At 39.0% G+C, this 57671-nt stretch carries 42 protein-coding genes and 3 pseudogenes (1 of these 45 cut by a window edge); 27 read left to right on the top strand and 18 right to left on the bottom strand.

The annotated features are described in order from the left end of the window. The 5 genes from CA730_RS18515 to CA730_RS18495 all read right to left on the bottom strand — a co-directional run. Positions 1-1116 carry the 5' portion of a PfaD family polyunsaturated fatty acid/polyketide biosynthesis protein gene (locus CA730_RS18515; RefSeq protein WP_096669526.1) on the bottom strand. Its footprint begins 552 nt before the window's first position, so the window shows 1116 of its 1668 coding nt (coding positions 1-1116); its start codon is at positions 1114-1116; its stop codon lies off the left edge, out of view. A gap of 243 nt (positions 1117-1359) precedes the next feature. Next, positions 1360-4674: a PfaB family protein gene (locus CA730_RS18510; RefSeq protein ID WP_096669524.1), complete on the bottom strand. Its 3315-nt coding sequence runs from the start codon at positions 4672-4674 to the stop codon at positions 1360-1362. 4 nt (positions 4675-4678) lie between these two features. Then, positions 4679-6031 carry a beta-ketoacyl [acyl carrier protein] synthase domain-containing protein gene (locus CA730_RS18505; protein WP_096669522.1) on the bottom strand — a complete coding sequence of 451 codons (1353 nt, stop codon included), beginning with the start codon at positions 6029-6031 and terminating at the stop codon, positions 4679-4681. Positions 6032-6331: 300 nt separating this feature from the next. Next, the gene (locus tag CA730_RS18500) at positions 6332-8062 is read right to left on the bottom strand and encodes an SDR family NAD(P)-dependent oxidoreductase (protein ID WP_096669521.1); all 1731 of its coding nucleotides are present in this window, start codon (positions 8060-8062) and stop codon (positions 6332-6334) included. A gap of 285 nt (positions 8063-8347) precedes the next feature. Continuing rightward, a complete protein-coding gene (locus CA730_RS18495; protein ID WP_096669519.1) occupies positions 8348-13630 on the bottom strand; it encodes a type I polyketide synthase in 5283 nt (1760 codons plus the stop codon). A 1689-nt stretch (positions 13631-15319) separates the two neighbouring features. Between CA730_RS18495 and CA730_RS18485 the strand changes: the two genes are divergently transcribed. The 7 genes from CA730_RS18485 (at position 15320) to CA730_RS18455 (ending at position 23336) form a co-directional block, all read left to right on the top strand. Then, a complete protein-coding gene (locus CA730_RS18485) occupies positions 15320-16531 on the top strand; it encodes an ABC exporter membrane fusion protein (RefSeq protein ID WP_096669515.1) in 1212 nt (403 codons plus the stop codon). An 81-nt stretch (positions 16532-16612) separates the two neighbouring features. Continuing rightward, positions 16613-17791, top strand: a complete 1179-nt coding sequence (gene devC, locus CA730_RS18480; protein ID WP_096669513.1) for an ABC transporter permease DevC — start codon at positions 16613-16615, stop codon at positions 17789-17791. 195 nt (positions 17792-17986) lie between these two features. Beyond that, positions 17987-18991, top strand: a complete 1005-nt coding sequence (locus CA730_RS18475) for an NAD-dependent epimerase/dehydratase family protein (protein WP_096669511.1) — start codon at positions 17987-17989, stop codon at positions 18989-18991. Between the two features lie 24 nt (positions 18992-19015). Beyond that, entirely contained in the window at positions 19016-19978 is a 963-nt protein-coding gene (locus tag CA730_RS18470) for a glycosyltransferase family 2 protein (protein WP_096669509.1), read from the top strand. A 101-nt stretch (positions 19979-20079) separates the two neighbouring features. After that, the gene (locus CA730_RS18465; RefSeq protein ID WP_096669507.1) at positions 20080-20547 is read left to right on the top strand and encodes a DUF2141 domain-containing protein; all 468 of its coding nucleotides are present in this window, start codon (positions 20080-20082) and stop codon (positions 20545-20547) included. 92 nt (positions 20548-20639) lie between these two features. Continuing rightward, a complete protein-coding gene (locus tag CA730_RS18460) occupies positions 20640-21899 on the top strand; it encodes a glycosyltransferase (RefSeq protein ID WP_096669505.1) in 1260 nt (419 codons plus the stop codon). Between the two features lie 180 nt (positions 21900-22079). Further along, positions 22080-23336: a glycosyltransferase gene (locus CA730_RS18455; RefSeq protein WP_096669503.1), complete on the top strand. Its 1257-nt coding sequence runs from the start codon at positions 22080-22082 to the stop codon at positions 23334-23336. Positions 23337-24292: 956 nt separating this feature from the next. Here the strand turns inward: CA730_RS18455 and CA730_RS18450 are convergent. Beyond that, on the bottom strand, positions 24293-24589 hold the full coding sequence (locus tag CA730_RS18450) for a hypothetical protein (RefSeq protein ID WP_096669501.1): 297 nt from the start codon (positions 24587-24589) through the stop codon (positions 24293-24295). 332 nt (positions 24590-24921) lie between these two features. Here CA730_RS18450 and CA730_RS18445 point away from each other — a divergent pair, with 332 nt between their 5' ends. From CA730_RS18445 to plsY, 4 genes are all read left to right on the top strand, one after another. After that, complete coding sequence (locus tag CA730_RS18445) at positions 24922-25707, top strand: MlaE family lipid ABC transporter permease subunit (RefSeq protein WP_096669499.1); 786 nt, start codon at positions 24922-24924, stop codon at positions 25705-25707. A gap of 124 nt (positions 25708-25831) precedes the next feature. Continuing rightward, a complete protein-coding gene (locus tag CA730_RS18440; RefSeq protein ID WP_096669497.1) occupies positions 25832-26221 on the top strand; it encodes a DUF3119 family protein in 390 nt (129 codons plus the stop codon). A gap of 72 nt (positions 26222-26293) precedes the next feature. Then, positions 26294-27493 carry a DUF3086 domain-containing protein gene (locus CA730_RS18435; protein ID WP_096669495.1) on the top strand — a complete coding sequence of 400 codons (1200 nt, stop codon included), beginning with the start codon at positions 26294-26296 and terminating at the stop codon, positions 27491-27493. Positions 27494-27579: 86 nt separating this feature from the next. After that, positions 27580-28260, top strand: coding sequence for a glycerol-3-phosphate 1-O-acyltransferase PlsY (gene plsY, locus CA730_RS18430; RefSeq protein WP_096669493.1), 681 nt, complete (start codon positions 27580-27582; stop codon positions 28258-28260). A 111-nt stretch (positions 28261-28371) separates the two neighbouring features. Here plsY and CA730_RS18425 read toward each other — a convergent pair whose 3' ends face one another. Next, the gene (locus CA730_RS18425; RefSeq protein WP_096669491.1) at positions 28372-29004 is read right to left on the bottom strand and encodes a class I SAM-dependent methyltransferase; all 633 of its coding nucleotides are present in this window, start codon (positions 29002-29004) and stop codon (positions 28372-28374) included. A gap of 93 nt (positions 29005-29097) precedes the next feature. Between CA730_RS18425 and hemH the strand changes: the two genes are divergently transcribed. After that, positions 29098-30264, top strand: coding sequence for a ferrochelatase (gene hemH, locus CA730_RS18420; RefSeq protein WP_096669490.1), 1167 nt, complete (start codon positions 29098-29100; stop codon positions 30262-30264). A gap of 40 nt (positions 30265-30304) precedes the next feature. Here the strand turns inward: hemH and CA730_RS18415 are convergent. Then, positions 30305-30682 (bottom strand): annotated as a pseudogene (locus CA730_RS18415) (DUF4126 family protein); the annotation flags it as partial. On the opposite strand from CA730_RS18415, the gene CA730_RS24625 reads away from it, so the two are divergent. Then, a complete protein-coding gene (locus tag CA730_RS24625) occupies positions 30653-30820 on the top strand; it encodes a hypothetical protein (RefSeq protein ID WP_157750020.1) in 168 nt (55 codons plus the stop codon). The pseudogene CA730_RS18415 and the gene CA730_RS24625 overlap by 30 nt on opposite strands. A gap of 30 nt (positions 30821-30850) precedes the next feature. Here CA730_RS24625 and purB read toward each other — a convergent pair whose 3' ends face one another. After that, complete coding sequence (purB, locus tag CA730_RS18405; protein ID WP_096669488.1) at positions 30851-32146, bottom strand: adenylosuccinate lyase; 1296 nt, start codon at positions 32144-32146, stop codon at positions 30851-30853. A 311-nt stretch (positions 32147-32457) separates the two neighbouring features. On the opposite strand from purB, the pseudogene CA730_RS25755 reads away from it, so the two are divergent. Then, positions 32458-32673 (top strand): annotated as a pseudogene (locus CA730_RS25755) (hypothetical protein); the annotation flags it as partial. On the opposite strand, the gene CA730_RS18395 reads toward CA730_RS25755, so the two are convergent. From CA730_RS18395 to CA730_RS18380, 4 genes are all read right to left on the bottom strand, one after another. Continuing rightward, complete coding sequence (locus CA730_RS18395; protein WP_096669486.1) at positions 32670-33326, bottom strand: hypothetical protein; 657 nt, start codon at positions 33324-33326, stop codon at positions 32670-32672. The pseudogene CA730_RS25755 and the gene CA730_RS18395 sit on opposite strands and share 4 nt — an antisense overlap. Before the next feature lie 246 nt (positions 33327-33572). Continuing rightward, positions 33573-33767 (bottom strand): NAD(P)H dehydrogenase subunit NdhS, encoded by a 195-nt coding sequence (locus CA730_RS18390; RefSeq protein WP_096669484.1) that lies wholly within the window; start codon positions 33765-33767, stop codon positions 33573-33575. 152 nt (positions 33768-33919) lie between these two features. Further along, on the bottom strand, positions 33920-35233 hold the full coding sequence (gene rodA, locus CA730_RS18385) for a rod shape-determining protein RodA (protein ID WP_096669482.1): 1314 nt from the start codon (positions 35231-35233) through the stop codon (positions 33920-33922). A gap of 124 nt (positions 35234-35357) precedes the next feature. Continuing rightward, complete coding sequence (locus CA730_RS18380) at positions 35358-36428, bottom strand: Mrp/NBP35 family ATP-binding protein (protein ID WP_096669480.1); 1071 nt, start codon at positions 36426-36428, stop codon at positions 35358-35360. A 962-nt stretch (positions 36429-37390) separates the two neighbouring features. Between CA730_RS18380 and CA730_RS18375 the strand changes: the two genes are divergently transcribed. The 4 genes from CA730_RS18375 (at position 37391) to CA730_RS18360 (ending at position 43927) form a co-directional block, all read left to right on the top strand. Then, complete coding sequence (locus CA730_RS18375; protein ID WP_096669478.1) at positions 37391-38839, top strand: glycoside hydrolase 100 family protein; 1449 nt, start codon at positions 37391-37393, stop codon at positions 38837-38839. Positions 38840-39029: 190 nt separating this feature from the next. After that, positions 39030-41921: a CBS domain-containing protein gene (locus CA730_RS18370; protein WP_096669476.1), complete on the top strand. Its 2892-nt coding sequence runs from the start codon at positions 39030-39032 to the stop codon at positions 41919-41921. 188 nt (positions 41922-42109) lie between these two features. Continuing rightward, positions 42110-43447, top strand: a complete 1338-nt coding sequence (locus CA730_RS18365; RefSeq protein ID WP_096669475.1) for a 16S rRNA (cytosine(967)-C(5))-methyltransferase — start codon at positions 42110-42112, stop codon at positions 43445-43447. 57 nt (positions 43448-43504) lie between these two features. After that, the gene (locus tag CA730_RS18360; RefSeq protein WP_096669473.1) at positions 43505-43927 is read left to right on the top strand and encodes a tellurite resistance TerB family protein; all 423 of its coding nucleotides are present in this window, start codon (positions 43505-43507) and stop codon (positions 43925-43927) included. Positions 43928-44137: 210 nt separating this feature from the next. Here CA730_RS18360 and psb35 read toward each other — a convergent pair whose 3' ends face one another. Both psb35 and CA730_RS18350 read right to left on the bottom strand, forming a co-directional pair. Then, positions 44138-44332: a photosystem II assembly protein Psb35 gene (gene psb35, locus CA730_RS18355; RefSeq protein ID WP_096669471.1), complete on the bottom strand. Its 195-nt coding sequence runs from the start codon at positions 44330-44332 to the stop codon at positions 44138-44140. Between the two features lie 230 nt (positions 44333-44562). Further along, positions 44563-46938: a transglycosylase domain-containing protein gene (locus CA730_RS18350; protein WP_407919742.1), complete on the bottom strand. Its 2376-nt coding sequence runs from the start codon at positions 46936-46938 to the stop codon at positions 44563-44565. A gap of 369 nt (positions 46939-47307) precedes the next feature. Here CA730_RS18350 and CA730_RS18345 point away from each other — a divergent pair, with 369 nt between their 5' ends. From CA730_RS18345 to CA730_RS18325, 5 genes are all read left to right on the top strand, one after another. Continuing rightward, positions 47308-49824, top strand: coding sequence for a tetratricopeptide repeat protein (locus CA730_RS18345; RefSeq protein ID WP_096669469.1), 2517 nt, complete (start codon positions 47308-47310; stop codon positions 49822-49824). Positions 49825-49911: 87 nt separating this feature from the next. Then, entirely contained in the window at positions 49912-50208 is a 297-nt protein-coding gene (locus CA730_RS18340) for a DnaJ domain-containing protein (protein ID WP_096669467.1), read from the top strand. A gap of 182 nt (positions 50209-50390) precedes the next feature. Further along, complete coding sequence (locus CA730_RS18335; protein WP_096671640.1) at positions 50391-51149, top strand: nucleotide exchange factor GrpE; 759 nt, start codon at positions 50391-50393, stop codon at positions 51147-51149. Between the two features lie 240 nt (positions 51150-51389). Continuing rightward, complete coding sequence (locus CA730_RS18330; protein WP_096671638.1) at positions 51390-51653, top strand: ribbon-helix-helix domain-containing protein; 264 nt, start codon at positions 51390-51392, stop codon at positions 51651-51653. Continuing rightward, the gene (locus tag CA730_RS18325) at positions 51640-52059 is read left to right on the top strand and encodes a type II toxin-antitoxin system VapC family toxin (protein WP_027249567.1); all 420 of its coding nucleotides are present in this window, start codon (positions 51640-51642) and stop codon (positions 52057-52059) included. The genes CA730_RS18330 and CA730_RS18325 overlap by 14 nt, the downstream gene beginning before the upstream one ends. A gap of 232 nt (positions 52060-52291) precedes the next feature. On the opposite strand, the pseudogene CA730_RS25230 reads toward CA730_RS18325, so the two are convergent. The 3 genes and pseudogenes from CA730_RS25230 to CA730_RS18305 form a co-directional block, all read right to left on the bottom strand. Then, a pseudogene (locus tag CA730_RS25230) lies at positions 52292-52567 on the bottom strand (transposase); the annotation flags it as partial. Between the two features lie 562 nt (positions 52568-53129). Next, positions 53130-53360 (bottom strand): hypothetical protein, encoded by a 231-nt coding sequence (locus CA730_RS18310; protein ID WP_231939876.1) that lies wholly within the window; start codon positions 53358-53360, stop codon positions 53130-53132. Continuing rightward, the gene (locus CA730_RS18305; protein WP_096669465.1) at positions 53353-53604 is read right to left on the bottom strand and encodes a type II toxin-antitoxin system Phd/YefM family antitoxin; all 252 of its coding nucleotides are present in this window, start codon (positions 53602-53604) and stop codon (positions 53353-53355) included. The genes CA730_RS18310 and CA730_RS18305 overlap by 8 nt, the downstream gene beginning before the upstream one ends. A 536-nt stretch (positions 53605-54140) precedes the next feature. Here CA730_RS18305 and CA730_RS18300 point away from each other — a divergent pair. The 4 genes from CA730_RS18300 (at position 54141) to CA730_RS18285 (ending at position 57521) form a co-directional block, all read left to right on the top strand. Beyond that, positions 54141-55898: an Hsp70 family protein gene (locus tag CA730_RS18300; RefSeq protein WP_096669463.1), complete on the top strand. Its 1758-nt coding sequence runs from the start codon at positions 54141-54143 to the stop codon at positions 55896-55898. A 19-nt stretch (positions 55899-55917) separates the two neighbouring features. Further along, positions 55918-56331, top strand: a complete 414-nt coding sequence (locus CA730_RS18295) for a tetratricopeptide repeat protein (RefSeq protein ID WP_096669461.1) — start codon at positions 55918-55920, stop codon at positions 56329-56331. Positions 56332-56385: 54 nt separating this feature from the next. Further along, complete coding sequence (folK, locus tag CA730_RS18290; RefSeq protein ID WP_096669459.1) at positions 56386-56874, top strand: 2-amino-4-hydroxy-6-hydroxymethyldihydropteridine diphosphokinase; 489 nt, start codon at positions 56386-56388, stop codon at positions 56872-56874. Positions 56875-56972: 98 nt separating this feature from the next. Further along, a complete protein-coding gene (locus CA730_RS18285) occupies positions 56973-57521 on the top strand; it encodes an NUDIX hydrolase (protein WP_096671636.1) in 549 nt (182 codons plus the stop codon). Positions 57522-57671: the final 150 nt, after the last annotated feature.

Raw genomic sequence — 57671 nt, 5'->3', positions numbered from 1 at the left:
TGCGGGAGCCATTGTCATATCTGCCATTTCTGCTTGTGCTAACAACTTTTTAGTATGTTCACAAGCACCAGATTCAACACAAGATTGATTAATTGAACCAGTCACTATATAAGCGGCGCCCATCATAAAACCAGCTAGTGCTGCTTCTGGTGTACCAATACCTCCAGCAACTCCCACTCTAATAGGAACTGAGTAATTATATTGCCCTTGAATTTCATCTCTGAGGGCAATGATTGAAGGTAATAAACATACTAAAGGACGATTATCTGTATGACCACCAGAATCGGCTTCAACGGTAATATCATCAGCCATTGGCACTTGTCTCGCCAAATTAGCTTGCAATTCTGTAATTAGTCCTTGCTGAAGTAATTCTTTGAGAATTCGTTCCGGTGCCGGTTGTAAAAATTTAGTGGCAACTTCTCGACGGGAAACTTTAGCTATTACCTTATTTCGGATATCAATTTGATTAGCTGCATTTAATCTTAACCCAGCAACTCGATAATAAACGATGTTAGGAGTTAAGTCTAAAAATGCTGATGCTTCTACTGTTCTGACACCATATTTCAGATATAAATCTACAGCGCGGCGTTCAATAGCTGGTTCGTTAGGACTGTGAATTAAATTGAAAGCGTAAGGTCTATTAGGTAATGCTTGTTGGATATTATTAATCGCAGTTTCTAAGCGTTCTGGAAGTAAACCACCTGCACCAAAGGAACTTAAAATTTTCTCTTTTCCGAGTGCAATTACCATTTCTTCGGAAGCAATACCACCAGCCATTGCTCCTGTCATATAGGCATATTTTACACCATAAGCAGCGAGAAAACTAGGGTCGCCAAGTTGTTGTAATCGCAGGGGAGGTAGTGAGATTAAAAGTTCTGCTTGTCCAGAAGAACCATTATCAGTAGGTGCTAAATAACCATCATTAGTAGCACCAATTTTCCCTGATATTTTAATAATATGACAAGGTTGATCTAAAGTTAATAGTTTATCTTTGATGGCACTTTTTTCAAAGCTCACACAATCTAATGAACCTTTCCAAATTTGGTTTTGATGATTACAGGTGAAAAATCCAAGTCCATTATCGTGTTTATTTAGTACCGTCTCGATTGTTGTCACGGTAATTATTCCTCAATTTATAAGCAAAGGATGTGAAATGAAGAATCTAGCTCACGCCGAGGCGCAGAGGCACAGAGAAAGAGCGTTAATATTTTTACATCTCAGTGTAATTTTCAGGCTATTTCTGAATACAGTTCAGTTAAGCATTTTTTCTTCCCTCTGTGTCCTCTGTGCCTCTGTGGTATGGCTAACGCCACGCTGCGCGAAGGTTAAAAAAGAGTTTTACACTTAACACTAAGTGAATTATTTCTCTTCCTTGAGTAAGTTTTGAGCGCAAGCTAGTTGCAATTGAATAATTTCGCTCATTTGCTGACTAAAATCCTGTCTAGCTGCTAAGAAGTTTGTGTGGGTTTTGGTTAATTTAGCAGTATTGTTACTTAAGTTTTGATACTGAGCTTTTTTTAAATCATTCATGCTAATTTTTTCACCAGATTCTTGATTTATGTTGGGCTTTAGGATTTTTGTTGACTCAAAGAATTTTAGTTTCTTTGACAATTCCAAACCGTTCTCCATGATAGTTTTCATGGTATTTTTTTGTAGCTTGGTTTGGGGTTTGGGGTAAATCTCTGTGGGTGCTATTTTCTCCGATGTCTGTAGGGAATTGATAATTTTATACTCTTGATGAGTAGAAAATGGTTGCTTTTGGTTATTAGCAAAGATTTGGCGATTTTCTGCATTTAAAATTGCAGAAGTCATGGAATTACCACCTAATGTAACTTTCCTCAGCGCAGCTTTTTTGTGTTTGGTATTTTCTGAGGATAGGTTATATAAAGGAGAGAGGTTTAAATTTACTTGATGACTCAATAGTTTTGCTAATGCTTTAATTAGCGAACTATGGTCATCTGTGCCGCGTCGGTTGAGGGATACGGTAAGATGTTCTTGATTACCTAAATTTTTATCTATCCAGCGTGAACAAATACCACCTGCACCGGCTTCAATAAATATTTTTGCTCCGTCACCATAGACGCGATTAACTAAGCGGGGAAAGTCGAGTTGTTGACATAATCCTGTAGCAATATTGTGAGCAATTTCTTGGCTATCAAGTTCAATTGATTGATATTCAGCCGCAGAATAAAACTTAATTACTGGTATTTTTTGCGCTGGTATAGTGTATAATTTTTCTAGTTCTTGAGATTCTGATTGCATTGCTTGACAATGAATCACATGATCAAAAGGAGCAGGAAAAGAATTACAACCCAGGGTTTTAATTACTCGCTCACAAGCTGCTGGTTCTCCGGCAATTAATACTTCTTCTGCTGTATTAATCTGTGTCAAGTAAACGCGAGTTTCGGTTTTTAAACATTCTCTAACTTGGTCTGGAGTCGCCATGAGAACATAGTTAGCCCATAACTTATTCTCTGAAATTGTGTCAGTTTTTGGTAGTCCCCAATACTCACGAACAGCATTTTTTTGACCTGATAATCTATCTCCAAATAAAGCTGACGAATTAAAGGTATGACTAACTTCATAAAAATTGCTCCATACTCCTTGAGCAACCATCATGCTAGTTTCACCTAAACTATATCCGAAAATATATTTAGGTTTAATGTTAAAATCCTCGATGATAATTGTGGAAATTAATCTGGTAAAAAGCACTTCTGCTTCAAACATTGCCCAGGAATCATCCAACAATTTCTTTTCTAATGTTTCTAATTGTCGATTTGACAATTTACTCAAACTTCTCGGAAATACAAGTTTTTCAACATCTGCTGCTCGTTCGTAAAGACTTTTGATAATGACATCATCAAAAACTTTAGGAAATAGACGGAAAAGACTTCTACCAATACCTAAATAAGTATTAACAGCAGCGGGATAAATAAAGGCAATTTCTCCATCTTTACCCAGTGGTTTTGGTGTAAAATAACTACCTATGGGAGTTTGCCAATCTTTGCCATTTGTAAAGGCATTAGTTACACCTTTTTTGGCAGAATTAATTTCTTTAATTAATTCTTTTTGGTTGCGTCCAGTTAGGGAAAGTGTATATTTACTGTCAGAGTTTTGCTGAAATTTAACAAAAGTTTGACTAGCAATATCTTTGAGAGAATCAGTATTTTCAATTGTTGCTTGCAAATGATCCAATGCTGCTAATAAGCTAGATTGATCATCTGCGGCAATGGGTAATAAATGCAAAGGTCTGGATTCTAAATATTTGCTGGTGCGTTCTGGTTGTTGGGTTTCTTCTGATAAAATGATATGGGCAAAAGAACCATCACAACCAATACTATTAATTGCAGAAATTCGAGATTTGACTTCTTTTTGCAAAAACCAAGGTCTAGACTCAGTAGCAACATAAAAAGGACTACCTTCCCATACTTGCGGTGTTTTGACACCAGACCAATTGGGAGTTCCAGGAATATATCTGTGATAAATACTCAGTGCAGTTTTAATTAAACTGGCAATTCCAGACGCAACGAAGGTATGACCAATATTGGATTTAACGCTACCTATGGCGCAGTGTAAACCATCTCCCACTGAGGGATAAGCTTGGAGGATACCGTTAATTTCAGCTTCGTCTTCTGTGGGAATACCACTAGCGCAGACTTCCAAATAATTGACTTTTATGGGTTCAATGCCGGCTTGTTGAAAAGCTTGTTGACAGACTTGAGTAATGGTATGGCTATCTACAGCCATTGAGGAAGATTGACCAATGCTAATACCATCAATTACTGCATAGATACGTTGATTATTTGCTAACGCTGTATCATGACGTTTAAGAACAACTGCACCTGCACCTTCTCCCACATTCCAACCATTAGCTTTCTCATCAAAACTTAAGGTATTGACTCCTGTATTAATTTTGCCAAATTGACTTCGCAATAAGACATTTTCTACACCTCCTGCTAAGTCAACAGCACCCACAACTACAGCATCTACTTCATTAGTATCTAACAGCATTTGTGCTAATTCTAAAGCTTTGAAAGCGGCTGTTTCGACGGCACTAATTGTAAAAGATGGTCCAGAGAAATTCCATAAAGAGGAAATCCGACTAGCCATGATGTTGGTAACGTAACTGAGATATTCACTCAGTTCAACTTGATTGTGGATACTATCTTGAACAATACTTTCTAATTGATTAATTTTTTCTGGTGATAAAGCGATTTCTGCACCATTCAAACCATCTTTAACTTGCCAAGATGAATTCCATCTTTGCTGGAGTTGGTGTACAGATAATTCTGTATCTGCGGCGATAATTACCGCTACGTTACTATCAGGTGAAATTCCCGCATCTTTGAGAGCGCGGTCAGCAACTTTTAATAATAGAAGTTGTTGGGGGTTGATTTTTTCAACTTCATTAGGAGGGATTTTGTAAGCTAAGGTATCAACTTCAAAATTATTAATATACGCTCCTTGGGGGACTTTTTCAGCTTCTAAACCGTACTCTCGCAGTAAAGTTTCTTGTTCATTAATACCATGCCATCTTTGTTCTGGTAGAGGAATAAAATGCTGTTTTCCGTCATAAATACTGCTCTCAAAGGCATCTAATTCTTGACATTCCCCAAAAAAAGAATCCATGCCCACAATTGCCATTTTTGCAGTCTTATTTTGCTGAATATTCATTTGCTTAATTCCCCTGTTCTAGAATGATATGAGAGTTTGTTCCACCAAAACCAAACGCACTTAAAGCTACTTTTTTATTTTCTTGACTTGGCCATTTAGTCGGCGTTCTGACAATGTTTTGTGGAGAGACAACATTATTTTCAGAACCGATAGGTTGAGTCATATTAATAGTTGGAGGAATCACACCATGAGACATACTTAAAATTGTCTTGGTTATTCCCACCATGCCGGCAGCCACAAGTAAATGACCAACATTTGTTTTTGTTGAACCTACTAATGGCGCTGCTTTATATGGACTAAAAAATTCTTCAATTGAGTTGCATTCGGTGGTATCTCCCAATGGAGTACCGGTGGCGTGGCATTCTAAATAATCAATAGTTTGGGGGTTAAGTTTAGCTTCAGAATAAGCTCTTTGATATGCGAGAGTTTGCCCTTGAGGATTAGGACTAAGAAGATGTTTCCCTTTACCATCATTAGATAAACCATTACCGCAAATTGTTGCTAATATTTTGTCTCCGTCTCTCACAGCATCACTATATCTTTTGAGCATTACCATCCCAATTCCTTCGGAGGTAATTAACCCACGTGATGATTTGTCTAGAGGACGACTAATGCCATTATCTGGATATCCTTGAATACCAGAAAATAACATTCTGATAAATAAAGGATCTGAACAACTAATAGCACCAGCTAACATTAAATCCACCTTGCCAGATTGGAGATAATGGGATGCTAATTTAATGGCATAAAATGATGAGGAACAGGCAGCATCTATGGAGAAGTGAGTTGCAGAGAGAGAAAATGCTTTAGAAACTATAGCAGCAGGTAAACCGGAAACCATAGCATTGTATGGAGAGACTTTTTGAGAGGTTAATGAACCACCTAAACGAAAGTATTTTTCCTGTAAGAGTTCACCAATTGCAGGTTCAATATTTTGCTGATAAATAGGAGCAAATAATTGATTGGAAGCTTTGGTTGGTAATCCCAGAGTTCCTAAAATTACGCCACATTTTGCAAGTGCAGTTTGATTTCCCCAATAACCACTTTGGACAATGGCTTTTTTAGCAGCGTACAATGACCATTTAAAGGTATTATCTAAGCTTTCAAGAAATGCTTCAGGTAAGTTATACTCTTTGGCATCAAATTTAAAGTTGCGGATAAACCCACCTTTTTGAAAGTAGAATTTTTCCGGTTTACCTTTATTTGGATCGTAGAATATAGCGGGATCTATTCCCAAATCCGCTACAGTTATAGATGATGTGGAATCTTTTTCTGCTGTGAGATTCTGCCAAAATTCTTCAGGATTATTAGCATCGGGAAATAGGCAAGATAACCCGATGATTGCTATTTTTTCCACTTTTGAAATCCTCATTGGGGGGTGAGGGAAGGAGATATTATTTACTCTTTTCCCTATGTTATTTAGGATTTACGCGATTCCCCAATGTTTACGGATTTATGGACGCAGGAAGATAATTAAGAGAAATTAACCACGAAGGAGCGAAGAACACGAAGAAAGAAGAAAGAAGAAAGAAGAAAGAAAGTAAATTGTAGGTTGGTTTGACGGAAGGAAACCCAAAAAAGGTTTAGAAATGTTGGGTTATGCCTTCGGCACGCTACGCGAACACTTCGTTCTACTCAACCTACTGGATTTAGATTCTTACTTTTTATTTAACATTTTCATTGGCCAAATTACGGCTTTTGCTCCTAAGATTTTGGAGTAGATTTTTCCTTGACGATTGTGAATAATGAAGTTGACTGTTGCACCTGTGTCAGTTTTGGCTATGATTTCACAGGAAACATAAAATGGGACGTTAAATGGTACTGCTAAGTATTGTTCACAGTATGTTAATTGTCCTGGTAAACAAACTTCTTTATGGATATAGTTTAACCATAACCATAATGTTTGGGTACTCAAGTCAATAATGTAGGGGTTGTGCCATTTGACAGGGAATTGTCCTTGTTCTTTGGCTGTGATTTCTTGCCAACAACATTCGGCTGTGAGTTTTTCTGAACTAATATTTAAAACTTTGGTAATTTTTTGGAAAGCTGGACCATGAAATAGGGATAAGTCACTATTTTGATAGAAGTCTTTGGCTGTATCAGTGACGATATTATCTTCTCTGAGATCCATTGCTTCATAAATGGGTGCTTCTGGCATATTTTTTACCAGTTTTATCAGAGAACTAAAGTGATAATGAGTTTTTCCTTCGGGGGTTTTACTCAATATTTTGGTTTGAAATTCGACAAAATCACCATCTACCTTAGAGACTTCTTTGATTTCTAGAATATGTTCTTGAGCTAAGGTAGAATTAAAGGTAATTCCTTTTAAAACTTTGAAGTCTTGGCAACTAAAATATGTATAACCTGGATAGATTTCTTCACAGCCATTAACCATCCATGATTTAGCACAGGTGGCTGGTAAAACTGGTGAACCTGCAATTGTATGATCGTGTAAAAATGGATTTTCTGCTAATGTCATTCGTCTGCGAATGCGATAGCTACAAAGTTCTGAACCTAAAGGAGTAGGTGGTAGTTTCATGGGACTACCAATTACAACTTGTGGATAATCTTGATAAGCTGGATGTAGTTCATTAACTAGCATTTGTGTGCCAATTTCTACGGGAATAATACTAATTCCTCGTTCTGCAAATGCTTTTTTTAATTGTGGTGTCACCATGCCACTATCCCAACCACCCCAATTAATTGCGACTACATGACAATTGGGGTTATATTGTTTCATTAAGTGGGCTGATTTACTGAGAATTTCGTTCGCTATAGCATAATCACTCTGACCGATATTACCATAAAATCCAGTCACGGAAGAAAACAATACTAAATGTTGTAATTGCTGAGGATTAACACAATTGAGGAGATTTTCTAAACCCTGAACTTTAGCAGTGTAAACCTTCTCAAAATCATCTTCTGTCTTTTTTTCAATTAACTTATCGGCTAAGTTACCAGCACCGTGAATAATGCCAGTAATTTGCCCAACCTTTTGAGAAACTTCTTGTAATTTAGCTTGCAAATTCACAGTATCAGTGACATCAACACTGATATATTCAGCCGTTCCTCCTGTCGCTTCAATAGCTGCTAAAGTCTTCTTAATTTCTCGACTAGAATTAATTTGATTAAATATCTTTTGTACCATCATGGGTGTTGGTTTCTCACCTTGAGAAATCAAATTTTCCATAATGCGCTTTTTCAAAGCCGAATCTTCCACACAATCATGAACATATTCTGGTTCTGTGGTAATTTCCGAACGACCTAAAAGAATAAATTTACAACGTTGATGTTGAGCTAATTTAATCGTACATTGAGCAGTGATTCCCTTTGCCCCACCACTGACAACAAAGACAGAAGATGGGCTAACTTGAACAGTTACAGTCATAAATCCTCACGTAAAAATCAAAATATCAAACAGAATCTAAATCGAAAAAATCATCCCTCTCTTCTTCTTTTCTTCCTTCGTGTTCTTCATCCCTTCGTGGTTCATTTAATCCATATTCTTCTAAAAAGAAGAGAATAATTGTTGAAATATAGCAATCCTATTTGAGTTATGAACTAGTTTTTTAACGAACCACAGAGGCACAGAGGACACAGAGGTAAGAAAATAAGAGATGTTCACATTTTATTTAGGATTGGTATAGTGGGTAATTAATACCCACTATATAAATTATTCAGCTTTAGCAACTAGGGTTACTCTTCCTTGATTACCATAACCAACTTCGCCAATATAGCGATTAGAATCATGCAATTCAGCGACAATATATTGGGCAGATTCGTAAGGATCTAAACTAGGATTGAGGTCAATTGCTCGGAAGAAGACTTGTGGCCATTCCCAGCGCAAACTTTTTGTTAAACCAAACAAACCGGCAGCGATCGCACTAAAATTAGTTTGATGTCCTAAGGCAAATTCACCGTCAAGATGGGCAACTGTACAAAAGCTGGTTCTTCCTGGTAAAGATGCGGCATTATTCAAAGTTGCTTTCAGATGTTTTGCCATTAAAAACACTTGTTTAAGAATCGCCTTTTCTGCTTCGGGATAGGAAATATGTCCAGGTTTTTCCGGTGTAAATTGAGGGTGGAGGTGAATAAATGCCCCAATCGCTCCGTGTTTAGTAGTCACACTTTGCAATAATAATTGCAGATGTTGTTCACTCATGTTTGCCAAGGTGACGCGGGTAACACCTGCTGGTAATGGCAATTGCGATGCAACTAACGATTGGGGGAAACTCAAAACTACAACTTTCCAACCTTGTTCTATCAGTGCATGGACTACTTTGCTAGTAGTTAAAGAACCATCATCTGTAATTAAACCAATGTGTCCTTCTGGTAACTGCGCTTCTAAAAAATCTGGTCTGGGTAAGGTTTTAAGTTGAGCAGGACGACGGGGAAGATTAGGGTCTACGATGGGGAGTGGGGTGAGAGAATCCAGGAGAGGGCGCAGGACCTGCGCCCCTACGCTGGTGGTTGTTACCAGGTTAACATCAATGTGCGGCTTTTTTTTTTCACCTCCCACCAGTGATTGGAGGTAGTTAACGATTTGTCCGATTGTCCGTAGGTCGCCTAATTCTTCTATATTGGGTTTGGGTAGGTCGGGATATGCTTCCTGCATTGCTCCGAGTATTTCTACCCGTTTGATGGAATCTATCCCTAAGTCGGCTTCCATGTCCATGTCCAGTTCTAGCATTTCTACGGGATAACCTGTTTTTTCACTGGTGATGTTTAACAGGGTTTGTCCTAAATCTGCATATTCGTTACTGTCACCTGTCACCTGTAACCTGTTACCTATTACCTCTACACTGTCACTTGTAACCTGTAACCTGTCACCTGTTCCCTGTCCTTGCAGATATTCGACAACTTGACCAATGGTGCGTTTTTCTGCTAGTTCTTCCAGGTTGGGTTTAGGTAAGTTGGGATATAATTCCTGCAATCCTCCCAGAATTTCTACCCGTTTAATGGAGTCAATTCCTAAGTCCGCTTCCATGTCCATATCGAGTTCTAGCATTTCGATAGGATAACCAGTTTTTTCGCTGGTGATACTTAAGAGGTTGTTAGCTAGATCATCCAGATTTAAGTTGCTGGTTACAGGTGTGGGTTCTGGGATAAATGCAACTGGGGACTGGGGAATAATAATTGGTTCAGGTTCAATGACTGGTGCTGCAATTACAGGTTCTGCAATTTGAACTTTTGGCTCAATTACTGGTAATGGTTGAGGCGGAATAATGGTGGCTGTGGGAGGAACAGGTGCTTCTTCTGGAGTAACACTGACATTTACAGGTGCTATTTCTTGGGTGTCAGAAATAAGTTGAGAATATTCTTCTTGAATGAGTTGGAAAAAGTGTTTGGTATATTCTATCTGTTCCCGCAGATATTGTTCATGAATACGGAGGGTTTCACCTTGTTGGGAATGAAACTGAATCATACTCCGCTCTAAGCTTTCCATGATCACTTGCTTAATTTGAGCGGCTTCAGCAGAAGATTTAGCATTAGCAAATAAGGTGTTTTGCTGCTGCATCAATTGAAAGAAGGTTTTGGCGTATTCTATCTGATGGTTAAGATAGGTGCTGTGAACTTCTAAATTCTCGCTTTGGTTGTGCTGGAACTGACTCAGAAGTTGTTCCAAGCTGGTGAGAATTTGTTGGCAATTTATAAGTTTATCCGGTGTTTGCATCTTCTCGCTGGATTGGGGCGCGAACAATTCTGGACTGGATTGTTTTTGAATGGTTGCAGTGGTAGTCATCTGAGGCTGTAACTGGGTTTCAATGAGGGGTTGTTTTTTATGTCCGTTACCGTTACCGTTGCCGTTATGTCCGTTGGTTGGAGAAATTTTGGCAATTACAGGAGTTTCTATTTCTAAATTCTTGAATTCTTGAACTTCTAAACTCTTGAACTCCTGAACTCCTGAAATTTTATGTCCGTCCTGTAAGGCTTCGGTAAAGGCGTTTTTGGTTTTGTCGGAAATGTAGTTAATGCCTGTTAGTTTGACGCTGAGGGTCTTTTTGGTGGAAATGGGGGGGAGTACAGCAAGGCGTTTGTAGGGGTCAAGGTTGGCAATATTCATGCCAATGACACGCAATTGGACTGCGGCTTCTCGCAAAGAGCGATCGCTATTTTTGGAGGCACTGGGATTCAGAGATATGGTAAGATGGGGGCGATCGCCTAAAATATCTTTTACCAAGTTACTTAAAACCCGTTTTGGTCCAAATTCTACGAAGCAATAACCACCAGCGGCATAGATATTTTCAATCTCTTGTTTGAACAACACAGAACTAGCTAAATGGCTTTCTAAGTTCTTTTGAATTGCTGCTGCATTTTGCGGATACTGTTTACCAGTGACATTACTAAAAACGGGAATTTGCGGATTTTTGAAAGTTACCGACTTAGTTGCGATCGCAAAAGATTTTTGTGCAAATGCAATCAACGGAGTATGAAAAGCCGCAGATACAGGCAATAAAACCGCACTATATCCTAACTTTTGGCAAGCAGCTTGGATTTTTTCAATTTCCAGTTTTGGACCAGCTAAAACAATTTGGGTAGGAGAATTAAAGTTAGCAATACTTACTTTTGGAAACTGCTTCAGCAGCGGTTCAATTTTGCTGATATCTTCCTTCACCGCCAACATACTACCAGCGTCATGATCCGGGTCTTTGGGTGCAGCCATAGCCTGTCCTCTAGCCTTCACCAGGAACAAATAATCAGCCTCACTCAACACTCCAGCCGCCCACAAAGCGGTTAATTCACCAAAACTATGACCGGCGGTGAAATCTGCCTTAAACCCAGCCTGTTGCAAAATTCCATATAAACCGGCACTAAAAACCCCAATTGCCGGCTGTGCATATTCCGTTCTTTGCAAAGTTGCAACTTGGGCTTTTTTCTCAACTTCATCAAAGCTAGAACGAGGGAAAACCACTTCGGAAACAGGTTGCAAATTCCCCTGCTTAAACAGATGATCCATTTTTCCATATAACTGTCGCAAGCTAGGGAAATTCATTACCGCTTCTCTGCCCATTTCCAAGTATTGAGAACCTTGTCCAGAGAATAAAGCGACAACCTTTCCACCCAAATCCATGCCAGCAGAACGGTAATAAATACCTTGAGGATGTTCCCAATAAATTGCATCAGGCTTACTTTTTAATAAACCAATTCCAACTTCCAACAGCTTACAAGCTTCTTGTAAATTCTCAGATACAAACCCAATTCTGACCGCAGTTTTAGGAATAGTTAGAGATTGACAATCTAGAACTAATTGGGAATAAAATCTTTCCCCATCATCAGCTTGCAAATTATTTAAAGTTGCTTCTAACTTGCTAATTAATTCCGCGTGAGTAGCACCAAATAACAGCACCTCACCCGCAGCACCATGTAAACGATAAGAACTTTGTTGTTCGGGTTCGTATTCTTCCAAAACAACGTGATAATTTGTGCCACCAAAACCAAAGGCACTCACACCAGCCCGTCGGGGAGTTTCACCTTCTACCTTAATCCAAGGTCTAGTTTGAGTATTCAGATAAAAGGAAGAATTTTCAATATCTAATTTAGGATTTGGTTCAGTAATATTGATAGTTGCCGGCAATACTTTATGATGCAATGCTAGGGCAGTTTTAATTAAACTAGCAGTACCGGCAGCGGCTTTTGTATGCCCAATTTGCGACTTCACACTCCCCAAAGCAATATGTTGTTTTTGGGTGTCATATTTACCAAAGAAATCCTGCAAAGAACTAAATTCTATGGGATCTCCAGCCATTGTTCCCGTACCATGTGCCTCCATTAAACCCACAGTAGCAGGAGAAAAACCAGCATCATCATAAGCCCGTTCTAAGGCTTTAACTTGTCCTTCTTTTCGAGGAGCATAAATACTCTTATAGCGACCATCACTAGAAGTCCCAATTCCCTTGATTACCGCATAGATTTTATCCCCGTCTTTTTGGGCATCTTCTAAGCGTTTGAGAAGAATCATCCCAATGCCTTCACCTAACATCATGCCATCGGATTTAGCGTCAAATGGTTTCACATTATCGCTAGGAGTAACGGCTGGAGTTTTGCTAAAGGAAATGTAAGCCATAATCGTGTTATCGGTGTCTACTCCACCAGTTAACATCATGTTGCTACGATGTTCAACTAATTCACTAATGGCCATTTTTAATGCCCCAAAGGAACTAGCACAAGCCGCATCAACAACACAGTTTGTTCCACCAAAATCGAGGCGGTTAGCAATTCTCCCAGCCACCACATTTGCTAACATTCCAGGGAAAGCATTTTCATCCCATTTCACATAAGCAGATTTGATTTTATCAACAATCTTTTTAGTATCTTCGTCAGATAAACCAGTGCTTTTGAGAACTTTTTCCCAAATCGGATATTCTAATCTGGCAGCTAATGGCATTCCCAATTGTTTGCCCATAGCTACACCCAGAATTACACCAATATTTTCGCGGCTAAATTCACGAGAGTCACCATAACCAGCATCTTCCATTGTTTCTTTAGCAACTACCAAACTTAATAGTTGAGAAACATCTGTAACTTCTAAAATGCTGGGAGGGATGCCAAATTCCATCGGATTAAAATCAACTTCAGGAATAAACCCACCACGTTTGCAATAAGTTTTATCTTCTGCTGTTCTCGGATTAGGATCATAGTAATCTTCTACACTCCAATGGCTAGAAGGAACATCAGTAATACAGTCAATTTTATTAACAATATTTTGCCAGTAATCCCTTAATGTTCTCGACTGAGGCATTAAGGAAGCCATACCAATAATAGCTATAGGAGTGGTGTGCAGTTTTCTATTAATTTCCTTAGTTGACATGGAATTTATCGAATTTTCTAAGTTTCCTGAATTCATTTTTCCTTCCTCTATAAACTTCAGCACAGCCTGTTCAAAACTATTAATTTGGGCTTCCAATTCCGTCAAAGAACTTTTTATGGTGTCTATCTTTTGAGGGGGGCAAGACATAGGACATAGACTGATTTTGAGTACCGTAAATTGTGCAATAAATTAAGCTATTAGTAAATAGAATAACTATCTACACTCACCCAATTACCGCAGTAAGTTTAAATGCTTGAATGTACATCATCACCACAGAATATTTACCAATTAATAATTGGGCGTTGGTGAATGAAGGTATGATTTTTTCTCACGCAGAGGCGCAGAGTACGCAGAGAGTAAGAGTTTAAGAACTAGAATATTTGATTTTCATACCTCAATTCAGCAATGCCAATAATTGATAATTCATTTTTGAAGCTTTAGGTAGGTTGGGTTAAGGAACGCAACCCAACATTTCATAATTTTGGTTGGTGTTACTAACCTACATTTCCTTAACACCAAGCGAACTGGCAATAGAACATACTTAATCTGAAGGATATGTATGAATACAGAAACGGTTTTATCTCTTAATCATTGAGTGTTTTACCTATGGAGGAATAATGTTCTGTATGTTGATATAGCAGTTGCCAGTTTTTAAAGTCCAGGATAACCTATTTTAGATGATTAGACTGATAAAAGCTGTCAAAATCGTTACAAAATAATCAGCACTCTGTGGCAAATTCTGTGAATAGTGAAAAAATACTTAAACAGCTTTTCAATAGTCTAGCAGTTTGTAACTTAGTGAGATGCAAAACCCCGGTTTATCAAAGAATAGGTTTTGTTTCTTTAGGCAATTTTGCTGTACAAAGCTGAGTGGATTTTAGTATTTCTTCTGTTTATAGAAATAAACTCAACAATTTATTTTTCATTCATAAATGTTGAATTAATAAAAAGACTAGCACAGCTTATGAAAATGGAATAGTTCATTTTTGCTAATTTTTGGAGGAAAATATTTGTTAATTGATCTCCTTTTAAATAAGACATAATTATTTGAGTATAATCTAGAACTAAATTTGTGAATAACATATCTTGGGTAATTACGGATTTAATATCAATTTTTTCCTGATAATTCAAGAATTTTATCTAAATTGTCTCATAAGTAACTAATCAATAAATATACAATAGAAATATTTGCACATAATTGGGTGTTTTTTGAGCAAACTATCATAATCAAGTCTTGGTTTTTGATGAATTTATAAGATAACTTACCTTTTCTAGATAATTGGTTATTTATAAACCAAACATTAATTTATGGGATGTTGATGATTAACCTGTAAACATATCAATTGTGATGAAATATGGACAATTGGCAGTTATTTACGATAATTTGCTAAAAAAAGTACAGATTTTTGAATTTATTTATGAGTAATTAAATATAGGTATCTAGCCAAGGATTTTATTAATTTAAACAACTAAATTTAGTTGACAATATCAAAGTTATTTGGGATAATCACAGGTAAGTTTATTAATTTACCTAAGTTATTAGCATCATCACAACTTAGGCAGTGCCGATTTTTATTTCTCCTTAAAGCTATCGTATTTTATGCTACTTAATTAAATGGCAATTCAACATAAAATTAATAGCATAGCGTGGCATCAGCCATAGATAAATAGATAATTGGAAGCAAGAAACCGCTAATTTAGGTATTTATAACAGCTAAAATGCTGACAACAATTCATACATAAATAATTAGACATATCTCTTCTCTAAAAACAACAGAGAATAAGTCTATAAACATGACAAGTATTTTTCCGAAATAATACCATTGGAATAAAAATATGGCAGTAAATAAAGAACGCCAACTATTCAACCTAACTGCATTAAAATGGAGAATAATTCTGGCAACTTCTCTAACTTTCTCTACAGGTTTAGTATCTTTATACATTTTCCATCAATTAAAGATAAATTCTCAAACTCAAACTCCTGCTGTTAGTTCCGTTCTTAAATCTCAAACCACTCCTGTTAAAGTTGCCGTAACTGCTTTAGGAAGATTACAACCACAAGATGAAATTACTTATTTATCTGCTCCTAATTCTATCAATGGTGTCCGTGTGGAAAACCTATTGGTAAAGGAAGGAGATATTGTTAAAAAAGGACAAGCATTAGCTTATCTGGAAAACTATGCTCGTTCTCAAGCAGCTATCCAACAAGCATTTGATAAATTATTAATTGCCAGAACCAAACTTGCACAGGTACAAGCTGGAGCAAAAACTGGAGATATCAATGCTCAAAAAGCCACCATTACTCGGTTAAATTCCCAATTAAAAGGAGACATTGCCGCTCAAGCAGCAACAATCAACCGGATTCGGGCTGAAGTCGAAAATGCTCAAAAAGAGAGCGACAGATATCAACAATTATCAAAAGCTGGTGCTGTTTCTGCGTCTGTTGCTGATAGTAAAAAGTTAGTTCTTAAAACTACACAACAGCAGTTAAAAGAAGCTGAAGCTACTCTCAAACGCACACAAGACACATTACAAGATCAACTTAAAGAAGGAAAATTCAAACTTAATAGTATTAAAGAAGTCAGGACTGTAGATGTAGAGTTAGCAAAAAGTGAAGTTAAAAGTGCAGAAACTGCAATTAAACAAGCAAAAGCTGACCATGATTTAACTTATATTACTTCTACTATAGACGGCACAATTTTAAGAATTCACACCAAAAATGGCGAAGTAATTGGTACTTCTGGTTTTGCAGAAATTGGTAATACATCAAAAATGCAGGTTCTAGCAGAAGTATATCAAACCGATATTCAAAATGTTCGAGTTGGACAAAAAGCTATCATTAGCAGCACTACATTTCCTGGCAAATTACAAGGAACTGTGAGAGAAGTTGGTTGGCAAGTTGATAAACAAGGCATCTTTAGTATTAATCCCAATTCTGACGCAGACCGAAGAGTAATTGAAGTCAAAATATCTATTGATGATCCCACTGATAGTCAAAAAATATCTCGCTTAACTAATTTACAAGTTGATGTTGCAATCCAGATTTAGTCATTGGTCATTAGTTATTAGTTATTGTCTAAAATTAACAACTGACAACTGACAACTGACAATTAACAACTAACAAATAATATGAATATCAAAATTCCTTTAGGGTGGCTACAGCTTGCCCAACAGAAACTTCGTTTTGTGATAGCTGTAGCCGGAATTGGCTTCATTGTGCTGTTAATGTTCATCCAACTTGGTTTCCAAGATGCACTATATTCTAGTGCCACAGCACTACATCAACGATTGCATGGTGATTTATTTTTAGTTAGTTCTCAATATAAATCTTTGACAGCAATTCAAAGTTTTTCCCGCACTCGATTATATCAAACTTTAGGTTTTGACGGTGTGGATTCCGTTAGTTCAATTTATTTGCAATTTGCAAAATTAAAAAATCCTGTCAGCGGCGAGAAATATTCAATTTATGTCATTGGTTTTGACCCTGGAAAATCCGTGCTAGATATTCCAGAAGTCCAACAAAATTTGGACAAACTCAAAATTCCTGATGTTATGCTCTTTGATAGAGATGCCCGTCCAGAATTTGGACCAATAGCAGAATTATTTAATCAAGGAAATATTGAACAACCAATTGAAATTTTTCCCTTTGATGCTGTTAAAGGTTATCGAGTCAGAGTAGGTGGTTTATTTAGTTTAGGACCTTCCTTTGGTGTTGATGGTAATTTAATTGTGAGTGATTCAACTTTTCTCAGAATCAACCCGAATAGCCGTCCAGTTGAAAAAATAGATATGGGAGTGATTAAACTCAAAGATGGTGCAGATATAAAACGGGTTTTAGCCAGTTTGAAAGCCAATTTACCCAAGGATGTTCAAATATTTACTCGCCAAGAATTTGTCGCTTTTGAAAGACAATATTGGTCAGTTAGAACCCCCATTGGTTTTATTCTTAACCTGATGCTCATCATGGCTTCTGTTGTGGGTGTGGTAATTGTTTATCAAATTTTGTATAGCAATATTGCTACTCAATTTATTGCCTATGCTACTTTAAAAGCCATTGGTTATGCTAATGGATATTTATTGAATGTGGTTTTTCAACAAGCAATAATTTTGGCATTGTTGGGTTATATTCCTGGTTTTATTGTTTCCATTGGTTTATATGATTTTGCCATGAGGGCAACTAAATTACCGATCATGATGACAAGTAATAATGCCTTACTTGTTCTAGTATCTACAGTCTTAATCTGCATTACCTCTGGAGCATTAGCTATTAATAAACTCCGTTCTGCTGATCCGGCTGATAGTTTCTAGGAATTTGTTGCATCTTAAATTAATCAACTTCTGCTAAATATTTGCCAAATTAACACCAACTAAAGATAGAAGTTTAATGTTATTTACAACGGTAAAATGCTTTTGCAAATACAACAGTTCCTAGTTGTATTTGATATCAATTTTTCAACTTAGATTGTATAACTTTTTCATTACCGAACACTTATCTACATCCCCATGAACTTACAAAACAAAACTCTGCTAATTACTGGAATTGATGAATTTATTGGCTTACGTGCAGCAGAATTAGCTATAGCACAAGGCATGAAAGTTAAAGGTATCCAAAGTTCTCCAGTTAAAGATCAAACAGTCCAAAAATTAGGTGTAGAAATTTTTGTTGGTAATATCACTGACCCAGCAGTTTGCTCGAAAGCTTGCCAGGGAGTAGATATAGTTTTACATAACGCTCAATTTGCCGAAGAAGCCGGGGATATTAAGCATTTTCGAGAAATAAATGTCAGCGGTACTATAAGTATTGCTAAGGCTGCTAAACAAGCTGGTGTGAAGACATTTGTGCATCTTTCGACTGCCTTAGTATATGGATTTGATTACTCAGATAAAGTCACAGAATCAGGTGTATTGTCTGGGGAAAATAATGCTTATTGTCAAACAAAAATTGAAGCGGAAATCGAAGTTCTAAAACTCAATAATGCTCCAGAATTTGGAGTAATTGTGATTCGGGCTGGTGATGTTTATGGTCCAGGAAGTCTACCTTGGATTGTCCGTCCAATTCACATGATGAGACAAAAATTATTTGCCTATGCTAATGAAGGCAAAGGTGTAATGAATCATCTATATGTAGATAACTTAATTGATGCTATCTTTTTAGCCATAGAAAAATCGGCTTATGGAGAGGTTTTTAATATTACCGACGGTAAAGAAACTTCTTGGAAGGAGTATTTTATTCATTTAGCATCATTAGAAAATTTACCAGCACCAATGTCTTTACCGAAAGAGGAAATGAAATTATTTCTAAAAGTGCGTGTTCAGGGGCAAAAACTATTCCGTAAAAAGGCGGATATTCTGCCAGAATCAGTTGATTTTATGAGTCGTCCTTATGCCTATTCTATTGCTAAAGCAGAAAGTGTTTTAAATTATCAAGCTAAAGTTGATTTAGCAGAAGGAATGCGCCGTACTCACGCATGGTTGCAAAAAACTGACATTCAAAAACTGATGAAATAACGACTAAATTTCAGGGATTTGTGCATGAATAACTCTCAACCAAAGTTAAGTATTGGATTACCTGTATATAATGGGGAGAAATTCCTCAAAAAATGCCTAGATTCGCTATTAGCACAGACATTTTCCGATTTTGAGTTAATTATCTCGGATAACGCATCTACAGATAATACTGAGGCTATTTGTAGGACTTATGCAGCCCAAGATCAACGGATTCGTTACTATCGTAATGAAACTAATATGGGTTGTGCTTGTAACTTCAATCGTGTTTTTGAATTATCTGACAGTGAGTATTTTAAATGGGCTGCTTATGATGATTTGCACGCCCCCGATTTTATTGAGAAATGTATGGATGTATTGGAAAAAGATCCAACATACATTTTATGTCACTCCCATACATATTTTATTGATGAGCAGGGAGAATTTATCCAAAATTATGACATTAAACTCAATACTAATTCCCTAAAAGCTCATCAAAGATTTCATGAATTACTAACTAAACATTTGTGTTATCAAATTTATGGAGTTATTCGGAGTAGTGTATTAAAAAAAATACCTCCTATGGGTGGTCATGGCAATGCAGATGGAATTTTATTATTAAGATTGGGTATGCTGGGACGATTTTATGAAATTCCAGAATATCTATTTTCTGCGAGAATCCATCCTCAACAATCTCTGAGTATGTTCTTTCCTAATTACTTGTCATTTAATCACAATAATCCCCAGTATTCATTGAATATGTTGCCTAATTTTTATGATTATGCAGTCTGGTTTGATTCAAAGAATAAGGGAAAAATATTGCTACCTCATTGGCGAATTTTACAGGAATATTGGATTTCTATTCATCATAGTCAACTGAGTTGGTATGAGCAAATTTTGTGCCATATCAGCATTGCTAAAAAGCTATCAGGTACAGAATGGCTATTAGTGAAAGATTTCTTAATAGCTGCCAAAATGTTGTTTTTGCGTAAGTTTGGTTATCAAACCTAATCTAGAGCAATATCAGTCATTTATGGGACAATAAATCATTTTTAGTAGTGAAAATCTACTATTAAATTAGTCTAAACTTATTACGGGTGAAATATTGATCTATGTTGAAAATATTCCAAGTTAGTAATTTCTTGCTTGCTACTTTACTAACTATCAGCTTCACAGATATAGCCTATGCTGAATCAACAACATCTTTAACTGTGGTTGTTAATGGTATTACTAACAAAACCGGGGAAATTTGTATGAGAGTTTATAACTCTGAAAAAGGATTTCCTGATGATGCTAAAAGTGAAGTTAAAAGTGGTTGTACTAAAATTACAGGTAGTTCTATAAAGCGGGTATTTTCTGGATTGAAACCGGGAAATTACGCTGTAGCTGTAGTTGATGATCAAAATGGCGATCGCAAACTCAATAAAGACTTTTTCGGAATTCCTAAAGAAGGCTTTGGAATTTCTAAAAATCCTACTGTTTCTATCAGCACCGGCTCACCAAAGTTCAATAATTCCAGCTTTAAAGTTGACAAGAATACTACCATTAATATCTTTCTCAAATATTCTCTTGATCCCTAATTGGGAATTTGAATATTGGGCGGGGAAACCCCGCCCCTACTAACCTCTTTCTCCTTTCTTCCTCCTGACTCCTTTCTAAGACTATAGAAATAATGCCAGATTTTATGATATTTCTATCTAAGTCTTTGTTCGGTTGGCTGGTAATTCAAACTTGTTTAACGTTAGTATTTTTATGGTATTTACGTTCACACAAACCCAAGTCATTACCAGATGAACAATTACCAAAAACGGCAGTAATCCTCTGTTTACGGGGTGCTGATCCTTTTTTACCTAATTGTTTGCGATCGCTCTTACAACAAAACTACCCAAAATACGATTTAAAGCTGATCATTGATAGTAAAGAAGATCCAGCTTTTAAAATTGCTACCGAAACAATCAATCAACTGGGTGCAACCAACGTCGAAATTAGCACATTAAGAGCAGTTCGTCATAATTGTAGTCTTAAATGCAGTTCCTTAGTTCAAGCTGTTTCTGATTTAGATAATGCCTATCCAATTATAGCTTTTATAGATGCTGATACCGTAGCCCATCCTAATTGGTTACGAGAATTAGTTACCCCCCTCATTGATGATCAAGTTGGACTCACCACAGGAAATCGTTGGTATCTCCCCACAGGTAATTATTGGGGTTCATTAGTTCGCTACTCCGGTAACGTTTCCACCGTAGTGCAAATGTTTCTCTTTCAAATTCCCTGGGGTGGAACATTAGCAATCAAAACAGAAGTATTAAACCGCATCAACCTTTTAGATAAGTGGGGAGAAGTATTAACAGATGATATGCTTCTCCATAAACTTATCAAGCAAGAAAAGTTACAAATCAAATTTATTCCTTCTTTATTGATGCTAAATCGGGAAGAAAGTAGTCTACGTAACTTACTAGAATCATTAAAAAGGTTAATAATTGTTTCTAAACTTTATCATCCCCGGTGGTTAGCCATAATCAGTGAAGCATATTCTAGTATCATCGTTCCCAATGTAGTCATCATCGTTATTTTTCAGCTATTGATTCAGGCTCAATGGGACGCAGCTGCCTTGTTATTTTCCGTCTATATTTCCTACACCATTGGCTTAGTCTTACTAATGCTATTAATGGAATTTAGCATCCATCAATTGCTGCACAATCAAGGTGAAAAAATACCCAAATTGTCGCTTTTAATTATCCTGAAAATGTTGATAGTTATTCCCCTCACACAATGGGTTTACGGGTTAACAATATTATCTTCTTTGTGGGTATCTACTATTACTTGGCGGGGGCTTACTTATCGCATTAAAGGGCGTGAAAATATTCGGTTAATTGAATACCGTCCTTACCAATGGCTAGATCAACCAATTGATCCCAAAGCATCTCTTTAAGTAATATTGCTCGGTTAACTAAATGTATGTTGGATTGAGAAAACCCAACATATTTATTTAAGAGAATAGGGAAATTTTAGATTTTTTATTTCACTTCAACATCTAAAATTCCCAATTCAACAATTATTATAAACCAGCGCATCAGTAATCTATTTTAGCAGAAAATATTTCCTCAAAATCATGAAAAATAAACCTCTTCGTATCGCCTTATTTACAGGATTATATGCCCCATTTTTAACCGGAGTTTCTGTCGCCGTTCATCAACGAGTTCACTGGCTATTAAAACAAGGACATGAAGTTTTTCTAGTTCACCCGGAAATCAATAATAAATATCCTAAACAAGTGGGAAATCGTCCGATGTCGGGAATAGAAGAACTAGAAAAATTTATTAATTTTTCCTCCTATTCATTCCCCACAGAACCACTGATATTTTATAAATCTTTACCCCAACCATTAAACCATCGTCATTGGAGTGATACAAAACTACTTAATCACTTTCAACCCGATATTATTGTTGTTGAAGAAGCCCCACAAATGAGAGGTTTATATTCGGGCTTCCTACAAGGTTATGGGCGTTCTGTGGGCGTACAATATGCCAAAAAAACTAAAACACCCATTATTTCAATTTTCCATACAGATATCATTGCCTATATCCAATATTATTTTGGAAATACATTCTTTAACTTAGTTCGTCCCCTGCTGCCACTTTTAGTGAAACAATTTAGTGAAACCTACGATTTAAGTTTATTCTCTTCCCGCGAACAATTAACTAAATACCAAAAACTCAAAGCACAACGCAGCGAATATTTATCCTATCAAGGAATTGATTGCGAAAAATTTCATCCTCGCAATATTTGTTATGATCCAATTCCTGATGATAAACGCCCAACTATTTTATTTGTGGGACGTATTACCCCAGAAAAAAATGTCAATCAACTTTTAGATATTTATCCCCTCATTGCTGCCAAAATTCCCGATGTCCATTTAGTAATTGTCGGTAGCGGTCCCCTAGATGCAGAAATTCGCCGTTGTGCCGAAAAATTCCCCAATGGTGTCACAATTTGGGGTGAATCTCATGGGAAAGAACTTTTAGGTTGGTTTGCAAAAGCAGATATATTTGTTAACCCTTCCGTCACCGAAAATTTCTGTACTACAACCAACGAAGCCTTAGCTTCTGGAACTCCCGTAGTGGCTGTTGTTGCCCCTTCAACCGCTGAACAGGTCATTTCTGGAGTAAATGGTTTTTTAGCCGCACCTAATAGCCCTGAAGACTTTGCCCAAAAGGTAATTACCATTCTGGAAGACCCTGATCTGAAAAATCAATTGACTGCACAAGCACGTCCTTCGATTCTGGAATTTGATTGGTCAGCTTGTACCCAAAAGTTTGAAAACAAGCTTTACGAATTAGTTAATATCCGTCGCCAGATAGATATCTAGTTGAGAGTTTAAAAAATGCCAACTTGGCTACTTAGATAAAAATATCTCTGCTAGAGTATTTAAGTAGTTGACCTGTGGGCTTTTAGGTTCTTAGTTTGAGATGCTGACAAGGCTATTTTGTGATCAGTTTAAAGATTGCCTACTCCAACTGATCACAATATTGCTATTGTTCTCAATCGTTCCTAAAACTCTTTATACCTCAGAAGTAAAACTTCTGGGGTTTTTGTTATTAACTAGCTAGGGTTTGCTGAAAAAGTTGTCTCTTTGAAAATAGAAAGATAGGGCTTTTTTCAATACTGCTCGGTTAAGCCTGAAAAGTCATTATACGGTAGGTTGGGTTGTGGAACGTAAACGTTCGCCAAGCAATCGGAACGTTCACGAAGTGTGGCGTATTCCTGCGCTCGCCGGAGGCATCAGCCATAACCGAACATTATCAAGGATTTTGTTGGATTGAGCGACAGCGAAACCCAACTTATATTTCCTTAACCGAAAAGTATTGGGGCTTTTTTGAGTTCAGGCGCCCGTGCCTACCTTGATATTTGGAGCAATCACTTACCTCTAATCCAATGGGGAAAAGACCCACAGACAAGGGGATGAATTTTATTTCTAACCCCTGACTCGGTAACTCCTGCTATATCACCCCAATCATTATTAAAAAGCTTAAGGAAAATTTTAGATTTTATATGTAGTTTTATTTGGTATTTTTAAGGAACAAAAGCAAGTATTGAAAAATATTAGCTTTTACCACAAATATAGCCATCTCAACCATATTGTGTTGTGCCACTGCACTACACAATAATTTGGGAAAATAACGAGCTTAAAAAATAGAAATCTCCAGCACAGAGCCAATAGCTTCCAGTAAAAATAGAAATACTCAGCTATGGATCGCAATTATTAAGATTACTTGTTGTGGGATTTTTTAAATCATCAACATGGCTTAAATGCTTTGGCAACATTCAAGAATCAGTATGAAGAATTTGATAACGGTAATGAACATAGATATCAAACAGCGCCCCAACAAAGCCGCAAGTTAAACCAATTGTCAATAGGCCGTTGAGTGAACTACCGCTGCCGAAAGTAGCGAGAAAATGCAGAATTTGGATAGAGACATCCGAAATTATCCCTTGTAGACCAGGGACATAGCCAAAAAGCGATAAAACCAACAACAAACCACCAACGAGGAAGACAGGGACGAGAAAACTAAAAATGGTGGTAAGGACTAAAGATCGGAAAAAGTTACTAAATATAGTCATGATCAGACCGAGGTAGGGGTAACTTGAGAGATAACCGAAAAATTATCTGCCAATTTCTACAATACTGGTGATCGCTCCCAAACATTCATTTCGTCAAGAATCTTAAGTTTTCATTAAATTGCACTGGTAATAGTTACTCCAAGTGCATTGGGTATTTTTGAGATTTCAAACCTGTACAACCCTGAAAAAATCAGGCTTTCCATCTCAGTGTGCAGTTTACCAAAAGTAAAAACACTTTAAAAACTCGCTCAATTTTATGAGACTAGTCGTAAACTAAGTTAATAATTTGCATATTATCTAGTGTTAATTCTATCCTCCACCACCAGTGACCAATGGCCAAATCCAGTTTAGGAACATGGAGTCAGCGCTTGCTGGCTGCGACCTTTTTAGGTGGACAAGTCATATTTCACCTCCTTCAAGGTAAAATTCACCGTCGTAACACCCTAGAACAATTGGCAATAGTCGGACCCGACTCCTTCTTCATTGCCCTCTTAACAGCCATATTCGTGGGTGCAGTATTCACAATACAGGTAGCACGGGAATTCATCAACTTCGGGGCAGGAAACCTCGTTGGGGGCGTATTAGCAGTAGCATTAACCAGAGAACTTAGCCCCGTATTGACAGCAGTAGTTTTAGCCGGACGGGTAGGTTCAGCCTTCGCAGCAGAAATCGGCACAATGAAAGTTACAGAACAAATAGATGCTCTGTTAATGTTAAAAACAGATCCCATTGATTATCTAGTCATTCCCCGACTTCTGGCTTGCTTCATCATGCTGCCTGTCCTAACTTTGCTATCCTTAATCACAGGAATGTCTGGAGGATTGCTTATAGCCACCCGCATTTACAACCTTTCCGATACAGTATTTCTAGACTCAGCCCGGGACTTTCTCGATATTTGGGATATTGGTAACGCCATGATTAAAGCCTGTTGCTTTGGTGTATTAATCGCCATTATCGGCTGTAGCTGGGGCTTAACCACCACAGGTGGCGCTAAAGGTGTAGGACAATCAACTACAACTGCTGTTGTCACAGCCCTATTAGTTATATTTATTAGCAACTTCTTTTTATCTTGGGTAATGTTCCAAGGTCCCGGTAGTGGATTATCGCCAGGAAAGTGATTTAGAGGGAAAAGGCAAAGTTATGGCCTTCTCAAGTATACATAATTGATTTTTCTGTTCCCTGTTCCCTCTCTCAACGAGTGAATTTAATTTTGTCCGACTACTTAATTAGGAGAAAAAGATTTTGCATAGTTCATTCACACCTAACATCATATCAACAGTAGAACTCAAGCCAAGTTACAATATTCCTGTTGTCTTAGTCTTGGTCGCCATTCCCGTCCTCTTAGTACAACCTTGGTTGGGAGGAATATTAACGGTCTTGGGTTTGTTTTTGATGTTGCAAGCTGTAACACTGCGCTTCCAATTTACCGCCACTGACTTTGATCTTTATAGAGGCGAAAAGTTAATTAAACGTTTTCCCTACCAAGAATGGCAAAATTGGCGAATATTCTGGAATCCGGTTCCCATTTTGTTCTATTTTAAAGAAGTGAACAGTATTCACTTTTTACCAATTTTATTTGACCCCAAAACCTTAAGATCTTGTCTAGAAGAACGTTGTCCACGCATTGACTAGATTTTGTCTCTAGTCAATTGGATATTTCAAGAAAGATATTTTTTGTATCATGGAAAATTTATATAGTTGTTTATGAACCCAGAAGAATCTCCAACTCCAGAACCCATAAATGAGTGGTTAGAACAAATAGAAGTGCAACCCCCTACAGATGAACCACCGGAAAAACCATCTACCAATTTACAATTAGAAACTAAAGCATCTGGTGAATTGGCAACGTCAGAAACAACAGAAACAACAGCACTAGAAGCAAAAGATTCACTATATATACAAGCAGAGCAAAGATTAGCCCAATTACAGCAAAAGTCATCATACCTCAGCGCAGAAATTGCTGAATTGGAAACTACTTATGCTACCCTTCAGACGCAAATTGGTGTAACTCAAACCGCACTCTCACAAGTTGTCCAAGATTCATTATCACAGTTAGAACAACGCAAACAAGCCTTACAAATTTCTGTCGAACAACTCGAACGTCGTCAAGAACGAATTCGTAATGAAATGCGGACAACCTTTGCCGGGACATCTCAAGATATAGCAATTCGGGTACAAGGTTTTAAAGACTATCTCACAGGCAGTTTACAGGATTTGGCATCAGCAGCAGAACAAATGCAGCTTGTACAACCTGTACGAGAACGGGAAAAGCCAGCGCCGAAAGAAGCTAAACCTGTGAAAGAACAAATGGACAACGCCACGCTATCGCTATCGGAAATGCCACAACTTGGTCAACAGCAGTTTCAGGACACTACTAAAAAAATCCGGCGCTTACTTGACCAATACCGCAACCAACCAGATTATTATGGACCACCTTGGCAGTTACGCCGCACCTTTGAACCAATTCATGCAGAAAAAATCTCAAATTGGTTATTTACCCTTGGTGGACGGGGTGCTTTGCGGACAATGGGTAGCCGCTTACAGAATATTTTAATTGCTTCATCGGCAATTTCGATATTACATCAATTATATGGCGATCGCGTGCGAACCCTAATTTTAGCAAACACTCCAGAACGTTTAGGCGAATGGCGACGCGGTTTACAAGATTGTTTAGGTATCGGTCGTCCTGATTTCGGACCAGACAGAGGAGTGGTATTATTTGAAGCACCGACAGCTTTAGCTCAGAAAGCAGAAAGATTAGTTAAAGCCAATCAAATGCCTTTAATTATCATTGATGATTCTGAGGAACAAATCAGTTTAGCATTACTACAATTCCCTCTCTGGTTAGCTTTTGCCCCTGACCCAAAAACCATGAAAGATCGAGATTTTGACGATGATTTTTAATTGGTAATTGGTAATTGGTAATTGGTAATTGGTCATTGGTCATTGGTAAAACAACTAACAACTAACAACTGACAACTAGCAAATTTATGTTTCTTTGGTTAAGTTTGTGTGGAGTGGTGGTTTTATTAGCTTACCTCTTTGGTTCTTTTCCCACTGGATATCTAGCAGGTAAGCTATTAAAAGGAATTGATATTCGAGAAGTTGGTTCTGGTTCAACAGGTGCAACTAATGTTTTGAGAACCTTGGGTAAAGTCCCAGGGGCATTTGTGTTATTAATTGATGCTTTAAAAGGAGTATTAGCCATAAACTTAGGTTATGCTTTATTTAACATTGCTTATAGTCAAAACTTAATTCCACCAACTGTAAATCCCGAAATTTGGCAACCTTATTTAGTCACATTAGCCGGGTTAGCCGCCCTTTTAGGACATAGTAAATCCATCTTTCTTGGTTTTACTGGTGGTAAATCTGTGGCTAGTGGTGTGGGAATTTTACTAGCTATAAGTTGGCAGGTTGGATTATCAACATTAGGCGTATTTGCATTAGTCATTGCCATTTCTAGAATTGTCTCTTTAAGTTCTATTGCTGGGGCTGTGGCTGTTTCCATTTTAATGGTAATTTTCCATCAACCTTTAGCCTACATTCTTCTGGGTTTGACTGGCGGTTTATATGTAATAATCCGTCACCGCACCAATATTGAGCGATTAATTGCGGGTACAGAACCAAAAATTGGTCAAAAAGTAGAAACACAAACAGAACAAGTTACTTAGAACTTTTTCCTGGTTTGTTACATACAAAAGAGTTGGATTTAATGTAGGGGTAGCGCCCCCGTGCCTACCCCGTTATTTGGGTATTTGGGGCAACCACAGGGGGTTTGCCTCCTATTCAACAATTTTTCTTCCCTGAATTACCTGCAAACTTCCACCAGCATATAAACTAGGTTTACCCACATCAAAACCATAATCTGTTAACAAACCAGGTAAATCCGTTTTCAACAATTCCCAAGCTGTCTGGGTTTCAAACAACCAGAAAAATACCGCCAACCCCGGCCAAAATATCGGATTTGTTGGGGGGTGAAAGTCCACCAAAGTGAAAACTCCTCCTGGTTTTAATACCCGATAAACCTCTTTAATGATTTTGCGGAGTTGTTCTGACTGCATTTCGTGTAAGGCTGCGCTAGTATGTACCACATCAAACAAATTATCTGCAAAAGGCATATCCTCAGCAAATGCTTTTATATAAGTGGCATTTGGTACATTTTCCTGGCATCGTTTTATAGATAATGGGGAAGCATCCAAGCCGGTGACATTTTCCGAAAAATTTACTAAAAATCTGGTTACTTGACCACTACCACAGCATAAATCTAAGATCTGAGTATCTGATTGTAGTTTTAAATTTTGTAAAGCCAGTTGACGAAACCGGGGTTCACCACCCACAGTCACAGCCGCTAACCGAGAGATGCCATCATATAGCCATTGGTATCTATAACTCAAATCTCGAAAAATTGTTGCCATTGTATTTTTCCTGCCGATAAAGCTTTATATTTAATAAAGATATATTGTTAACATTAGTGAAAAATCTGTAAGGATTGGGGGAAAGTAACTGCTATGGGTCGTATAGGGGTATTATTACTTAATCTTGGTGGTCCCGATAAATTAGAAGATGTAAGACCTTTTTTGTATAATCTGTTTTCAGATCCCGAAATTATCCGTTTACCGTTTCGCTGGATGCAAAAACCTTTGGCTTGGTTTATTGCTACACGCCGAGAAAAGACATCTCAAGAAAATTATAAGCAAATTGGTGGCGGTTCTCCCTTACGGCGGATTACAGAGGAACAAGGAGAAGCTATCAAGGCGCAGTTAGGTGAGTTAGGACAAGAAGCTAATATCTATGTGGGAATGCGTTATTGGCATCCTTATACGGAGGAAGCGATCGCCCAACTTACCCAAGATAACATTGATAAGTTAGTAATTCTCCCACTTTACCCCCAATTTTCCATCAGCACCAGCGGTTCTAGTTTCCGGTTATTAGAACAACTGTGGAAAGAAAACCCCAAACTCCAAAGTCTTGCGTATACAGTCATTGCCTCTTGGTACAAAGAACCAGGTTATCTCCAAGCAATGGCAGAACTCATAATTGGCGAAATTAATAAGTTTCCACAGCCGGATGACGTGCATATATTCTTTAGCGCACATGGTGTACCTAAAAGCTATGTAGAGGAAGCAGGAGATCCCTACCAGCAAGAAATTGAGGAATGCACAACCTTAATTATGCAAACTCTCAATCGTCCCAATCCCCACACCCTCGCCTATCAAAGTCGTGTTGGTCCAGTAGAATGGCTACAACCCTACACAGAAGATGCACTCAACGAACTCGGCGCTAAAGGTGTGAAAAATTTGGTAGTTGTCCCCATTAGTTTTGTTTCTGAACATATTGAAACACTACAAGAAATTGACATTGAATATCGAGAAATAGCTGAGGAAGCAGGAATACATAACTTCGGACGAGTTCCTGCTCCTAATACTAACCCAGTTTTTATCAAAGCTCTATGCGACCTGATAATTGATGTCTTGCAACAACCTGACCTCAAACTCTCTCAAGTTACCCAAATGAAAAAAAGGGTAAAAATGTATCCCCAGGAACGTTGGGAATGGGGAATCACCACCAGCGCAGAAGTTTGGAATGGTCGGATAGCTATGCTAGGTTTTATTGGGTTAATTATTGAATTAATCACTGGTAAAGGCTTACTGCACGTTATCGGACTTTTACATTAGTTTTGCTGATTGGTAATGGGTAATAGGTAATGGGTAAGAATTACTCCCCCTGCTTTCTGTCCCTTGCCCCATACCTTTGCTTGCCACCCTTATACCAATCATACCAGTATTTAGCACTGACAATGGCCAGCCATAGCAGGATTAAAGCAATTAGTCCCCCCTGACGAGGAGCATCTACGGCAAAAAATACGAGTGTAATACACAAAATGTCTTGTACAAACGCAGCCCATATAGGCAAACAACGCAAGCGATAAAACCAACCTACTAAAAATAGCTGAAATAAAAAAGCTAATAAACCACCAATTAAGGCAACTAACCAGCTTGCTGTTTGTGTCGCTGAAGCAACAGACAAACCCATTAAAGCTCCGGCAAAGGGAGACAAAAATAAATGAACTTGCTGTACTATTCTCTGACCAAGGTTAGTGGTCAGTGGTCAGTGGTCAGTGGTCAGTGGTCAGTGGTCAGTGGTCAGTGGTCAGTGGTCAGTGGTCAGTGGTCAGTGGTCAGTGGTCAGTGGTCAGTGGTCAGTGGTCAGGAAAAAATCACCAATCACTAATCACTAATCACCAATTACCAATTACCAGTTCTAAATACCCAGTCGTTGATAAACTTGTTCTAAATGCTTGAGATGATGTAGTGGATCAAAACAGGCTTCTATCTCTGCGGGGGATAGGTTTTGAGTGACGCGAGGATCTGTACTGATTAAATCACGGAAGTTGCCTTCTGGTTTGTTCCACGCAGTGTGGGCGCTTTCTTGAACTATGGTATAGGCTTCTTCTCGATTTAGTCCTTTGTCTATTAAGGTTAATAACACCCTTTGACTAAAGACAACTCCACCATAACAGTTGAGATTTCGTGCCATGTTTTCGGGATAAACCAACAGTTTATTTACCAATTGGGTGATTTCATGCAGCATAAAATGAGTCAAAATGCAAGCATCTGGTAAAACTACCCGTTCTACAGAACTGTGGGAAATATCCCGTTCGTGCCACAAAGCGACGTTTTCTAATACTGCACCTGCATGACTTCTGACTAATCGTGCCATCCCTGTTAACCGTTCGGAACGGATAGGATTGCGTTTGTGAGGCATAGCGCTAGAACCTTTTTGCCCTTTGGCGAAAAATTCTTCAACTTCTAAAACGTCTGTTTTTTGCAGATTACGAATTTCTACAGCAAAGCGTTCTATAGATGCAGCCAGTAATGCTAACTGTTGCACAAAGTCTGCATGAATATCGCGGGAAATTACCTGAGTGGAGGCAGTATCGGGTTTGAGTCCGAGTTTTGCACAAGCGATCGCTTCTACCCTGGGTTCAATGTTGGCGTAAGTCCCCACTGCACCGGATATTTTACCGACTGCAATCGTTTTTTTGAGAATTTGCAAACGTTCTTGGTGTCGCAACACCTCCGCTAACCAACCAGCTAACTTAAAGCCAAAGGTAATAGGTTCAGCGTGAATACCATGCGATCGCCCAATCATGACCGTATTGCGATGTGCAGTAGCTTTTCTCCGAATAGCCTCAATCACATCTTCTAGGCGTTTTGACAACAGATCCAGACTAGCAACTAATTGTAGTGATAAAGCAGTATCCAAAACGTCAGAACTAGTTAAACCTAAATGAATATAGCGTCCTGCATCACCTACATATTCATTAACATTTGTCAAGAAAGCAATCACATCATGACGAACTTCCGCCTCAATTTCCAGCACCCGTTTCGGGTCAAAATTCGCCTTAGCCTTAATTTCCTCTACTGCTGCTGCTGGAATATAACCCAGTTCCGCCTGTGCTTCGCAAACCGCGATCTCTACATCTAGCCAGGTTTTCAGCTTATAGGTTTCACTCCACAAATCGCCCATTTCGGGCAAGGTATAACGCTCAATCACATTCGGACATCTAATACAACTGTCATATTTTACATTGGAAATTACCCACTCTTAATACATATCCCTCCCAGATAACCGTCATATTTCAATTCTCCAAATTTTTGGTTCTTCGGTACTTGTTATGCTGAAGTGAGGAGTTGAGAGAAGGGAACAGGGAACTCTTAACTGGGAACAGGGAAAAAATTTTAATTTTCTAGTTTTTTAATAAGACTAATAATCATTCTGCTTTCCTCTTTTAACAAATTAAGAATCATTTCTATATCTTTTTCTGAGCATAATCCTACTCGCTTAGATAGAAACAGCCAGAATGATTATCAATTAGCTACCAAATCGTAGTAGAAAAACATGGTGGTGAAATTTATTGTGTATCTACTCCCGGAGAAGGTTCTGAATTTATTATCAAAATCCCAGTTATCTCGAACCACTCACAAAAAAAACAGCAGATTTTAGGAGGTAGGGGCGCAGGGCCTGCGCCCATTATGCAAAAATCAGAAGAAAATATAGAAGCTACAATCGCCAAGGGTTAGGGGTGAATTTGGCTTAAAATAAACCGCAAACGATCATAATCATCTTTGAGTAACATACTCAGATGTCTTCCAGCTTTAATCAACCATTCTCGATCAGTTTTTCGTAACTGATATACTCCTCTAATAGCAGCGGCAGCTAAAGAATCTACAGGCGCACCACTAATAAAAAGTAATGTTCGTAAAAAATCTAATTCTTCCGTAAACTGAATAATTTCTTCTGCTTGACAGTGATTAACAGCTTGGTGGATTTGTGGTGGACGGGGTGGTAAGTATTGATATACTCTGCCGTTATTACCTATATTTATAGACTTTTCCTTAAATCCCACAATCGCCGCTCGAAATTCAGTTTTGAGCATAGAAAATATCTGGGGTTGTTCCTCACGCAAAGCTTCTAAAGATAATCCCAATGCAACTGCCCGATGTACAGAATCAATAGGCATAGTTGTGGCATGATAAACTACAGCATAAACTTGATTACCAGATTCTTCATCCACAGCACAAACCCAACTCCCAAAAGGTGGCATTGGTGGAAAACTCAAGTCTTCTGGTTCTAAACACTGAGCCAAAAATTCCGTAGTTGTTGTTTCAATTATCTCTGCAAAGTGATGAGAATGGCGATTTTCAATAGCAAACTGTGGTAAAGGTAGACGCATAAGCAATTAAGGAACAGGGAACAGGGAACAGCAAAATCATTTATGTAATTAATTCTGTCGCATTATTCACAGTAAGCTGTTACCCAGCTAAATTTAATATTTGGCAGCCTAGAGTCCTTCTAGTAAGGCTTTTGGGAAAAAAGCAAATGCGTAACAGCTTAGTTGCAGAATTTTTTTAAATTGCCATTAGTCAATAATCTTAGTAAATAACCAATAACCACTGACTAATGACTAATGACTAAATTACTATTTCCCTTTTTTCGGAACTGTAGTTTCAACAGGTTCTAATTCTGTTAAGCGGAAAGTAATTATTTTATCCCAATTACCACCTTCAAATAATACAGCCACTTTACCATCACTCACTCGTTGGACAAGTCCTTCAGACCGATAATATGTATCTGCGGGATTTTTGACGCGAACAGTTACTCCAGGCAGTATCATCATATTTACCCTCAATAGTTTCCTATTAATAGCTTAATGCTTATTAGGGAACAGGGAACAGGGAATAGAGAACAGGGAATAAGGGAGAAATTTCAGGCTCTATTGTTCAATTTCTTCCTCCGAACTCCGAACTCCGAACTCCTGACTCCTCTTTAATAATACTTTTGCCGTTGACGATAATTAGCTACAGATTCTACTATGCCGATCGCAATAAAATTAGTCAGCATTGCTGAACGTCCATAACTCATCCAAGGTAGGGGAATCCCCGCCACTGGTGCTAAACCAACTGTCATACCAACATTCACAATCAGTTGAAACACAATCATAGATAAAACACCTATAGCTAAAAGTGAACCAAAGTTATCTTTGGCTGTTTGAGCTACGTGAAGCAGGCGAAAGCAAATCAAGCAAAAAACTGATAGTAAGATTAAGCACCCCACCAGACCAAATTCTTCAGCAACAGCGGAGAAAATAAAATCTGTGTGCTGTTCAGGAACGAAATTGAGTTGAGTCATAGGACCTTTAAACAAACCCCAACCCCAAACTTCACCAGCACCAATAGCAATGCGAGATTGAATCAGGTGATAACCAGAGCCAAGAGGATCATGTTCAGGGTTAATAAATACACTAAGTCGGTTTTTTTGATACTCCTTTAACACATGATTCCAGGCAAAAATGCCTAATTCGCCACCGAGGAGATTGAGACATAATGATACGATAGTACCAATACCAAAACGCTTCCAGGGGAGACTAACCCAACCAACTATCCCCATCGCTACTGCCCATAGTAAACCCAATATACTCAAAGATATTTCTTTAGATAAGACTATGGGTGTGGATAGTGGCCAAGATATACTAAATAGAATTGCTGCTATGACCGGGGAAATCATGAGTATTAACCAGCAGGGGTTAGCATTTGCCCAGTACAGCATTCCTAAAAATATTGCTCCAAATACCAATGATGTTGCCAAGTCTGGTTGTAAAAATACCAATGCCCAAGGTACAGCCGTAATTGCCAAGACACGGAAAACACTCTCAATAGTAGAAGCAGTTTGTTTATGTAACAATGCAGCTAAGGTAATGATTAGCCCTACTTTGGCAAATTCTGAGGGTTGGACATTAAAACCGGCAATACTGATCCAACGCTGTGCGCCTTTGGCACTAGTACCAGCGAGCATCACAGCGATTAAACTAAAGTTGGTCAGCCCGTAGGTGAACCAATGCCACTGCATTAAGTTTTCATAACGGCAACGAGCTAAAAATAAGGCAATAGTTGAACCAATCGCCGCTATCAGCCAGTGCCACCACCAGTCAGTTACAGGTTGCTTTAATTCTGTACTCAGAATCATTAGCCCCCCGAACATACTAACAGCAACGGGGAGGATAAATAGTAGCCCATCCATTTGTTGCCAGGGTTTAAGCCAGGATTGCCAACGCATTTTCGGGAACAAAGGTTTTAATAACATTGTGTGAGGAGGAAGTTGGGCAGGGGAGTAGGAGAGTAGGGGAGTAGGGGGCAGGGGGGAAGGGAGAAATTTGCTTCTTTCTTCTTCTTTCTTCTAAACTCCTGACTCCTGACTCCTTTTTTACTTATGTCAAAGCATTAACGGAAACTTTACCTGCTACAGTGAGAGCGATCGCCTTCAATGCTCTAGCAGCGGCTGAATTAGGTTCACCAATCACTATCGGCACACCACTATCACCCCCAATTCTTGTAGAAATTTCTAACGGTACACATCCTAACAGGGGAACTCCTAATTCTGCGGCTGTTTTGGAACCACCACCAGAACCAAAAATGTCATATTGCTTATCCGGTTGATCTGGGGGAATAAAATAGCTCATATTTTCCACAATTCCCAAAACTGGAACATTTAACTGCTGGAACATCCGCAGCCCCTTTCGGGAATCCAACAAAGCCACAGTTTGTGGTGTAGTGACAATGACTACCCCTGCCATTGGTACAGCTTGGGTTAAAGTTAATTGAGCATCTCCAGTTCCTGGGGGCATATCCACAATTAAATAATCCAGTTCTCCCCATTCCACTTGATATAGGAATTGACGAATTACACCATTCAGCATCGGACCGCGCCAAATTACTGGCTGATCTCGATCAATCAAAAAGCCCATGGAAACAAGCTTGACACCATGATTAAAAGCCGGTTCGAGAATGTCCCCTGCTTCTGTAGAACGGACATTAATTTCGGAATCACTCAAACCCAACATGGTGGGATCATTAGGTCCATAAATATCTGCATCTAATAAACCGACTTTTGCCCCAGTTTGTGCTAAAGCTACGGCAATATTTACAGCCACGGTGCTTTTACCAACACCACCTTTACCGCTAGAAACAGCAATAATATTTTTCACCCCTGGTACGCCATTACGGTCTGGTAAGCCTTTTTGCTGGGGTGTTTCCGCTGTTACTTCTATACTCACATCTGTTACCCCAGAGAGTTTTTTCACAGCTTTTTGACAATCTTCGACAATAAACTCCCGTAAAGGACAAGCCGGAGTGGTCAACACCAAAGTGAAACTAACCTTGCCACCGTCAATTTTGACGTTGCGAATCATATTTAATTCTACCAGACTTTTGCGAAGTTCTGGATCTTCTACTGGTCGCAACACTTCTAGGACTGCGTGGGAATCTAGGATATCATACATAGTGTGTTTACCGTTGCCGCTGACTATAAAGCTTAAAAAATTTTCATTGACAGATACTAGAATCTTAACTTTATTGGGGTAATTGTTTAGTTGTCAGTTCTGAGAAACCAGAATCTTGTAGGGGCAAACCCCCCGTGGTTGCCCCAACGGGTAGGCACGGGGGCGCTACCCCTACATTAAATCCAAATCTTTTATATAATTAATTAGGATTTACGCATTGACAAGATTTCCAAAATATGTAACGTAAATTTTATCCTTTGTAGGGTGCGTCAGACACGATATTTTGACAAAAAAAAACAGATTCCCTCTATCTGACGCACCCTACTCAATAAGTTATTCCCAAAGCCGAAAACGACGCAATTTCCTTCATTCATATCATGGTAAATTAGTGAGCGTGCGTAAGTCCTATTAATTTTGCCTGTGTACTTAATCAAGGATATCAAAAGTTGCAACTTAGGAAGGGCTGGTAAAATATATATCCCTTAATCAGTATTAATCCCCCAATTTTTTTAGCTGTTGATATTGCATATTCTGAAAAAACGTTATAACTTGTTAAGTTGTAGGGGAATAATTTATTTTGTCATCGCAATAGCCAATCGTTAATTAAGTAGATATACTACATTTAAGTGGTTCTACATACAAAAGAATCCACGTTTCTAGAAATTCAAGAAACTGTTAAATATGATGCAGTTTACAATACCTTTGCCATTTCTTATAGATTGGGTTAAGTGACAGTGTAACCCAACGCATTTATTGGATTATGACTCTTAACCAACCTAAGAATCCAGGCTTTTTTAAGTTAGGCAAAGGTATTGAGTTTAATTTTGGTCTTTACTGACATTTAGTATTTTGAATGAATTGATATTTGCTATTTCAAAGTTATGATGAAAATGGCATTAGAGAATAATTAAAGGTGCATCTACTCCCAACAAATATACTATCTAAATGGAGTTAGTCTGGTAATGCAACTAAACAAATTAGAGACAAGTAAAAATATAGAAAATGAAGCATGGCAGGCATTAGAGAATTCAATTCTCTACTACAAAGGTCAGCCAGTTGGTACTGTAGCGGCTTATGATTCATCCGTCGAAGCATTAAATTATGACCAATGTTTTATCCGGGATTTTGTTTCCTCGGCGTTAATTTTTCTGATTAAAGGCAGAACAGATATTGTCAAGAATTTCCTAGAAGAAACATTAAAGTTACAACCCAAAGAAAAGGCATTAGATGCCTATAAACCCGGTAGAGGATTAATTCCAGCCAGTTTTAAAGTTGTTTCTGCCAATGGGGAAGAATTTCTAGAAGCTGATTTTGGTGAACACGCGATCGCTAGAGTCACACCTGTAGATTCTTGTTTATGGTGGTTAATTTTATTACGTGCTTATGTAGTTGCTACTAAAGATCCTTCTCTTGCTTATCAACCAGAATTCCAAACAGGAATTAGGTTAATTATGGACATCTGTTTAGCTAATCGGTTTGATATGTACCCGACGCTATTAGTTCCTGATGGCGCTTGTATGATAGACAGACGCATGGGAATTTATGGTCATCCTTTAGAAATTCAAGTGCTGTTTTTTGCCGCTTTACGTGCAGCCAGAGAACTGCTAATTTGTAAAGGTAATGAGGATATTGTAGAAGCAATTGATAACCGCTTACCTTTATTATGTGGGCATATTCGTCAGCATTACTGGATAGATATTAATCGTCTGAATGCAATTTATCGCTTTAAAGGTGAGGAATACGGAAAAACGGCGGTTAATCTTTTCAATATTTATGCCGATTCTTTACCTTATTATGAGTTAGATAAATGGCTACCAAAAAAAGGTGGTTATTTTGCGGGAAATGTCGGACCATCACAAATGGATACTCGGTTCTTCACCCTGGGAAATTTGATGGCTGTGATTTCTGATCTTTCTACAGAGGAACAGTCCCAAGCAATTATGAATCTGATTGAAAAACGATGGGAAGATTTAGTCGGAGATATGCCTGTTAAAATCTGTTATCCGGCTTTACAAGGTGAAGAATATCGAGTTGTGACAGGATGTGACCCGAAAAATATACCTTGGTCATATCATAATGCTGGTAGCTGGCCTGTTTTAATGTGGATGTTAGCAGCAGCGGCGGTGAAAACCAAAAAACCACAGTTGGCAGAAAAAGCAATTGCCATTGCTAAAGTCAGATTATCGGAGGATGAATGGCCAGAGTATTATGATGGGAAAAAAGGGAGATTAATTGGTAAACAAGCTAGGAAGTATCAAACTTGGACAATTGCTGGTTATTTATTGGCTTTGGAACTTATAGATAATCCTGATTATTTACCATTAATTAGTTTTGATAAGTTACCTCCAGATGTGGTTTCTAGAGCTTGTGAATTTGAAGTTGGCAATATAGATCCTTACATAAATCTTTAATTGTCATCCCGGCTTCGTTGCGGAGTCGGGAATCTAATATACTTACATACAGCAATACCTTGTCCAATTATCAATATTGAATATTTTTAAAGCCAATCAAATATTGTGTATAGAATACTCTGATATAAGAAAAAACATATTCAGCTAAGTTCTTGAAGTTACTCTTTCACGTTTAAATACTACCAGACCAATGCTCAAGTTCTCCACAGAAATGACTCCATCAGAATTGCATTCTGCCATTATCCGTGATCCACTGATAGTTACACCGGAGACTACAGTGATGGGAGCGATCACACAAATGAGTGGCGTGAGAGTTATCTGTAATACAACTAAAACAACTGATGGACAACCAGAAGAACTGCATTTAGAAGCAAGATCAAGCTGCGTATTAGTAGTAGAAGCTGGGCAATTGGTGGGAATTTTAACAGAAAGAGATATAGTGCGATTGAGCGCCCAGCAACGTCATCTAGAGAATTTAGCCATCAAAGAGGTAATGGCATTTCCGGTTGTCACCCTGTACGAGTCAGAATTTAGCGATTTATTTGCGGCGATAAATCTACTTCAACAGTATCATACACGGCAAATACCCGTTCTGGATGAGCAAGATCAGGTCGTGGGATTGGTGACTCATGAAAGTTTACGACAAACCTCTCGTCCTATAGACCTGTTACGGTTACGGACAGTCTCAGAGGTGATGACAAATCATGTAATTTGTGCCGCACCAGATAGTTCCATGTTAGCGATCGCCCAACTCATGGCGGAAAATCGGGTAAGTTCGGTAATAATTGTGCAAAATAGTGACATTCAGGCTCAATCTCTGCAAATTCCCGTGGGAATGATTACCGAGCGGGATATTGTCCAATTTCAGGCATTAGGCTTGCACCTAGAAACCTGTTTAGCCGATGCAGTGATGAGTACACCGATTTTCTACGTCACGCCAGAGGATTCCCTATGGGCAGTACAGCAGATCATGGAACAACGCTTAATCCGTAGATTAGCCGTCACAGGATCACAGGGAGAATTATTAGGAATTGTCACCCAAACTAATCTCCTCCAAGCCCTGAAGCCCTTAGAATTATACAGACTGGCAGAAGTATTAGAAGAGAAAATATTGCGGTTAAAAGCCGAAAAAATTAAATTCCTAGAAAACCGTGCCATTGAACTAGAAAAAGAAGTTGCAGCCCGGACGATCGCTTTCCAAACCAAGATAGAGCAGCAAAAATTGGTGACAACCATCGCCACCCAAATCCGCTCATCCCTGAGTTTACAAACCATTCTGGAGACAACAGTTACCCAGGTGCGGTCATTATTGGGTTGCGATCGCGTGAATATTTGGCGATTAAATAGTAATGGGGAAGTCATTACAGTTGCCGAATCCACAAATTCCTCCCTATCTCTGATCGGCAGACAAACCAAAGATGCTTGTTTTTCGCAAAACCAAGTGGAAATGTATCGCCGTTGCTTAGTGTCACTCAAAGACCGCCATTGGGATGATGAAATATGGTCTCCAGAAATTCTTGATTACTACTGGCAAGGACAGCCCCGCATCGTCGCCGATGTCATGAAAGATATTTGGACAGATTGCCTCGCAGAATATTCCCTGGAAGGTCAAATCCAATCCAAAATCGTCGCCCCCATTTTACAAGAAGTACGAGATGGAGACAACAATCGCTGGATTGCCACTGATAAAAACAACAGACTTTGGGGAGTTTTAGTCGTTCATGCTTGCCTAGAACAACGAGTCTGGAAAGACTCCGAAGCCCAACTTCTTCAACAAATTGCCAACCAATTAGCGATCGCTATTCAACAAGCTAATCTTTTCGACCAGTTACAGACAGAATTAGCCGAACGTTTGCAAACAGAAGCAAAACTCACTGAAACTAATCAAAAACTCGCCATCTCCAACGAAGAATTAGCCCGTGCCACCCGCCTCAAAGACGAATTCTTGGCCAACATGAGTCACGAACTCCGCACCCCCCTCAACGCCATTTTAGGACTCACTGAAGTGCTGCAAGATAATATCATTGGTACAGTCAATGAACGCCAACTGAAAGCCTTAAAGACCATTGAACGTAGTGGTAATCATCTCCTGGAATTGATAAACGACATCCTCGATGTAACCAAAATTGAAGCCGGACAAATCGAACTGGACTTAACAGCAATTTCTGTCAATCATCTGTGCCAATCCAGCGTAGCATTTGTTAAACAACAAGCACTGAAGAAAAATATTCAGATACATATCAATGTTGAAGAAAATCTACCTAACCTATTGGTAGATGAAAGACGGATTCGTCAGGTATTAATTAATCTGCTCAATAATGCCGTGAAATTTACTCCAGAAGGAGGACAGATTACCGTAGAAGTTACTCAAGTTACCTTGAATATCAATGATTCTAGTCTCAAACCTGGCCTACAAATTGCAGTTACTGATACAGGCATCGGCATCGCTCCAGAAAATATCCATAAACTATTTCGGCCCTTTATTCAAATAGATAGCGCCTTAAATCGCCAATATTCAGGTACAGGTTTAGGACTAACATTGGTGAAGCGAATTGTCGAATTACATGACGGTAATGTGGGATTAACCAGCGCACTGGGTGTAGGTAGTTGTTTTACCGTCGAACTACCCTGTTGTTCCGCATCGGAAATTATGGTCAATTATCAATCAACTGCTAGTTCAACAATAGATACCTCAGACGATACAACAGTAGCAAACCAAACCCCACTAATTTTACTGGCAGAAGATAACGAAGCCAATATTATTACGTTTTTTAGTTACCTCGAAGCTAGAGGCTATCGCGTTGTGGTAGCAAGGGATGGTCAAGAAGCCATTGACATGACACAAACTCATCAGCCAGATTTAATTCTCATGGATATTCAAATGCCGAAAATGGATGGTATCGAAGCTATGAGACAGATTCGCCTCGATGCTAACTTAATTGATACACCGATAATTGCCCTGACAGCATTAGCCATGACCGGCGATCGCGATCGCACTCTAGAAGCAGGAGCAAATGATTATTTAACCAAACCAGTTAAACTTAAAGAACTGGCTATCTCCATCCAAAAACTTTTAAAATAAATGTAGGTTGGGTTGAGCGATAGTAAAACCCAACATCATAGCGGTATACACTCTTTGTAAGATACAGTCAGTAAATTGTAAAACCTGTAGGGGCGGGGTTTCCCTGCCCTCGATTGTATTGCATCCGAACGATAACCGCTATAGTCTTAACCGAACAGGATTGAAATCTGCTGTATCACCCCCCTTCCATGACAAATCCCCGTCAATTAGCCTTTATTGCTCTTAAAGAAGTTCACAAAGGAGCTTACGCTGATGTTGCTTTAGACCGAGTGCTACAAAAGTTTAAGTTACCCGACAACGACCGCCGATTAATGACAGAATTAGTCTATGGTAGCGTCAGAAGACAACGCACCCTAGATGTCATCATTGAGCAACTTGCTACCAAGAAAACCCCACAACCCAAAGACCTCCGCACCATTTTACATTTGGGTTTTTACCAACTGCGTTATCAACAAAGAATCCCCATTTCTGCGGCTGTAAATACCACCGTTGAATTAGCAAAAGAAAATGGTTTTCCTGGTTTAACTGGATTTGTCAATGGTTTATTACGTCAATATCTCCGACTTGTAGAAAAGTCATCAGAACCGTTACAAATACCAGAAAATCCCGTAGAAAAATTAGGAATTTTACACAGTTTCCCTAATTGGATCATTGAACTTTGGTTATCACAATTAGGTTTTGAGGAAACAGAAAAACTTTGTAATTGGATGAATCAAACCCCGACGATTGATTTACGAGTAAATATTCTTCGCAGTTCTTTAAAAGAAGTAGAATCAGCTTTTGTATCTGCTGGTATTTTAGTGAAACCGATTCCCCATTTACCCCAAGCTTTACGATTAATTGGTAATAACGGCGCAATTCAAAATTTACCTGGTTTTCATGAAGGTTGGTGGACTGTCCAAGATAGTAGCGCCCAATTAGTTGCTCATTTGCTTGATCCTCAACCCGGTCATGTTGTGATTGATGTTTGCGCTGCACCAGGGGGAAAAACTACCCATATTGCGGAGTTAATGGGGGATAAGGGCAAAATTTACGCCTGTGATAAAACTGCTTCCCGATTACGCAAATTAAAAGAAAATGCTCAACGTTTAAATTTACAATCTATCGAAATTTGTCCAGGAGATAGTCGCAACTTACCGCAATTCTATAATACTGCTGACCGTGTATTACTTGATGCTCCCTGTTCCGGGTTGGGAACTATGCACCGTCACGCTGATGCGCGTTGGCGACAAACACCAGCTTCTGTTCAAGAACTTTCCCAATTACAGAGAGAATTATTATCACACAATGCAACTTTTGTCAAGACTGGCGGCGTTTTAGTTTATGCCACTTGTACACTGCATCCAGCAGAGAATGAACAGGTAATTTCCGAGTTTTTAGCTGCAAATCCCCATTGGCAAATTGAACCTCCCAGCTTTGATTTTGCCGATATTTCTCCCCTGGGGTGGTTGAAAGTTTGGCCTCACCAACAGGATATGGATGGTTTTTTTATGGTGCGCTTAAGAAAAACTAAGGATTCCGAGTGAATACTAATAGTGATTGTAAGATTTAATCAAAGCCCGAATCTACCAGAGGAGGCAGTGATGGTTAATAATTCTCATGTAAAAAACCTAGTAAAAATCCTGATTGGAGCCGCTTGGATTGATGGCAAAATCCAACCAGAAGAACGGCAATATCTGCGAGAAATAGCCCAAGTTAAAGGTTTAGCCAATGATCCTGAGATTAAACCTTGGTTGTATGAATTAGTGCCAGTCAAGCCAAATGAGTGTTATCAATGGGTCAAGGAGTATTTAGGCGATCGCCCCACTCAGGAAGATTACGAGGATTTAATTGAAGCTATCAGTGGCTTAATTTACAGTGATGGTGATGTAGCCGTTGAAGAAGCAAGACTCCTCTCCCAATTGGAGGAGTTAAGCAAGTCTAGTGAAGCTCACCCCAGCATTCACAATACTTTGCTTAGACAAATTCAAAAGCTTTATCGTCGTTGGGTGGATGTACAGAATTAGGTAATGGGTAATGGGTAAGAGAACTCCACAAAAAAGATGATCCAATCTTGTGGGATGGGCATCTTGCCCGTCCTTGTATTATTGGCAGGCAAGATGCCTGCACCACAAGAAATTTTGGGATATTTTTTTAATTGGAAGTCTCTAATCGGTGATGGGTGATGGGTAAAACATTCTTGCCTATCACCAATTACCAATTACCAATCACCAAATCTATTCCTTTTCTACCTTGGGGATAATGTCGGGGCGTTCCTTATTTTCCCAACCGGGGGGACGTTTGGAGTTGTACCAAGCAATTGAACCAATGGTGACAGCAGCGATAAAACCCACCACATACACCAAAGTAAAAGCTAGGGGAAAGTGATTTCCGGTATCTGGTACTTGGACTTGGAGCAATAAATAACTCATGAGTATATTGGTCTAATCTAGGTTACACTTCTTAACAAAGTATAAACTGAGTTCATCACCTACATCTACCCCAGGAAAAATCTTTGCTGTTTCTAGGGAATAGGTCATTGGTCATTGGTGAAAACTATTCTTCTTTCTTCTTTCTTCTTTCTTTCTTCTTTCTTCTTCCTCCTAAACTCCTGATAGCGTAGCATGGCGTTAGCCATACTCCTGACTCCATACTCCTGATTTTAATTATTTCCTGAAGAATCGGGTTTAAGTCTTTCTCTCCAGGAAGGTTGTGATGATGAAGATCCTCCAGAACTGTTGTTTTCTGAAGATGATCTAGAAGGTCCTGATTCCTCACTGCGTCTGCGTCGAAAACGAGATGATTGAGAAGAGGAATCGCTATTGGATTCTTCACTGCGTCTGCGGCGGCGACGGGTAGAATAAGATGTATCATTATCATCTTGACTATAGCGTCGTCTCCGTCTTGGCCGATTTTCTGCTGAATTTGATGAATAGTCCGATTGATTGTATGTTCTTCTGCGTCTGCGTCTAGTTGAGGAATCAGAATTATCGGTATTATCCTCATTTGATTTTTGATTATTATCATCAACCGACTTATGGACAAGTTTTTTCGGTTTGAGAGGTTGGGCTTTGATTGTACCTTTACGATTTTCTAAATTAGGTCGTGGGGGAAACTTTTCTACAGGCATTCCCTCTACGGCTTTTTCCATAAATTCATGCCAAGCATAAGCCGCACTACCACTATTACCATAGGTAGGGGTGTTGTCATCATTCCCTAACCAGACCCCAGTAACTAACTGGGGAATATAACCAATAAACCATAAATCACGGGATTCATCGGTAGTACCTGTTTTGCCGGCAACTTGTCTATCATTTAATTGAGCCGCAGCGCCGGTGCCATCGGTGACAACATTTCTTAACATCCAAGTCATGATGGCACTACTATCAGCATCTAGAACTGGTTTGGACTTATATTTAGCCGCCCAGATCACATCTCCTTCGCGGTTGAGGATGCGACGAATGCCATGAGCTTCTATATAATTGCCTTGATTGGCGAATGTACCATAGGCGTTGGTCAATTCTAGTAAGTTGACTTCATTAGAACCAAGAGCCAAGGAATAGTTAGGTTTGAGTTCTGACTTAATTCCCATGTCATGGGCAAGTTTAATAGTTGGTTCAAAACCTATTTCTATTAAGACTTTTACCGCAATTGTATTGATGGATTTGGTGAGCGCGTCTCTGATATTTAACCAACCGGAGAATTTGTCATGGGAGTTTTTCGGCTCATAACCATCTATTGATAAGGGTTCATCTAAATAACTATCATAGGGACTTTTACCGGTAGCGATCGCTGTAGCATAGACAAAACCTTTAAAGGTTGATCCTGGTTGTCGTTGGGCTTGGGTGACGCGATTAAACTGGTTTTTACCAAAGTCTTTACCACCGACCATTGCCTGAATTTCTCCACTCCCAGGCTCTATGGCAACCATAGCCGCTTGTTTAAAGTTTTGCCACCGTCCCTCATTTTTTAATATCTTAGCAACTGCGGCTTCTGCGGCTTTTTGCGAAGTTGGGTTTAAGGTTGTTTCTACTATTAAACCACCACTAGCCAAAACATCTGCGGAAACGTGCTTTGGTAATTGCTGTTGAACGTAGGTGGTAAAATAGGGAAAATCAACTTGTAACCGTTTGGGTAAATTGCTGTTAACTGTTAATGCTTCCTGAGTAGCGGTTTGTTTTTCGGCTGGTGTAATTATGCCATCTTCTAGCATCCGCTGTAATACCAGATTGCGCCGTTCTGTAGCTGTTTTGGGGTTTTTATCGGGGGCGTAGACGTTAGGTGCAGGAGCTAAACCAGCCAATGTAGCCATTTCTGATAAAGTCAGTTGATCTACGGATTTACTAAAGTATACCCAAGCGGCATCTCCCACGCCATAAGCCCCAGAACCTAAGTATACGAGATTGAGATAACGTTCCAGAATTTGGTCTTTAGTCAATTCTCGCTCTATTTTTTGGGATAGTCGGACTTCTTTGAGTTTACGCCAGAAGGTTTTTTCTTGTTTGAGGAAGAGAATTCGCGCTACCTGTTGAGTGATGGTGCTACCACCTTCTACCACATTTTGCGATCGCAAGTTATTGATAACTGCTCTGGCAATTCCCTGGAGATCAAATCCCTGGTGTTGATTAAATCTTCTATCTTCTGAAGCAATAAAAGCTTTCCTTAAAGTATCTGGGATTTGCTCTATTTTCAACTGCTCTCTGGTTGCTTCTCCCTGTTGTTGTAGCACACTACCATCAGCAGCTTTAATCGTCAGTGTTTGCTCTCGTACCAATGCTCTGAGTGCAGACTGATCTGGTAAATTTTTATCTATTTCTAAGATTGTGTAATGGAAAGCCATGATCCCACTACCAACACCTAATCCTGCCCAAAACCAAAAACGACGATAAAAAGGTTTATCGCTGCTGGCTATTCTGCCCAAGATTCCAGATGATAGAGTTGTCACCTGAGTTATTAACTGCTTTGCCTTTACCTGCATTTTCGGTAGTAATTTTTCATTTGTGGACTTGTGATTTTGTTGATGATTACTCAATGGCAATAGCAGTTTCTCCTGTTTGGTTTGAGTGTAATATATTGGCGTTAATATAATATCACATATAATACCCCATAAGTTATTAACTTAATTCACGCTGAATATATGTTTTCTGCAAAGCTATATTATTGATATTCATATTATTAATGACAATTAATTCATGCAATTATCGCATGAGAAAAGTCTGAAAATTGGTCAAAAATCTCTCTCAGTATATGCTGTAAACAAACTTTACAAATACTCTCCGAGAGGAAAATGTTACAACTCGCTGTAACATTAATGCGAACTGCCTACTAATATAGAAATTAAGTAAGTAGTTGGAGTCACCCTTAACTATCAGGGTAAAAATCACAAAACAATTAGGAAGAAAGCCCAGTGGTTAAAAATCAGTCTAAACAGCACTCACAACCACAGGTCTCTAGCACAGAGACAAAAGTTGCGGAAAACTCCTTCCAGAAGCAACTGCAAGAATTGCTGAACCAAAAAAAATATCGGCAAGCATTAGAAGAAATTAAGAAAAATCAGCGATTACACCCTAATATTGAATTTACACCCCTAGAATCAGAAATTTGGTTGCTACGGGGTCAGCAAGAATTTCAGAAACAAGATTTTAAACAGGCAGAAAAATCCTTTGCTCGCGCTCTAGAATTTGGTTTAGTGGGAGAAGTTCACTACTGGCAAGCTAGATGTTTGCTGGAATTGAAGCAATTAGATACAGCATTAAAATTGCTGAAAAATGCCTTTGAGGCAGGTCATCTACCGAAAGAGTACAGCATCTCTTACCCAAAACTCTTGTTACTCAGAGGCGATACCGCTACAGTTGAGCAATTAATTCAAGAACAATCCAAACGCTTTAGTGCTAACCAACTCCACTGGGTACGAGGTGTTCTGGCACTCAAAAAGGGGCAACCAGAGACAGCTTTGACATCTTTTCAGAAAATTAAGCGAGCCGTCACCGATGGAGATTTGCCCATAGCTTGGATTGTTTATACTCAACAAGTCAATGGTAATTGGGATGCTGCGGCCAGTCTTCTGGGGCTGAAATCACTTTCATATGGTCAACCAAAGTATTTGGAGCATCCAATTTTAGAGCGATTGGCGATTTTTCAACAGGGGAAAACAGCACAAAAACCCTTCCAATCTATAAATTCACGGGCAACAGTAGATAAAAATAGCCAAGAGGCATTAGCAGTATTGCGAATGCTGCAACTGATTGACCAAGATAATCACCAGGATGCCGCCCATTTGCTATTGAGAATGGAGCGACGTTCTCCACATTTTCCAGAACTAGAAAGTCTCCGTCCACTGCTGTTTACCCTAGCCGGACAACAAGCACTGAATCAAGGAGAACCAAGCTGTGCCGAACTATTCTGGCAACCTTTGTTGACAGAGCAACCCTTTAACCCCCAATTGGCAATCAATCTCTTAGAAGTTTTCGATGCTAATGATCACGATCAAGAACGTTCACGCCTGTTGACACGGTTTTTGAAGTGGTTAGAACAGGAAGCAAAACGAAAACCTCAAGAATGGCCTGCACAACGATTGAAAGCGACCCAAGCACATCTCCACTGCTGGATGGCAGATGCTTACATGGCAATAGATCGCTCTCGTGCCGCTTTGGGATCTGTGCAACAAGCAGAACGGATCTGTCCGACATCGCCAGAAGTGCTGGGACGTAAGGGATTAATTGAAGCAGGAGAAGCAAATTATGATGAAGCGATCGCACTCCTGACCCAAGCAATGGAAAATGGATGTCGGTATGGAGAAGTTTATGGAATGTTGCTGCACTGTTGGAAGAGACTAAATAACAAACAGGCATTCAATGAAGCTCGGCGCAAATTTGGCAAGCATTTTGGCGATGTGAATATTGAACCTGAAATAGAAACATTGCCTTGGGTAGATGCTCTCTCTACCTTAAGTTATCCCTTATTTAGTCGTTTTGTGGAGGCAGAAGATCCGAAAGATCCGGCTATTCGTGCTTGTCAAATATTCGTGAATTCAGTCCAAAGTCCCCCCAATTCCGGTGGACGGGTTTCATTAGACCAAAAAGCCGCAGCCCAAGTATGGGAGACTATTCTCCAAAGATTAGCAGGTAAAGAACAAATTTCCGTATTGCAGGCGATCGCTCTTTCTATCCAACTCTTTGCTAAACGGGAAAAAGGCATCGCCGCTTTAATAAGTCAGTATCAACAAAAGTTAATCAACCTATCCATAGAATACCCAGAAGCTAGAGTTGCCAATTTAGTTATCTTAGCCGTCAAAGAAAATAGTCCCAAAAAACTAGAAATTCCCGTGCGTTCCTATCTCGACACCATGCCCCAACCTGGCAACGCTATCGCAAATATTCAACTTCAAGCCCGCCGTTTTGGTGAAATTACAACCCTTGTGCCGTTCCTAGATGAAGCACTACGTCGAGAACCACAAAACCCTCTATTGCTATTAGCTAGAGCCACTACCTATCACATTGATCACCCAAACTATGAACAATTAAAGCAGCAGGGATTTGAATTAGCCCGTCGTCTCCAGGATGCCAAAGCCTTACAAGCATTTCGAGAAGAACAGGTATTTGTTAATGATAGAGAAACCCAGAGTGCCATGCCAGATCCAGAGCGATTTGACAATCTTGATATGTCAGATATGGATGATTTATTAGAAGAGATGATGAAAGAATTATTTGGCGACAAAATGTCTCAAGCGGATTTTCAACGGATGCTTCCAGACCTCAGGAAAAAGATGTTAAACACTATGCCTGATTTCGCAGATGATGAAGATGAAGATGAACACGAAGATGAGGAAGATGGAATAGATTTAGACTTTCTCTTTAGAAACTCATCATCTCCATCTAAAAAACGCAAGACTAGAAAAAAAGCAGGTTTTCAGGAATTACTTTAAAAGTCAGATATCAAAAGTAATGAAACGCAGATAAACACAGATAAGGACTGATAGTTCAATTAATGTCATCTTCATTGGAAATTATTTATGGCTGACTACTACGAACATTTAGGAATTTCACGAGGAGCAACCAGCGCCCAAATTAAAGCGGCGTATCATGCCAAGTTACGTGAATTCCCCGCGCATACTTATCCAGAAGAGTTTAAGGCAATTCGAGGAGCTTACGAGGCACTTCGCAAAGGAGAGACCAATCAAGCGGATGAGTTCTTGAAATTGCGTCCCCTAGAAGCAGAATTGAATCCAGAGATATTAAAACAGTTGCGAGAAAAAGCCCTGGCTCAACTAGAAGTTAGCTTAGATGATCTAATTCGTGCGACATTTTAAATAATTCGTAATTCAAAGAATCTACAAAGCTGATACAGCACTTCCCAATGTTATGAGGTACAAGAACCCCACCCCCAACCCCCTCCCCGCAAGCGATGAGGGGGCTAAGATGTATCTCATAAGAGCGGAAACCGCTGTAAATCACCAATCACCAATGACCCATGAGCAATCACCAATCACCAATGACCAATGACAAAGAAGCTTTATTTGCCAATTTTCTAGATTATTTACAATCAGAACAAGCACCTCCTGAATATTTAGGTGAACCACCATCATCGGCTCATGCTTTTGATCCCTATCAAATGGTATCCGAATGGACTGCTCTCCGCCATGAAGTTAAACAACAGGGTAAATTACTGCATTCTACCCAAGATGCTCTGGTACAAGCATTAGCTGTGATTCGGACAGAACAAGAACAGATGCCCATGCGTTTGGAAGAAATTCAAAAACAAGCATCGGGAAAATTTGAGCAGCAGCAGGAGAAACTCCTCAAAGATTTGCTGGGTGTTGTGGATGCTTTAGATCAGGCTTGTACTTACTGGCAAGAAGAACTAGAAGCATTATCTACTACCTCAAACTCAAAACCATTAATCCAAAAAGGCTTCTGGAAAAAGCTAGTTGATTGGATCAATGGTAATTATACTCAATCTAGTGAGCCAGAAAAATTACCAATATCAGAATCATTAACGGAAATTTTTACCAGTAATCAACAGGGAGTAGAGTTAATTAGGCGATCGCTTTTAGAAATCCTCAAACAACGCCGTGTTGTTCCCATTCCTGCCCAGGGTAAAGCTTTTGACTCCCAAACCATGTATGCTGTGGGACGTGAATCAAGGGCAGATGTCACAGAAAATACGGTGATACAGGAAGTAGTCAGGGGTTATTTATGGGGCGATAAAGTCTTGAGAGAAGCACAGGTGATTGTAGCGACACGAAAATAGGGGAGTAATTATTAAGCGATTACTAGGGAGTGCTATCTCTATTCCTATGGCTCCTGCGTCGCCACGCAAGCTATCGGAACGCTACCGCGAACGAGTCCCGACAGGGATACGCTATCGCTTAATAATAATCACAACTCACAGGAATAGCGATTCCTACGGAGAGGAAACTATTTGAGAACTATTTAACTTTGAATTTTTTGAGCTATAGTATTGTCATACAGAGTTATGACAAGCAAAAATATGAGGGTTAATGCAAGGCTCGATAGCGATCGCGCTAGTAAGTTTAATTACATTCGCCAGCGGACAAATCAAGGTGTGTCTGACATTATGAAAGTGGCGATCGATCTTTATTATGAAAAATTACATCAAGAATCCCCTGTAAAGCCTTTGCAACTCCTTAGAGAATCAGGGCTGATTGGTTGTGCTGAAGGGGACTCTGATTTGTCGGTTAATTACAAGCAATATCTCACTGAAAGTCTTAACGAAAAATATGGTCATCGTTGATTCTGGCTTTTGGATAGCACTAATCAATCGCCGTGATGATTATCATGTTCTCGCTCAAGAAGTTCTAGATACGATTGATGAGCCTCTGGTTACAACATGGTGTGTGATTACGGAAGCTTGTCATATTCTCTTGAAACGTACAGGTACAAATGCTCAACAGACGTTTATTCATAGCTTAGAAATTGGTGCTTTTGAGGTTTTTGATCTTAAGGTTCAAGATGGGAAAAGAATCAGTGAATTGATGAATCAATATAGTTCTCTGCCAATGGATTTAGCGGACGCTTCATTGATTATTCTTGCCGAACATTTGGGGCATGGGCGGATTCTATCTGTTGATTTTCGGGACTTTAATACTTACCGCTGGAAAAATCGTCATCCTTTTGAGAATTTGATGTCTATTAACTAAAAATCATGACTCACAATAATAGCGATCGCCTTGAGGAGATAGATGTAGATGTGATTGCGGCTAAAGTCCAAGTGTAAAGTAATTTCTCTAGCATCAGTTTGATATAATATTTAAAAATTTGCGTAGTTGCGGCTTAACTTGAAATATTCTTGTATAGGGTTTTCAAATTTATTAGGACTTACGCAACTGGCACAAGCGATGGTGCGGCTACGCTGCACCGAGCGCCTAAAGACTAAACCATTGACATAGCAATATCTGGACGTTTTAGTTGTCCTATTAAATAATTAGAAAGCAAATTATGCTTAATTTGATAAATAGTTTGACCTGTGTTGTAAGCTAAGTTTTTTAGTCTTAGCCAAACCAACATAGCACAAGCTATATGATTTCTTTGAAGACGACCTTTGCGACACTGACATGATTCAATGCCAGTTAATTGTTTTATCTCCCTGTGAAACTCTTCTATTTTCCAACGGATTTTACACACCTGTTGTGTAACATCCATAGAACTCATTTTTTAAATAATAATTAATTTTATCGTGACTAATATTGTCTAAATGTTCTGCTAGATTAGTCATTGTGTAGTTGATTTGACTGCTAAGTAAATACTGGCAGTAATTAAGTTTAGTAAATTTCATCGTTAATTAATTTCTTAATGCACCCTATCATCATTCTCTCATAAAATTAATACCCGTCATTTATTTAATCTATTACTATTAACAATTCTCAATCAGTCTGATTCAATAACATCTTCATTATTGCAGTACACATATACTAATAATTAGCGATCGCTGTGCCAGTTGCGTAAGTCCTGATTATTTTAGAACGGATTACTTTCAATATCTCGTTGAAATCAATAAAAAGGGTCTTGGTAACAATACCAATATATTCCCAAGCCAAATACAAGAGTTTCCGCTTTTAGATATATCGGAAGAAGAACAACAAAGAATTGTTGCTGAGATAAAAACAGAATTGGAAGCCCAAGAAACAATCAGAACAAAGATACGAAAAGAACGTAATAAAATTGATTTAATTATAGAAAGTGCAATTAAAAATAGCTAAAAGTTAAAATTTTAAAGGTACTTTTCATTAAACATAATCCCTAACAAAATCCGACGTGCTACAGAAATGTAACTATCAAACTTAGAACAAAATATCACATTTTCGCACTCCGCAAAAGTTTCAACTGAAATCAATAAGATGCCAGTGTCAAGAGCTTTTTGGTAAGCTAGATTAGCAGTAGAATCAGGAGATAAAACAGCACTAACCAAGACATTAGCATCCAAAACATAGCGATTAAGCATCACTGTTAAGTATCTCGTTTAACAGTTCTAAGGTTAGTCCATTTGCCTGAGCTTCCGCCCCTAAATCCGCCGATATATTTTTTAAACGCAGATTTTTAATCTTTACCAAATCCTCATAATCATTCATCGAAATAATAGCCACATAATTGCGGTCATGTTCCTTAATAAGAATGGGTTCTTGTTGGGCGCTATCCATAATGTAAGCAAAATCTTTCTTTACTTCTGAAACTGAAACTTGTCGCATTGCATTTTGTTTGAGAAATAACTCTAGTCATTGTAACATACCCTGTAGCGCGATCGCCCTCTATTAAAACAGCGATCGCTCCGTTAAGGTTAATTCATTTCCAGTTCAATTACTTGAAGATTGTGACTATCTTGTTAAGATTACAAAGGTAATTGACAATTTTCTCCGCAACGCAAGCGATCGCGCAAGTGCTGACCTCTAAGTTATAATTAGTGGGCATACAAGTCTGCTTTTAGTATGTGGAGGGTATTTACTCGATTGATTGGGGAATAGAGGTGGAATTAATACCCAGAGGTTTGGGATCGGTGAATTGAGGGTTTTGGGTGATGCGTTACGCTGACGCTAACGCATCCTACAAGATTGTGCGATCGCATTACAGCTTACCAACTAAGAATTATGAATTATTTGGTCAATATCTTGTAATATTATCCCTAATGGTGAAGCTGTCATGCTACCAAAATAAGGTATTTTGTAATTACATACAGTGTAAGCTTGTGCGATAGTGCCAGGGGCAAAAAACTTTTAAATTTAGAATTATGAAAGCAGTCGGTATTGATTTAGGGACAACAAATTCCGAAGTAGCAATTGTCGAAAACGGACAGGTGCGGGTATTACCAGGAGAAGATGGCGACCTGATTTTACCTTCCTGTGTGGGATTTAGCGATACGGGTAAAGTGCTGGTGGGACGAGAAGCACTACGTCAATATGCTGCTGCTCCTGAACGCACCGTGAAATCAATTAAACGCTGGATGGGAACTGACCATAAAACCACTTTAGGGGATAAAGAATACTTACCTCATGAAGTTTCCGCTATTATTCTCCGCGCCCTCAAACAACGGGCTGAAAATGCTTTAGGAGAAACAATTACCCAAGCAGTAATTACAGTTCCCGCTTACTTTACAGATGCTCAACGCCAAGCAACTAAAACCGCTGGAGAGATTGCTGGTTTGGAGGTACTGCAAATTATCAACGAACCAACAGCAGCGGCTTTAGCTTATGATTTGCGTTCCGAAGAGACAGAACGGGTTCTAGTTTATGACTTGGGTGGTGGTACTTTTGATGTGTCGGTAGTGGAAATTACAGGCGAAGTCACAGAGGTATTAGCAACTCATGGTAATAACCGCTTGGGTGGAGACGATTTTGATCGGTTGTTGCAACTTTATCTAGTGGATATATTTCGTAAACAGCATGGTGTGGATGTTCCAGATGATGCTGTCACCCAAGCGCGTCTTTTACGAGCAGCCGAGCAGTTAAAAATTGATTTGAGTTCCCATGCTTTTGCCACAATTCGGGAAGCCTTTTTAGGTACTAAAGGTAAGACTGCACTCCATCTAGAGACAGAAGTACCGCGAGCAGATTTGGAAAAATTGATTCGCCCCTTATTAACAGAAACTTTAGAGGCCATTGACCGCGCTCTCACCGATGCAGACCTATTACCCGGTGATATTGACCGAATTATCTTAGTGGGTGGTTCGACACGCATTCCTCTAGTTCAAGAAATGATTTCAGAACATCTGGGACAGACTCCCAGTGATGGTATTCAACCAGACCTTTGTGTGGCGTTGGGAGCAGCTTTACAAGCTGGGGTGTTGGTGGGAGAATCTGTGGATGCCATTCTTGTAGATGTGATTCCCCATTCCTTGGGTATTGCTGCGGCTGTGACTACACCAATGGGAATTATGCCCGGTTACTTCAGTGTGATTATTCCCCGTAACAGCGTTGTTCCCGTTTCTCGCTCTCAGGTTTATTACACCGTGTCTGATGAACAAGAAGTGGTAGAAATTGAAGTTTTTCAGGGAGAAAATGCGATCGCCGAAGAAAATGTGCCTTTAGGTGATTTTAGAGTCGAGAATTTACCACCCAAACCCGCAGGAGGTATTCAAGTTGAGGTTCACTTTGACTTTGATATCAATGGCATTCTCACCGTCACCACTACTGAAAAAGGCAAAGGACAACAGGGAACGCTAGTAGTCAATAATGCAGGGATTGAAAAACTTTCTAGCCATGAATTGAAGCAAGCAAGGGCAGATTTAGATGCCTTGTTTGAGGCTGATGAAACTATCGAAATCTCCACAGAAGAGACAATCTCAGTAGTAGAAATAGCTCCAGAATTAGCAGCACTTTTAGACCGCGCTCAACAAACATTGTCCACACTAGATTCTGAGCAAGCAGAGGAATTAGAAGACTTATTAGCCCAGATTGAAAATGCGAATGCTAGTAAAAGTGCAGAATTATCCCAGTTACAAGAAGAACTCTCAGATTTTCTTTACTACGCTAGTACGAATGATGAATAGGGAATAGAGAGTGGTAATCATGAAATGTCCTGTTTGTAATGCAGTTTATCGTCCGACAAAGGGAGCAGGAGTAACAGGGGGAGAAACTGATAGCCAGATTTCTCCATTGCCTCCCCATTCCCCAACTTGTAGACGCTGTAAAGCCGATTTATCTGACTTGATTACTTTGCATGATCAAGCCATTTGGTATCACAGACAAGCCCTGGATTTATTTTCAAAAATGCGTTATTCAGAAGCAGCAACGTACAATAATCAAGCTTTAGCTTTGTATTATGGTAATGCAGATTTCCATGCCTTAGCGGGGAAATTATCGGCATTGCAGGGAGAATGGAGAGAAGCGATCACATCTTGGCAACAAGCGCTCAAATTTGACCCAAAAAATGCGATCGCTTATGATTGTCTAGAAATGATCAAGTTATCTAAAAGCAGTTGAGACATAGACTTTTGCAAAATTACAAAAAACCCAGATGTGTAGGAGTCTTAGAGAATGGTACAAACTGCGGCTAGAACTGCGATCGCCCTTGGTAGTAACATAGGTAACTCCCTAGCCATTTTAACAGGAGCTTTAGAAACCTTAGCCCAAACATCAGGCATAACCATACAAGCCCAATCTCGTTGGTATCGTACCAAAGCCATAGGCCCAACTCAACCAGACTACTTAAATGGTTGCGCGATATTATCAGTGCAGATTTCACCACAAGCCTTATTAGCCCAATTACTCACCATTGAACAAAAGTTTGGGCGTGTGCGTCAGGAACACTGGGGTCCACGTACCTTAGACTTAGACTTATTATTATATGATGACTTGATTTTACAGCAGCCAAATCTACAAATTCCCCATCCTCGCATGGCTGAACGAGCCTTTGTTTTAGTCCCCCTGGTAGAAATTGCTCCAGATTGGATAGATCCTATATCTCAAAGAGTAATTCAAGATTTACTACTAGAAATCAACACAAATGATGTACATTTATTGTAGTGGGTAAAAAAATTACCATTTTTGCAACCCAAAAAGAACTGATAACAACAGAAAACCCCCGTATACGTTCTCTGTATTCACAGACGGTAGAATTTACTATGCCATTAGGTAGAGAATTACCACAGTTGCTCAAGCAACGCTTGTTTTATAAAGGACGCAAGTTTAACTTTGAAGTTAACCGCTTGCGTTTACCCAACAAAGCCGAAGGGGAATGGGAATGTATTCGTCATCCCGGTGGCGCTCTGGTTATACCCATAACCGCAGACGGTAAGCTGGTACTTGTGCGTCAATATCGGTTTGCAGTACAGGGAAGACTATTAGAATTTCCGGCGGGAACTGTAGAACCCAATGAAGATCCTTTAGAAACAGTCAAACGGGAAATTGCAGAAGAAACTGGCTATCATGCTCGTCAGTGGGATAAATTAGGAGAATTTTTCCTTGCTCCCGGTTATTCTGATGAAATTATCTATGCTTTTATTGCTAAAGATTTAGAAAAGCTAGAAACACCACCAGTACAAGACGAAGATGAAGATATCGAAACAGTATTACTAACTCCTGAAGAACTGGAAAAAGCCATTTTGCAAGGAGACCCTGTAGATGCTAAATCCATTGCTAGTTTTTTCCTCCTGCGTTCATTTTTAAAATAGGTCATTGGTCATTAGTCATTGGTCATTGGTAAATAATTGGCTGACTCCCAACTCCGTGACTCCTGACTCGGTGACTCCTGACTTGGTGACTCCCGACTGCTATAACTAGCGGGAATAACTGGTTGCTTGACACTCTCCGGTCTAAAGACG

Origin of the sequence: Dolichospermum compactum NIES-806 (assembly GCF_002368115.1) — a bacterium.
Classification (GTDB): Bacteria; Cyanobacteriota; Cyanobacteriia; order Cyanobacteriales; family Nostocaceae; genus Dolichospermum; species Dolichospermum compactum.
This window is presented reverse-complemented; position numbering and strand designations above follow the sequence as displayed.

Coding starts and splice junctions, on each gene's coding strand:
- CA730_RS18390 (WP_096669484.1), bottom strand. CDS start 33,767: ATGATACTGCCTGGAGTAACTGTTCGCGTCAAAAATCCCGCAGATACA.
- CA730_RS18295 (WP_096669461.1), top strand. CDS start 55,918: ATGAAATGTCCTGTTTGTAATGCAGTTTATCGTCCGACAAAGGGAGCA.
- CA730_RS24625 (WP_157750020.1), top strand. CDS start 30,653: ATGAACTTGCTGTACTATTCTCTGACCAAGGTTAGTGGTCAGTGGTCA.
- psb35 (WP_096669471.1), bottom strand. CDS start 44,332: ATGAGTTATTTATTGCTCCAAGTCCAAGTACCAGATACCGGAAATCAC.
- rodA (WP_096669482.1), bottom strand. CDS start 35,233: ATGTTATTAAAACCTTTGTTCCCGAAAATGCGTTGGCAATCCTGGCTT.
- CA730_RS18395 (WP_096669486.1), bottom strand. CDS start 33,326: ATGCGTCTACCTTTACCACAGTTTGCTATTGAAAATCGCCATTCTCAT.
- hemH (WP_096669490.1), top strand. CDS start 29,098: ATGGGTCGTATAGGGGTATTATTACTTAATCTTGGTGGTCCCGATAAA.
- CA730_RS18465 (WP_096669507.1), top strand. CDS start 20,080: ATGTTGAAAATATTCCAAGTTAGTAATTTCTTGCTTGCTACTTTACTA.
- plsY (WP_096669493.1), top strand. CDS start 27,580: ATGTTTCTTTGGTTAAGTTTGTGTGGAGTGGTGGTTTTATTAGCTTAC.
- CA730_RS18445 (WP_096669499.1), top strand. CDS start 24,922: ATGGCCAAATCCAGTTTAGGAACATGGAGTCAGCGCTTGCTGGCTGCG.
- CA730_RS18475 (WP_096669511.1), top strand. CDS start 17,987: ATGAACTTACAAAACAAAACTCTGCTAATTACTGGAATTGATGAATTT.
- CA730_RS18370 (WP_096669476.1), top strand. CDS start 39,030: ATGCTCAAGTTCTCCACAGAAATGACTCCATCAGAATTGCATTCTGCC.
- CA730_RS18365 (WP_096669475.1), top strand. CDS start 42,110: ATGACAAATCCCCGTCAATTAGCCTTTATTGCTCTTAAAGAAGTTCAC.
- devC (WP_096669513.1), top strand. CDS start 16,613: ATGAATATCAAAATTCCTTTAGGGTGGCTACAGCTTGCCCAACAGAAA.
- folK (WP_096669459.1), top strand. CDS start 56,386: ATGGTACAAACTGCGGCTAGAACTGCGATCGCCCTTGGTAGTAACATA.
- CA730_RS18425 (WP_096669491.1), bottom strand. CDS start 29,004: ATGGCAACAATTTTTCGAGATTTGAGTTATAGATACCAATGGCTATAT.
- CA730_RS18435 (WP_096669495.1), top strand. CDS start 26,294: ATGAACCCAGAAGAATCTCCAACTCCAGAACCCATAAATGAGTGGTTA.
- CA730_RS18305 (WP_096669465.1), bottom strand. CDS start 53,604: ATGCGACAAGTTTCAGTTTCAGAAGTAAAGAAAGATTTTGCTTACATT.
- CA730_RS18330 (WP_096671638.1), top strand. CDS start 51,390: ATGAGGGTTAATGCAAGGCTCGATAGCGATCGCGCTAGTAAGTTTAAT.
- CA730_RS18375 (WP_096669478.1), top strand. CDS start 37,391: ATGCAACTAAACAAATTAGAGACAAGTAAAAATATAGAAAATGAAGCA.
- CA730_RS18455 (WP_096669503.1), top strand. CDS start 22,080: ATGAAAAATAAACCTCTTCGTATCGCCTTATTTACAGGATTATATGCC.
- CA730_RS18485 (WP_096669515.1), top strand. CDS start 15,320: ATGGCAGTAAATAAAGAACGCCAACTATTCAACCTAACTGCATTAAAA.
- CA730_RS18460 (WP_096669505.1), top strand. CDS start 20,640: ATGCCAGATTTTATGATATTTCTATCTAAGTCTTTGTTCGGTTGGCTG.
- CA730_RS18495 (WP_096669519.1), bottom strand. CDS start 13,630: ATGTCTTGCCCCCCTCAAAAGATAGACACCATAAAAAGTTCTTTGACG.
- CA730_RS18470 (WP_096669509.1), top strand. CDS start 19,016: ATGAATAACTCTCAACCAAAGTTAAGTATTGGATTACCTGTATATAAT.
- CA730_RS18340 (WP_096669467.1), top strand. CDS start 49,912: ATGGCTGACTACTACGAACATTTAGGAATTTCACGAGGAGCAACCAGC.
- CA730_RS18300 (WP_096669463.1), top strand. CDS start 54,141: ATGAAAGCAGTCGGTATTGATTTAGGGACAACAAATTCCGAAGTAGCA.
- CA730_RS18325 (WP_027249567.1), top strand. CDS start 51,640: ATGGTCATCGTTGATTCTGGCTTTTGGATAGCACTAATCAATCGCCGT.
- CA730_RS18335 (WP_096671640.1), top strand. CDS start 50,391: ATGACCAATGACAAAGAAGCTTTATTTGCCAATTTTCTAGATTATTTA.
- CA730_RS18285 (WP_096671636.1), top strand. CDS start 56,973: ATGCCATTAGGTAGAGAATTACCACAGTTGCTCAAGCAACGCTTGTTT.
- CA730_RS18510 (WP_096669524.1), bottom strand. CDS start 4,674: ATGAATATTCAGCAAAATAAGACTGCAAAAATGGCAATTGTGGGCATG.
- CA730_RS18380 (WP_096669480.1), bottom strand. CDS start 36,428: ATGTATGATATCCTAGATTCCCACGCAGTCCTAGAAGTGTTGCGACCA.
- CA730_RS18360 (WP_096669473.1), top strand. CDS start 43,505: ATGGTTAATAATTCTCATGTAAAAAACCTAGTAAAAATCCTGATTGGA.
- CA730_RS18450 (WP_096669501.1), bottom strand. CDS start 24,589: ATGACTATATTTAGTAACTTTTTCCGATCTTTAGTCCTTACCACCATT.
- CA730_RS18310 (WP_231939876.1), bottom strand. CDS start 53,360: ATGCTTAATCGCTATGTTTTGGATGCTAATGTCTTGGTTAGTGCTGTT.
- CA730_RS18500 (WP_096669521.1), bottom strand. CDS start 8,062: ATGACTGTAACTGTTCAAGTTAGCCCATCTTCTGTCTTTGTTGTCAGT.